Annotated in this window: 62 protein-coding genes (2 of these 62 running past the window's edge); 21 read left to right on the top strand and 41 right to left on the bottom strand. The window is 60.5% G+C overall.

Going from position 1 to position 55,293, the window contains the following annotated elements:
• A protein-coding gene (hisS, locus tag LZG00_17115) for a histidine--tRNA ligase (protein ID MCF3595716.1) crosses the window boundary here: on the bottom strand, positions 1–1,223 show its 5' portion. The gene continues 265 nt to the left of window position 1, outside the view; the window shows 1,223 of its 1,488 coding nt (coding positions 1–1,223); its start codon is at positions 1,221–1,223; its stop codon lies off the left edge, out of view.
• A 220-nt stretch (positions 1,224–1,443) separates the two neighbouring features.
• Here hisS and LZG00_17110 point away from each other — a divergent pair, with 220 nt between their 5' ends.
• Entirely contained in the window at positions 1,444–1,641 is a 198-nt protein-coding gene (locus LZG00_17110; GenBank protein ID MCF3595715.1) for a SlyX family protein, read from the top strand.
• Here the strand turns inward: LZG00_17110 and LZG00_17105 are convergent.
• The gene (locus LZG00_17105; protein MCF3595714.1) at positions 1,635–2,831 is read right to left on the bottom strand and encodes an alpha/beta fold hydrolase; all 1,197 of its coding nucleotides are present in this window, start codon (positions 2,829–2,831) and stop codon (positions 1,635–1,637) included. The two genes, LZG00_17110 and LZG00_17105, sit on opposite strands and share 7 nt — an antisense overlap.
• Positions 2,832–2,979: 148 nt before the next feature.
• Between LZG00_17105 and LZG00_17100 the strand changes: the two genes are divergently transcribed.
• Positions 2,980–3,240, top strand: a complete 261-nt coding sequence (locus LZG00_17100; protein ID MCF3595713.1) for a hypothetical protein — start codon at positions 2,980–2,982, stop codon at positions 3,238–3,240.
• Between the two features lie 30 nt (positions 3,241–3,270).
• On the opposite strand, the gene LZG00_17095 is transcribed toward LZG00_17100, so the two are convergent.
• From LZG00_17095 to LZG00_17065, 7 genes are all read right to left on the bottom strand, one after another.
• Entirely contained in the window at positions 3,271–4,260 is a 990-nt protein-coding gene (locus tag LZG00_17095) for a hypothetical protein (GenBank protein MCF3595712.1), read from the bottom strand.
• An 87-nt stretch (positions 4,261–4,347) separates the two neighbouring features.
• Entirely contained in the window at positions 4,348–7,752 is a 3,405-nt protein-coding gene (locus LZG00_17090) for an efflux RND transporter permease subunit (protein ID MCF3595711.1), read from the bottom strand.
• A gap of 126 nt (positions 7,753–7,878) precedes the next feature.
• A complete protein-coding gene (locus LZG00_17085) occupies positions 7,879–9,342 on the bottom strand; it encodes an HlyD family efflux transporter periplasmic adaptor subunit (GenBank protein MCF3595710.1) in 1,464 nt (487 codons plus the stop codon).
• A gap of 120 nt (positions 9,343–9,462) precedes the next feature.
• The gene (locus tag LZG00_17080) at positions 9,463–9,903 is read right to left on the bottom strand and encodes an NUDIX domain-containing protein (protein MCF3595709.1); all 441 of its coding nucleotides are present in this window, start codon (positions 9,901–9,903) and stop codon (positions 9,463–9,465) included.
• A complete protein-coding gene (moaB, locus tag LZG00_17075) occupies positions 9,900–10,442 on the bottom strand; it encodes a molybdenum cofactor biosynthesis protein B (GenBank protein MCF3595708.1) in 543 nt (180 codons plus the stop codon). The genes LZG00_17080 and moaB overlap by 4 nt, the downstream gene beginning before the upstream one ends.
• Before the next feature lie 10 nt (positions 10,443–10,452).
• On the bottom strand, positions 10,453–11,049 hold the full coding sequence (locus LZG00_17070; protein ID MCF3595707.1) for a metallophosphoesterase family protein: 597 nt from the start codon (positions 11,047–11,049) through the stop codon (positions 10,453–10,455).
• A 326-nt stretch (positions 11,050–11,375) separates the two neighbouring features.
• Positions 11,376–12,176 carry a uracil-DNA glycosylase gene (locus LZG00_17065; protein MCF3595706.1) on the bottom strand — a complete coding sequence of 267 codons (801 nt, stop codon included), beginning with the start codon at positions 12,174–12,176 and terminating at the stop codon, positions 11,376–11,378.
• A 267-nt stretch (positions 12,177–12,443) separates the two neighbouring features.
• On the opposite strand from LZG00_17065, the gene LZG00_17060 reads away from it, so the two are divergent.
• From LZG00_17060 to LZG00_17025, 8 genes are all read left to right on the top strand, one after another.
• Positions 12,444–13,394 (top strand): aspartate carbamoyltransferase catalytic subunit, encoded by a 951-nt coding sequence (locus LZG00_17060; GenBank protein MCF3595705.1) that lies wholly within the window; start codon positions 12,444–12,446, stop codon positions 13,392–13,394.
• Complete coding sequence (locus tag LZG00_17055) at positions 13,391–13,960, top strand: hypothetical protein (GenBank protein MCF3595704.1); 570 nt, start codon at positions 13,391–13,393, stop codon at positions 13,958–13,960. Before LZG00_17060 ends, LZG00_17055 begins: the two co-directional genes overlap by 4 nt.
• A 117-nt stretch (positions 13,961–14,077) precedes the next feature.
• Positions 14,078–14,554, top strand: a complete 477-nt coding sequence (locus tag LZG00_17050; GenBank protein MCF3595703.1) for a hypothetical protein — start codon at positions 14,078–14,080, stop codon at positions 14,552–14,554.
• Positions 14,547–15,005 (top strand): hypothetical protein, encoded by a 459-nt coding sequence (locus LZG00_17045; GenBank protein ID MCF3595702.1) that lies wholly within the window; start codon positions 14,547–14,549, stop codon positions 15,003–15,005. The genes LZG00_17050 and LZG00_17045 overlap by 8 nt, the downstream gene beginning before the upstream one ends.
• Positions 15,002–15,562: an aspartate carbamoyltransferase catalytic subunit gene (locus tag LZG00_17040; protein ID MCF3595701.1), complete on the top strand. Its 561-nt coding sequence runs from the start codon at positions 15,002–15,004 to the stop codon at positions 15,560–15,562. Before LZG00_17045 ends, LZG00_17040 begins: the two co-directional genes overlap by 4 nt.
• Positions 15,559–16,839, top strand: coding sequence for a dihydroorotase (pyrC, locus tag LZG00_17035; GenBank protein ID MCF3595700.1), 1,281 nt, complete (start codon positions 15,559–15,561; stop codon positions 16,837–16,839). The genes LZG00_17040 and pyrC overlap by 4 nt, the downstream gene beginning before the upstream one ends.
• A complete protein-coding gene (gene plsY, locus LZG00_17030; GenBank protein MCF3595699.1) occupies positions 16,839–17,447 on the top strand; it encodes a glycerol-3-phosphate 1-O-acyltransferase PlsY in 609 nt (202 codons plus the stop codon). The genes pyrC and plsY overlap by 1 nt, the downstream gene beginning before the upstream one ends.
• Positions 17,448–17,490: 43 nt before the next feature.
• A complete protein-coding gene (locus LZG00_17025) occupies positions 17,491–17,919 on the top strand; it encodes a hypothetical protein (GenBank protein MCF3595698.1) in 429 nt (142 codons plus the stop codon).
• Between the two features lie 158 nt (positions 17,920–18,077).
• On the opposite strand, the gene LZG00_17020 is transcribed toward LZG00_17025, so the two are convergent.
• The 3 genes from LZG00_17020 to LZG00_17010 are packed head-to-tail and all read right to left on the bottom strand — an operon-like array spanning position 18,078 to position 20,761.
• Positions 18,078–19,448 carry a glutamate--cysteine ligase gene (locus LZG00_17020; GenBank protein ID MCF3595697.1) on the bottom strand — a complete coding sequence of 457 codons (1,371 nt, stop codon included), beginning with the start codon at positions 19,446–19,448 and terminating at the stop codon, positions 18,078–18,080.
• Between the two features lie 60 nt (positions 19,449–19,508).
• On the bottom strand, positions 19,509–20,036 hold the full coding sequence (locus tag LZG00_17015) for a hypothetical protein (protein ID MCF3595696.1): 528 nt from the start codon (positions 20,034–20,036) through the stop codon (positions 19,509–19,511).
• Positions 20,033–20,761 carry a 16S rRNA (uracil(1498)-N(3))-methyltransferase gene (locus LZG00_17010; GenBank protein MCF3595695.1) on the bottom strand — a complete coding sequence of 243 codons (729 nt, stop codon included), beginning with the start codon at positions 20,759–20,761 and terminating at the stop codon, positions 20,033–20,035. Before LZG00_17010 ends, LZG00_17015 begins: the two co-directional genes overlap by 4 nt.
• Before the next feature lie 11 nt (positions 20,762–20,772).
• On the opposite strand from LZG00_17010, the gene ubiA reads away from it, so the two are divergent.
• The 3 genes from ubiA to LZG00_16995 are packed head-to-tail and all read left to right on the top strand — an operon-like array spanning position 20,773 to position 24,070.
• On the top strand, positions 20,773–21,744 hold the full coding sequence (ubiA, locus tag LZG00_17005) for a 4-hydroxybenzoate octaprenyltransferase (protein ID MCF3595694.1): 972 nt from the start codon (positions 20,773–20,775) through the stop codon (positions 21,742–21,744).
• A gap of 60 nt (positions 21,745–21,804) precedes the next feature.
• Positions 21,805–23,757 carry an OmpA family protein gene (locus LZG00_17000; GenBank protein MCF3595693.1) on the top strand — a complete coding sequence of 651 codons (1,953 nt, stop codon included), beginning with the start codon at positions 21,805–21,807 and terminating at the stop codon, positions 23,755–23,757.
• Positions 23,744–24,070 carry an MICOS complex subunit MIC60 gene (locus LZG00_16995; GenBank protein ID MCF3595692.1) on the top strand — a complete coding sequence of 109 codons (327 nt, stop codon included), beginning with the start codon at positions 23,744–23,746 and terminating at the stop codon, positions 24,068–24,070. The genes LZG00_17000 and LZG00_16995 overlap by 14 nt, the downstream gene beginning before the upstream one ends.
• 60 nt (positions 24,071–24,130) lie before the next feature.
• On the opposite strand, the gene LZG00_16990 is transcribed toward LZG00_16995, so the two are convergent.
• The 11 genes from LZG00_16990 to LZG00_16940 all read right to left on the bottom strand — a co-directional run bounded on the left by LZG00_16990 (position 24,131) and on the right by LZG00_16940 (position 34,023).
• Complete coding sequence (locus LZG00_16990; GenBank protein ID MCF3595691.1) at positions 24,131–25,300, bottom strand: winged helix DNA-binding domain-containing protein; 1,170 nt, start codon at positions 25,298–25,300, stop codon at positions 24,131–24,133.
• A gap of 71 nt (positions 25,301–25,371) precedes the next feature.
• Positions 25,372–25,665 (bottom strand): SCP2 sterol-binding domain-containing protein, encoded by a 294-nt coding sequence (locus LZG00_16985; protein MCF3595690.1) that lies wholly within the window; start codon positions 25,663–25,665, stop codon positions 25,372–25,374.
• A gap of 86 nt (positions 25,666–25,751) precedes the next feature.
• Entirely contained in the window at positions 25,752–26,195 is a 444-nt protein-coding gene (locus LZG00_16980) for a molybdenum cofactor biosynthesis protein MoaE (GenBank protein MCF3595689.1), read from the bottom strand.
• A gap of 4 nt (positions 26,196–26,199) precedes the next feature.
• Complete coding sequence (gene moaD / locus LZG00_16975; protein MCF3595688.1) at positions 26,200–26,445, bottom strand: molybdopterin converting factor subunit 1; 246 nt, start codon at positions 26,443–26,445, stop codon at positions 26,200–26,202.
• Entirely contained in the window at positions 26,445–27,116 is a 672-nt protein-coding gene (gene pgsA, locus LZG00_16970) for a CDP-diacylglycerol--glycerol-3-phosphate 3-phosphatidyltransferase (protein MCF3595687.1), read from the bottom strand. The genes moaD and pgsA overlap by 1 nt, the downstream gene beginning before the upstream one ends.
• Before the next feature lie 176 nt (positions 27,117–27,292).
• Positions 27,293–29,167 carry an excinuclease ABC subunit UvrC gene (gene uvrC, locus LZG00_16965; protein ID MCF3595686.1) on the bottom strand — a complete coding sequence of 625 codons (1,875 nt, stop codon included), beginning with the start codon at positions 29,165–29,167 and terminating at the stop codon, positions 27,293–27,295.
• A gap of 312 nt (positions 29,168–29,479) precedes the next feature.
• Positions 29,480–30,265 (bottom strand): SDR family oxidoreductase, encoded by a 786-nt coding sequence (locus tag LZG00_16960; protein ID MCF3595685.1) that lies wholly within the window; start codon positions 30,263–30,265, stop codon positions 29,480–29,482.
• Positions 30,262–31,224, bottom strand: a complete 963-nt coding sequence (locus LZG00_16955) for a calcium/sodium antiporter (protein MCF3595684.1) — start codon at positions 31,222–31,224, stop codon at positions 30,262–30,264. The genes LZG00_16960 and LZG00_16955 overlap by 4 nt, the downstream gene beginning before the upstream one ends.
• Positions 31,225–31,395: 171 nt before the next feature.
• Positions 31,396–32,190: a S49 family peptidase gene (locus LZG00_16950; protein ID MCF3595683.1), complete on the bottom strand. Its 795-nt coding sequence runs from the start codon at positions 32,188–32,190 to the stop codon at positions 31,396–31,398.
• A gap of 124 nt (positions 32,191–32,314) precedes the next feature.
• A complete protein-coding gene (locus LZG00_16945; protein ID MCF3595682.1) occupies positions 32,315–33,076 on the bottom strand; it encodes an ABC transporter permease in 762 nt (253 codons plus the stop codon).
• Positions 33,073–34,023 carry an ABC transporter ATP-binding protein gene (locus LZG00_16940; GenBank protein MCF3595681.1) on the bottom strand — a complete coding sequence of 317 codons (951 nt, stop codon included), beginning with the start codon at positions 34,021–34,023 and terminating at the stop codon, positions 33,073–33,075. Before LZG00_16940 ends, LZG00_16945 begins: the two co-directional genes overlap by 4 nt.
• A gap of 164 nt (positions 34,024–34,187) precedes the next feature.
• Between LZG00_16940 and LZG00_16935 the strand changes: the two genes are divergently transcribed.
• Positions 34,188–35,186, top strand: coding sequence for a DMT family transporter (locus LZG00_16935; protein MCF3595680.1), 999 nt, complete (start codon positions 34,188–34,190; stop codon positions 35,184–35,186).
• 105 nt (positions 35,187–35,291) lie between these two features.
• A complete protein-coding gene (locus tag LZG00_16930) occupies positions 35,292–35,933 on the top strand; it encodes a class I SAM-dependent methyltransferase (protein MCF3595679.1) in 642 nt (213 codons plus the stop codon).
• Positions 35,934–35,937: 4 nt separating this feature from the next.
• Here the strand turns inward: LZG00_16930 and LZG00_16925 are convergent, their stop codons facing one another.
• Complete coding sequence (locus tag LZG00_16925) at positions 35,938–36,795, bottom strand: crotonase/enoyl-CoA hydratase family protein (GenBank protein MCF3595678.1); 858 nt, start codon at positions 36,793–36,795, stop codon at positions 35,938–35,940.
• Between the two features lie 187 nt (positions 36,796–36,982).
• Between LZG00_16925 and LZG00_16920 the strand changes: the two genes are divergently transcribed.
• On the top strand, positions 36,983–37,738 hold the full coding sequence (locus tag LZG00_16920; GenBank protein MCF3595677.1) for a hypothetical protein: 756 nt from the start codon (positions 36,983–36,985) through the stop codon (positions 37,736–37,738).
• Here the strand turns inward: LZG00_16920 and LZG00_16915 are convergent.
• The gene (locus LZG00_16915; GenBank protein MCF3595676.1) at positions 37,674–38,369 is read right to left on the bottom strand and encodes a hypothetical protein; all 696 of its coding nucleotides are present in this window, start codon (positions 38,367–38,369) and stop codon (positions 37,674–37,676) included. The two genes, LZG00_16920 and LZG00_16915, sit on opposite strands and share 65 nt — an antisense overlap.
• A 210-nt stretch (positions 38,370–38,579) precedes the next feature.
• Here LZG00_16915 and LZG00_16910 point away from each other — a divergent pair, with 210 nt between their 5' ends.
• Positions 38,580–39,644, top strand: a complete 1,065-nt coding sequence (locus LZG00_16910; protein MCF3595675.1) for an AI-2E family transporter — start codon at positions 38,580–38,582, stop codon at positions 39,642–39,644.
• Positions 39,645–39,699: 55 nt separating this feature from the next.
• Here LZG00_16910 and LZG00_16905 read toward each other — a convergent pair whose 3' ends face one another.
• The 3 genes from LZG00_16905 to LZG00_16895 are packed head-to-tail and all read right to left on the bottom strand — an operon-like array spanning position 39,700 to position 42,238.
• Positions 39,700–41,481, bottom strand: coding sequence for a sensor histidine kinase (locus tag LZG00_16905; GenBank protein ID MCF3595674.1), 1,782 nt, complete (start codon positions 41,479–41,481; stop codon positions 39,700–39,702).
• Positions 41,478–42,035: an RNA polymerase sigma factor gene (locus LZG00_16900; GenBank protein ID MCF3595673.1), complete on the bottom strand. Its 558-nt coding sequence runs from the start codon at positions 42,033–42,035 to the stop codon at positions 41,478–41,480. Before LZG00_16900 ends, LZG00_16905 begins: the two co-directional genes overlap by 4 nt.
• Positions 42,032–42,238 carry a hypothetical protein gene (locus tag LZG00_16895; protein ID MCF3595672.1) on the bottom strand — a complete coding sequence of 69 codons (207 nt, stop codon included), beginning with the start codon at positions 42,236–42,238 and terminating at the stop codon, positions 42,032–42,034. Before LZG00_16895 ends, LZG00_16900 begins: the two co-directional genes overlap by 4 nt.
• A gap of 158 nt (positions 42,239–42,396) precedes the next feature.
• Between LZG00_16895 and LZG00_16890 the strand changes: the two genes are divergently transcribed.
• Entirely contained in the window at positions 42,397–43,194 is a 798-nt protein-coding gene (locus tag LZG00_16890; protein MCF3595671.1) for a response regulator, read from the top strand.
• Positions 43,195–43,349: 155 nt separating this feature from the next.
• On the opposite strand, the gene LZG00_16885 is transcribed toward LZG00_16890, so the two are convergent.
• Positions 43,350–43,520, bottom strand: coding sequence for a DUF1328 domain-containing protein (locus tag LZG00_16885; protein ID MCF3595670.1), 171 nt, complete (start codon positions 43,518–43,520; stop codon positions 43,350–43,352).
• Between the two features lie 151 nt (positions 43,521–43,671).
• Positions 43,672–44,418: a Crp/Fnr family transcriptional regulator gene (locus tag LZG00_16880; protein ID MCF3595669.1), complete on the bottom strand. Its 747-nt coding sequence runs from the start codon at positions 44,416–44,418 to the stop codon at positions 43,672–43,674.
• 128 nt (positions 44,419–44,546) lie between these two features.
• Between LZG00_16880 and LZG00_16875 the strand changes: the two genes are divergently transcribed.
• A complete protein-coding gene (locus LZG00_16875) occupies positions 44,547–44,918 on the top strand; it encodes a hypothetical protein (GenBank protein ID MCF3595668.1) in 372 nt (123 codons plus the stop codon).
• On the opposite strand, the gene LZG00_16870 is transcribed toward LZG00_16875, so the two are convergent.
• Together LZG00_16870 and LZG00_16865 are read right to left on the bottom strand one after the other, a co-directional pair.
• Positions 44,863–45,264: a hypothetical protein gene (locus tag LZG00_16870; GenBank protein MCF3595667.1), complete on the bottom strand. Its 402-nt coding sequence runs from the start codon at positions 45,262–45,264 to the stop codon at positions 44,863–44,865. The genes LZG00_16875 and LZG00_16870 overlap by 56 nt on opposite strands.
• A complete protein-coding gene (locus LZG00_16865; GenBank protein MCF3595666.1) occupies positions 45,233–45,526 on the bottom strand; it encodes a DUF883 domain-containing protein in 294 nt (97 codons plus the stop codon). Before LZG00_16865 ends, LZG00_16870 begins: the two co-directional genes overlap by 32 nt.
• 241 nt (positions 45,527–45,767) lie before the next feature.
• On the opposite strand from LZG00_16865, the gene LZG00_16860 reads away from it, so the two are divergent.
• Positions 45,768–47,360, top strand: coding sequence for a phospholipase D-like domain-containing protein (locus LZG00_16860; GenBank protein MCF3595665.1), 1,593 nt, complete (start codon positions 45,768–45,770; stop codon positions 47,358–47,360).
• 78 nt (positions 47,361–47,438) lie between these two features.
• On the opposite strand, the gene LZG00_16855 is transcribed toward LZG00_16860, so the two are convergent.
• The 3 genes from LZG00_16855 to LZG00_16845 form a co-directional block, all read right to left on the bottom strand.
• Positions 47,439–47,630 (bottom strand): PLD nuclease N-terminal domain-containing protein, encoded by a 192-nt coding sequence (locus LZG00_16855; protein MCF3595664.1) that lies wholly within the window; start codon positions 47,628–47,630, stop codon positions 47,439–47,441.
• 102 nt (positions 47,631–47,732) lie between these two features.
• On the bottom strand, positions 47,733–48,875 hold the full coding sequence (locus LZG00_16850) for an alpha-D-ribose 1-methylphosphonate 5-triphosphate diphosphatase (GenBank protein ID MCF3595663.1): 1,143 nt from the start codon (positions 48,873–48,875) through the stop codon (positions 47,733–47,735).
• Entirely contained in the window at positions 48,875–49,591 is a 717-nt protein-coding gene (locus LZG00_16845; GenBank protein ID MCF3595662.1) for an alpha/beta fold hydrolase, read from the bottom strand. The genes LZG00_16850 and LZG00_16845 overlap by 1 nt, the downstream gene beginning before the upstream one ends.
• A gap of 42 nt (positions 49,592–49,633) precedes the next feature.
• On the opposite strand from LZG00_16845, the gene LZG00_16840 reads away from it, so the two are divergent.
• Positions 49,634–50,086 (top strand): NUDIX hydrolase, encoded by a 453-nt coding sequence (locus LZG00_16840; GenBank protein MCF3595661.1) that lies wholly within the window; start codon positions 49,634–49,636, stop codon positions 50,084–50,086.
• On the opposite strand, the gene LZG00_16835 is transcribed toward LZG00_16840, so the two are convergent.
• The 6 genes from LZG00_16835 to groL form a co-directional block, all read right to left on the bottom strand.
• A complete protein-coding gene (locus LZG00_16835; GenBank protein MCF3595660.1) occupies positions 50,069–50,914 on the bottom strand; it encodes a DMT family transporter in 846 nt (281 codons plus the stop codon). The genes LZG00_16840 and LZG00_16835 overlap by 18 nt on opposite strands.
• 3 nt (positions 50,915–50,917) lie before the next feature.
• Positions 50,918–51,499, bottom strand: a complete 582-nt coding sequence (locus LZG00_16830; GenBank protein MCF3595659.1) for a VOC family protein — start codon at positions 51,497–51,499, stop codon at positions 50,918–50,920.
• Positions 51,500–51,577: 78 nt separating this feature from the next.
• Complete coding sequence (locus LZG00_16825; GenBank protein MCF3595658.1) at positions 51,578–52,054, bottom strand: N-acetyltransferase; 477 nt, start codon at positions 52,052–52,054, stop codon at positions 51,578–51,580.
• 167 nt (positions 52,055–52,221) lie between these two features.
• Entirely contained in the window at positions 52,222–52,560 is a 339-nt protein-coding gene (locus LZG00_16820) for a VOC family protein (GenBank protein ID MCF3595657.1), read from the bottom strand.
• Between the two features lie 73 nt (positions 52,561–52,633).
• Positions 52,634–53,623 (bottom strand): IS1595 family transposase, encoded by a 990-nt coding sequence (locus LZG00_16815; GenBank protein MCF3595656.1) that lies wholly within the window; start codon positions 53,621–53,623, stop codon positions 52,634–52,636.
• Positions 53,624–53,829: 206 nt separating this feature from the next.
• On the bottom strand, positions 53,830–55,293 hold the 3' portion of the coding sequence (gene groL, locus LZG00_16810; protein ID MCF3595655.1) for a chaperonin GroEL. The gene runs 189 nt beyond the window's last position; only the last 1,464 of its 1,653 coding nucleotides appear in the window; the start codon falls outside the window, past its right edge — the gene reads right to left on this strand; the stop codon is at positions 53,830–53,832.

Here is a 55,293-nt window from a genome sequence, read left to right as displayed (position 1 = left end):
ATACCCGCCGCGCGCAACTCGCCCACCATCGCCTGATAGTCTGCCATCCTCTCGCGATCCATCACTGTGACCACGACTGGTCCCTGCGATTTTGAGACGATCCGCCCCTTCTCACGCAGCGCCGCCAACAAGCGATCCACGCCGATGGAAACCCCGGTCGCGGGAACCGCCTGACCAGTAAACCGCTTGACCAGATCGTCATAGCGCCCACCACCCGCAACCGATCCAAACTGCCGCTTGCGCCCCTTTTCGTCGAGGATTTCAAAGGTCAACTCCGCCTCATAAACCGGCCCGGTGTAGTAACCGAGGCCGCGCACAACGGAGGGGTCGATAACGATCCGGTCGGGACCATAACCTTGCGCCGCCAAAAGCGCGGCAATCTCTTCCAACTCCGCGACGCCTTCGGCACCAATCGCGCTTGCGCCAATCGCTTCACGCAAATTCGCCAATGTCGCGCCATTATCCGCACCCTTTGAGGTCAGAAACCGCACTACCGGCTCGGCCTGCGCATCGCTTAAACCCACACCGTCGATGTACGCGCCCGAGGCATCCAAACGCCCCTTGCCCAGCAACTCACGAACACCAGCTTCGCCGACCTTGTCAAACTTGTCGATGGTGCGCAGCACGGCATCGCGCGCCTCGCCCTCGCCGACATTCATCACTTCCAACACACCATTCAAAACCTTGCGGTTGTTCACCCGCACGATGTAATCGCCGCGCTCAATCCCAACCTTCTCAAGACAATCGGCCAGCATCGCGCAAATCTCGGCGTCCGCCGCCACGTTTGAGCTGCCCACCGTATCCGCATCGCACTGGTAAAACTGACGATACCGCCCCGGTCCCGGCTTTTCGTTGCGCCACACCGGCCCCATGGCATAGCGCCGATAAGGTGTGGGCAAATCATTGCGGTGCTGGGCATAAACCCGCGCCAAAGGTGCTGTCAGATCATAGCGCAGAGCCAGCCAATCGCCCTTGTCGCCGTCATCATCTTCCTGCCAAGCGAACACACCTTCATTCGGGCGGTCCACATCCGGCAGAAACTTGCCCAGCGCCTCAACCGTCTCAACCGCGCTGCTTTCCAACGCGTCAAACCCATAGGCGTGATAGACCCCGGCAATCTTTTGCAGCATCTCGGCGCGTTCGGTCACATCCGTACCAAAATAATCGCGAAAGCCCTTGGGCGTGATCGCCTTGGGGCGCGGGGCTTTTTTCTGCTTGGCCATAGGGGCTTTTCCTTGCCTTGAACTTGCGCCTTGCCTCTACCGGATGGCCCGCGCAGGGGCAAGGTGGTGGTTGGACGCCGAACCCCACCACATTCACCCGCCCCTCTTTCATCTTGCCCAAAGTATCCCGGGGGCGCGGGGGCAGAGCCCCCGCCAATCGCCGCCCACAGCCCCCCGAACGGCCCTTGACCGCTCCGCCCCTCCACGTCAGAAGAAACTCATGGAACGGCTCGAAGAAAAAATCGCCCATCTCGAACGCACCGTCGATGATCTCAGCACGATCATCGCCACGCAGGCCGAGGACATAGACACGCTCAAACGCCGGGTCGAAATGCTGATGCGCCGCGAAGGGGAACGCGAAGCCGCCAGTGGCAGCCATACGTTCGGCGCCTCTGAACCACCCCCGCCGCACTACTGATCCAAATCGCGCCCCAGAAATTCCAGACAGACCGCCAACAACTCATCCGTCGCCGGGCAGGACGGCACAAACAGATGGTTATTGCTCTCCAACACCCGCAATTCCGCCCCCGCGATATGCGCCGCCAGAAAACGCGCCTGTGACATCGGATTGACCGCATCGTTGCTGGCATGAACCACCAATGTCGGCGCGACGATCTTGGCAAGCGCGTCACTCACATCCAAGTGATCCAGCGCCGTTCTGATCTTCAACGCCATTTCGGGCGTGGCCGACGCCTGTTGTGTCTCAACCAGACTGTCGCGTTCCGCTTTGGTGGCATCCGGGCAAAACACCGCCGTAAAGGCCGAGACAAACGCGCTTCCCGGCTTGCCCCACCCGGCGCGGATCATCGCCTTCATCGCTTCGGCCTCTTCCACACGCATCCCGCCATCGCGCAGCGCACGCCCTTGGGCAAATCCGCCATAAAGCACCAAACGGCTCACCCGCTCGGGGAATTCAGCGGCAAATTTCACGGCGATTGGCACGCCTTGCGAAATCCCCAGGATCGGAAACCGCTCCAACCCCGCCTTATCGGCCACAGCCAACATATCCTCGATATAGCGCTCAATCGTTAGTTCCTCAGCATCCGGCTGTGACAGCCCCATTCCGCGCATGTCATAGCGCACGAGCCTATGCGCGCGGCTCAACGTCTGAAGAAACGGGCGAAACACCGATTGCCGCCAATCGACCTCAAGATGGGTCAGAAAATGCCCCGCACGCATCAACGGCGGCCCGCTGCCCGACACGCCATAGGCGATGCTGGTGCCATCCTTTGACGTGGTATAGCGGATGGTTTGCGGGATGTCGGATGCAGCCTGCGGCGCGGGTCCCGCACCGCTCCCTTCGGCAATAACCGCCGCCACCATCTCGAACCCCCGACGCGGCACAGTTCTGATCACCGCCTGCGCCTTGCCGGTATCCCCTACAGCACGGCGCGCCGCATTGATCCGCGCGCTGATCGTCGCCTCCGACACGATCCGCCCGCCCCAGACCACCTCGATCAGTTGATCCTTGCTCACCATCGCCCCGGCGTTCTGCGCAAGCAATTCCAACAGATCAAACACCTGCGGCTCGACCGACACTGCCTCACCATCGCGCAACAACCCACGGCGGTCGGTATCAAGAACGCAATTGGCAAAGCGATAGCGCATGAAATTCTGCTTTCCCTTGGGAATGCAGCAACGATCAGGCGAAACCCAACGAAAATCAAGGAAATCTCAAGGGCTTCTAAAGGTGTTCTTCAAGTGGGGCAGCGCATCGGCAGGCATGCTGATCTCATCAACGTGGAAGGAACACCAGATGACACAGCAACCCGATTACAAAACCCTAGCCGACGGTTCGATTGATTATGCCTATTACTTTGCCCGCACTCGCCAAATTCGTGCCCAAAGCTATCATGAGGCCCTGAAATCACTTTTTCGCATGCTGACTGGCTTTTTGCGGCCCCGCCCCCCTGTCAAAGCGACACCCCCTGCCAACGTCACACAGCGCGCCGGGCGCACTTACCGCGCGAAATCAGCCACCGCGTCGCGACAGGCACGCCGCCAGACCCAAGCGTAAAATCCCCGGCAAGAGGCGGAGCAATCCGCCTCAGCCTTCCTTGTCCAACGCCACCACCTTGCCATCGCTCAGCAACAGATTGGTCCAGCCCTGCGCGCCCTCAAACCGATTATAAAGGCTCAGGAACACAGTGTCTTTCTCCAGCCGCGAAATCTTGGAACCGCAAGGTTTCGTCCGGCTAACGCCACACTTGCTGGATTTCACCTTTTCATAGGCAATATCGGTCGGCTTTCTGCTGCGCTCGTTAACAGGCAGGCCATAGCGCAGCGCCTCATACATGCCGGGCGAGCCGAACACTGCCAACGCGGCGGTAAACTGGCGTGGGCACCCATCGGCAAAGCCGGTGATGAAGAAACTATGCAGCCCAACGTGCCCCGGCGCGCTGTCATAAACCCGGTATTTCGTGCCGCGCTCTGGGTATTTGGCGACGACCTGACCCAGTTTCGACCCCTTGGCATGGCAGGCGCGCGCGATCTCGCCATAGGGAAGAACCTCGCCCGCCAGAACCTCACGCAGGTTAGACGCCCCAGGCCCGGCCGATTTTGAGCCGCCAAAAAATCCCCGGCGCGTATTGCTCTGACGCGTCGGCGCAACGCTCGGCGCCGCCTCAAGCGAGGCCAGTTGGACCGTCTGCGCAGATTCGCCCGCAGCGACCTCACCGGGCGCATCCCCCGCAGCTTTGGTCTTGGAACTTCCGCCAAACAACCAGCCGCGCTTGCGTGGGGCGGCGGTTTCAACCGTCTGCACTGTCTCGACCCGAGCGGCATCAGCGGAAGCGTCATCGCTCCCAGTCTCAGTTGCCACGTCGGCCTCAGCCTCCGGCGTCACCTGCCGTTTGCGCATCAAGCGTTGAAACAAACCGACGCTCTCATCGCTTTCCTGGGGTGCTGCCACCGCTTCAACCACGGGCGAAGCATCCGCCACATCCACATCCTCAATCCGCTGGACATTGGCCAGCGGATCACCGCCGCAAGCCGACAAAACCACAAGCGCCGTGAATAAAGAAACAGATCTGAGCATGACATCCCCCCAAGCGCAACGCCTGCCCCCATATCTGATTCCGCAGCCCCCGGTCCAGCAGCCCGGCGTTTTACGCTGGGTTTCGGCTTAACTCCGCGCGCCGCGCGCCGCCGTCAGCCGCCCCAAAGCGCCAATCACAAACAGCCCGATACTCACCGCAAAGACCCCGAGCACAAACGCGATCAGCCCCGCCAGCATCGAAGGCATTGCCCCAAGCCCCGGCAAGACCGCATCCAGCCCGGACCAGAGCGCGCCCGTCCAAAGCACATGCCCCATCGTCATTGCCAACCAGATCAACACCAGCGCAGCGCCCGCCCCGGTCAGCCCCCGTACCAGCCCCGCGCCCTTGCGCGCGCGAATGCCGTGGCGAAACGCAGCAACCTGACGCTGAACATCCGACTGTATCGCCATCAGCGCAGGCACCACCATCAGAACCAGCACCATGCCAAAGCCAAGGCCGTAAACCAGTGTGATGACCGTCGGCTTGAGAAATAGCGCCTGCTGCGAGCGTTCATAGAGCAACGGTGCAAGGCCGATCACCGTCGTCGCCGTGGTCAGAAACACGGGCCGCAACCGATCCGCTGCGCCATCAATGATTGACGGCACCAGCCCACGTTCGCTGGCATATTCGTCAATGGTTGTGACCAACACAATGGAATCATTTATAATAATCCCGATCATCCCCAACAGCCCCACCACCGTGAACATGCTTAGCGGCACATCCCACGCTGCATGGCCATAGATCGTACCGACCAACCCGAAAGGAATAATCGCCATCACCACCAGCGGTCTGGTCCAACTCGAAAACACCCATGCCAGCACCAGATAGATACCCGTTAGACACAGCAACAACCCAAGCTTGGCATCAGCGAGGAATTCCTCCTCCTGCTCAGAAAGCCCGGCAAGCTGCCATTCCACCTGATGACGCGCGGCGATATCGGGCAGAATTTCCTGCTCCAACGCCCGCATGATCTCGGCAGCGCGCGCCGGATCATCTTCGGAAATATCGCCGGTGACCGACACGGTGCGAATACCATTCTCCCGCTTCACCATCGAGAACCCGGCGCGGTGCTGCACGCTCACGATATCGGCCAGCGGCACATATGCGCCCGATGGCGTGCGCATCTGGCTGCGTTCCATGAAATCCGCCGTCAACTCCCCCTTGGGCAGCTCCACGCGAATTTCGGCGCTGCGTGGCCCGTCGGGATAGGTCGCCGCCTCAAGCCCGTTCAGACGATGCCGCAGCACCCGCCCCAACCCATCAATGGTAAAGCCCAACGCTTGCCCTTGCGCCGTCAATTCAAGGATCAACTCGTCCTTGTCATAAGGCAGACTATCCTCAACCGCACTCACTTCGGGATAGCGCAGCAAAGCGGTTTTCAACGCCTCCGACGCCGCCTTCAGCGTCTCGGCCTCCGCACCAAAAAACTGCACGTCCAGCGCATCGCCTCCCGGCCCTGAACGCCAGCCGCGAAAGCTCAGTACCTCAACCAGCGGATGGTGTTCCACGCGATCCTGCAATTCGGCGACAAAGGCAAAGCTGGAATAAGGCCGCAGATCGGCATCAATCAGCTCGATTGCAATGCCCCCCAACAAATCGGCATCCTTGGTTTCGGCACCGGGCAAATCACGCCCCGAATTGCCCCCCACCTCGGCAATCACATAATCAATCGGATTGCGCCCATAGCGCTCCTCATATTCCGCACCCAGCGTATCGACTGCGGCTTGCAGCGAATGCATTTGCGCAATCGAATCCGCACGTATCGCCCCCGGCGCCATGGCGAAATTGCCGGTCACTGAACCGCGCTCGGGCGAATTGAAAAACCGCCATTGCACATCGCCGCGAATGAAACTCGCCGCTTGCACTGCCAATAACAAGACCGCCCCCGCCAACACCGGATAGCGCGCCCAGACAACTCCGGCGATAAACGGGCGAAACAGCCACTGACGCACCCACACAAAGCCGCGATTGACCAACCTTGAGGGCAGATCATACCAATGCTCTTTGGCCGAATGTTTCAGAGCATGCGCCATGTGATTGGGCAGGATCAGAAAGCACTCCACAAGGCTCGCCACCAAGACCATGATCACGGTAAACGGAATATCGGCAATCATATCGCCGAACCGCCCTGAAATAACGGTCAGCCCGAAAAACGCGATGATTGTGGTCAGCGTCGAGGCAAAGACAGGCAACGACATACGCCGCGCCGCGTTCTCCGCCGCCTCTAACGGCTTCTCGCCCAATTGCTTGACCCGCGCATCGGCGTGCTCCCCCACCACAATGGCATCATCCACCACAATGCCCAGCGTGATGATCAGCGCGAAAAGCGAGATCATGTTGATCGTCAGCCCAAAGGCATACATCAACGCAATCGCGGTCAGCATCGACACCGGAATGCCCGCCGCCACCCAAAACGCCGTGCGCGCGTTGAGAAACAGGAACAACAGCAACAGAACCAGAACCAGCCCCATCGCGCCATTATCGATCAGGATATCAAGCCGGTCGGTAATCGCCTCGGCCCGCGTGCGGATAAGCTCGATGGACACACCGGCAGGCATTGTCGCCTGCATCTCGGCGGCCACCTTTTCGACCTGCGCCTGGATCTTGATCGCATCGCCCTGCGCCGATCTGTCGACCCGGATCGACGTCGCCGGGTTCTCACCGACATAATAGCTTCGGTTGCGGTCCATCCCCTCGCGCCGGATCTGCGCAACATCTCCCACAGTCAGCTTCGCACCGCCCGGATTGACCCGCAAAACCACCTGCGCCAACTGTTCCGGCGCCCGCTTCTCCGTGCCGGTCCGCACGCGCGTATTGGCCCCTTCCACATCCCCCGCAGGATCGGCATTGACCTCGGCGGCAACCGCCGCGGCAATCTGGGCAAAGCTGATGTCATGGGCGATCAGATTGGCCGATGTCACCTCGATCACGGTGCGCGGCGCCGCGACGCCCCGGATCGTGGTGCGCGTCACCCCTTCGGCAAACAGCCGTGAGACGAACTCATCGGCAAACCGCCCCAACTGTTCACTGCCCACCGGCCCGGTGATCACCACGTCGGTCACCCGGTCGCGCCATACGCCCCTGATGACTTCGGGTTCCTCTGCGTCCTCGGGCAGGGTTGTCACCCCATCAAGCGCCGTCTGCACATCGTCGGCGGCCCGCGCCATATCCCATCCCGGCTCAAATTCCAGAGCGATGCGCGCGCGCCCTTCCGACGACCCGGTTGAAGAACTTTCCACACCTTCCACCGCCAAAAGCACAGGCTCCAAAACCTGCACGATGGCACCGTCCAGGTCTTCGGCCCCCGCGCCTTCCCAATCGACGTTCACGCGCACGTTGTCGATGATCACATCGGGAAAAAACTGCGCACGCATCTTCGGCAAGGCAGCAAGCCCCGCCACCAGCAACATCACCAAAAGCAGGTTCGCCGCCGTCGCATGACGGGTAAAATAAGACAGGATACCGCCGGGGTTCATGCGCCCGGCCGACATTTGCAAGACCACCGATCAGGCCGCGTCACCAGACCACCCGGCGCGCCGCCATCACGCACCGCAATCGTGCACAAAGGTTCGCGCGCCCATGTCATCGCATCAGTCCGGGTTTGCATGTGCAAATCCTCATCCCCCCATCCGCGCTTCGAGCCGCTGCACCATCTGCGCAGGCACCTGCTCCTTGGTAAGCGCACTCAAAATCCGCGTCTTGACCTCGTCAGGCATCCGGTTGTTGGCCTCGATATAGGCGACCAGCCGCTCGCGCCGTTCCATGGAAAGCTCAAGCATCTCCGGCTCTGGCTCAGGCTCCGCCGCACCGCCATCAATGCGAAATGGTTTCACCTTGATCCCCGTCCCCAACAGCGGCGTGCGCGACGTCACCACGTCACGACCATCCAAATCGTCATTGCGCAGGATCACATCATCGCCCTGCCGCCGCACCAACTCGACCTCGAACTCGATCAGCCGGTCTTCCTCATCCAGCGCCAGCACCGTCCCGTCAGGCCCCAGCGCCCCAGCAGGCAGTCGGATCACGTTCTGCATCGGCGCCTCGTCGATCTCGACCGTGACAAAGTCACCCGGCTTCAATCCCCGCCCCGCATCAAGGCGCGCAAACAGCAAGCGCCCGGTCTGTCCTTCGCCAACCGCCGCGCTATCGCGGCTCAATTGGCCCTTGGCCACCAGATCAAGCCCGAACGCGTCCAGCGCCGCGCGCATATTCGCCGGCGTCAGCCGACCGTTTTCATCCAGAAGCCCCGCATAAGCCTGCGTCGAGATGCGAAACGCCACCTCAAGCGCATCACCGTCCACCAGCCGCGCCAGCCGCTCTCCCGGCGATACCAGCCCGCCCTCAACCACGGTGACCTCGCTCAACGTGCCGGAATACCCGGCCCTGATCTCGGTATCCGCCAACATGCGCATTGCCTCGCTCAGAACGATCTCGGCCCGCGCCAGCCGCGTGGCGGCCTGATTGATCCGCGCTTCGGCATTGGCCAACGCCTGCCGCTTGCCCAACACAACGGCCCGCGCAGATGACGCGGTCAACTCCGCCGCCTCCACCGCCGCATCGGTGCCAACGCCGCGTTCCTTCAAATTCACCTGCCGCTCAAACGCCCGCTCGCGCAGCGCCGCCTGCTCTCTCGCTGCCGCAACCTCGTCGCGCGCAAGATCCACCGCACTGGCCGCATCGCGCACCTCTGCTTCGGCGTCCCGCTTGTCCGAAGTCGCGCGGTCCAGCGCCGCCTGCGCCTCTGACGGGTCGATCCGTGCCAATAACTGCCCGGCCTTCACCTGCCCGCCTTCCACGAAATTGCTGGCCAGCATCACGATACTACCACCCGTGGCCGCGCGCAGATCCAGCGTGCGCCGACTTTGCACCTCGCCATAGGCGGTGAGGATCGGAGCCTCTTCGCCCAGCCGCGCCCGCACCACGTTCACGGCAAACTCTCGTTCGCGCGCCTGCGGCACCCGCGCTTCACGGTTCAACCGCTCTTGCACCGCCTCGCGCACCATGTCGCCGGCATAGACCAACACCCCCAATGTCAGAGACAAAAGGAATAGGCCGGTCAGACTTTGACGCAAAAAACGCATTTCGATCAGGCCCTTGCTGCAAACTCTTGCGATATAGATTGAATAATCTAGTGCACCACACAAAATTTCCAAGCCACAAGCATGATACGCCCCAGGCCGCAAATTCCGTCTAAAAAACTTCTAAAAATCGTCGAGCGTCAACAAAACGTCGCGAAAGTTGCCGATCAGATCAAACGATTTGACCTGATCACGGGTCAGAAATGCAAAACCTGCCCCCTCACCCAACTGCACTTCCTGCGCGCCAACCACCCGTTCCAGCGCAAAGACATGCACAATCCCCTGCGCTATCGCCTGGCTGGCAAACCGCACCATCGGACAGAGCGTATCGCCGCTCAGATCAATCCCGGTCTCCTCGCGAAACTCGCGCCGCGCCGCGGCTTCAAGCTCCTCGCCCGGCTCGACCCCGCCGCCAAACAACCCCCACAGCCCCGGCGCCGCAATGCCCTCATAGCTGTCTCTAAGCTGCATCAGAACCCGGCCTTCGCGGTCGCGCGCAAGCACCGCCGCCCCCCGCCAGATCACCTTGTCGGGTAGCGGGCCAATATCGACAAACCCGCTCACTTGCGCCTCAGATGCTCATCCAGGCGCGGCATGATCTCGACGAAATTGCACGGTTGATGGCGATAGTCCAACTGCGGCTCAAGGATATCGTCCCAGGCATCCTTGCACGCCCCCGGACTGCCCGGCAATGCGAACAGATACGTCCCCCCCGCCACGCCGCCCGTGGCCCGGCTCTGCACCGCGCTGGTTCCGATCTTCTTCATCGACACGATGGTGAAAACCGTGCCAAACGCCTCAATCTCTTTCTCATACACATCGCGATGCGCCTCGACAGTAACATCGCGCCCGGTCAACCCGGTGCCCCCGGTCGAAATGATCACGTCCACATCGTCATCCGCCACCCACGCGCGCAGTTGCGCGGAAATCAGGTCGCGTTCGTCACGCACAATAGCGCGATGCGCCAACACATGCCCCGCCTTTTCAATCCGCGCCACCAATGTGTCGCCCGAACGATCTTCCTCGGGCCTGCGCGTGTCCGATACGGTCAACACGGCAATGCGCACCGCGATGAAATCCTTGCTTTCGTCGATCCGGCTCATGCCCGGCTCCTCAAATCTCGAACCAATTGGCAAACGGCCCCAGGTTGACGATCCGTGTCGCCCCGATCCGGCCCTCTTCGCCCCAACTGTCATGGATATGACCGCACAGCACCAACTCCGGCTGAACCCGCCGGATCGCCTCGGCCACCGCGAGCGAACCGACCGATTGGCCCGCTGACGTGCGGTCGGCCACGCCACGGGGCGGCGAATGGCTGATCAGGATGTCGGCGGCCTTGCACTCAGCCAGCATCGCCTCGGCTTCGGCTTCATCGAGATTGCATGACCATCCTTCGCCGAACGGCGGCGGCGGCACGCTATAGCCAAGACCAAACATCTTCACCCCACCAATCGCGATACCGCCGCCATGCAGCACGGCGATACCCTCTTCGACTTCGGCGCGCAGCGCCTCCGCGCTTTCGGCATTGCCCGGCACCAGAACCATCGGCGCACGAATGCCACTCAGCAGTCCCAGCGCCTCACCCAGCCCCTCGCCCATGTTGCAATAATCCCCGGCACCGATCACAAGATCAGCGTCCCGGCTGGCCGCAACCAACTCTGCGGCCTGCTTGCGGCTCGCATGGAGATCAGAAAAAGCAAGTATTCTCATGTTGCTACCTTGTATTTGACAGTTCCATCACCGACGCTCGCGCTTGGCTGAGAAACCGGTCATTCGCTCTGCATCCGGCACCGCGCGCCAGATTTCGGGTCCTCCCGACAAGGCCCTGTTCGGCGGCATCATCGCGGCGCCAAATCCCCGCGCCCCCTTGCCTATAAGCCTGACGCCGCGTCTGCAAGCGCTCCTCGACAGCGCCGCGCGCCGCACTGCAAAAACGGCTTGCCCGACACACCGACCGGCGCATAATTCACCACCGCGTTGCTGAAAAAGCTTCTGGCACTCAAATTCTGGCGCGCTCACGCTCACAGCCGGTCGCGTCATGCACCGCCCGCCAGCTTTGCCTTGACGCTCAACAAATCCGCCCAGGTCTCGCGCTTGGCAGCTGGCTGACGCAAGAGATAGGCCGGATGAAACATCGCCAATGCCGGGCGTCCAAAGGCTTCGCTCCATTGCCCCCGCAGACGCATGATGCCGCGCTTTCCAAGAACGGCCTGACAGGCGGTATTGCCCATCAAAACAACCACTTCGGGATCAATCAGCGCGACATGGCGTTCAAGAAACGGCAACATCATCGCGATTTCCTCGGGTTTGGGATCGCGGTTCTGCGGCGGGCGCCAGGGCATGACATTGGTGATATAGACTGGCGCCTCCTCGCGGTCGCGCCCCATCTCGATGGCCCCGAGCATCCGGTCAAGCAATTGCCCGGCCCGACCGACAAAGGGCTTTCCTGCGATATCTTCCTCGCGCCCCGGCGCCTCGCCGATAATCATCAGCCGCGCCGCGGGCAAACCATCGGCAAACACCAACTGGCGCGCGCCGCGCTTGAGTTCGCAATGCTCATAGGCCGCCATCGCAGCCGCAAGTGCTGCCAGATCGCCCGCCCCCGCCGCCGCTTTGCGTGCCTCGCCAACCGGATCGCGCTCCTCGGCCTGCTGCGCTCTGGCCACCGGGGCGACCGCTGCAACCGAAGCCGCGACAGGTGCCTGCGCGCGCGCCAACTCCGCCGTCGCCAATGCATAGCGATCAACGGGCGCTTCCCCGATGGCTTCATCGGCGCCCAGTTCCATCTGCCATTCCAGAGCGGCTTTCGCCTCGTAATATCCCAGACCCGATTCCATGCGCCCAAGTCTAACCGATCACGCGAGCGGCCTGAACCACCGATATCACCCTCGGCATCACCCAATGTTTTGCGCCACCAGCGGCGCTGCGACGGGGCCTTCGCCCTTCATCTTGCTACAAATATCCAAAATCCGCGCCAGAACACCCAGACCCACCGCCGCAATCCTGGCCCCCTGCCCGCAGATCATCCGCGATTCCACCCAGAACCGCTAGACTCCGCCCCATGCCCTTCCTATAACCCACCGAAATCGACGAAGAGACATGTTATGAGCTTTGTGCACCGACATCTTCTGGGGATCGAGGCGCTCTCGCCCGTCGACATCACCACCATTCTCGATCTGGCCGAGCAATATGTCACGCTCAACCGCTCCGCGCACAAGCATTCCGATGCCCTTGCCGGACTCACCCAGATCAACATGTTCTTCGAGAATTCGACCCGCACCCTGGCCAGTTTTGAGCTGGCAGGCAAGCGGCTTGGCGCCGACGTGATGAACATGGCGATGCAGGCCAGTTCGATCAAAAAGGGCGAAACCCTGATCGACACCGCCCTCACCCTCAACGCCATGCACCCCGATCTTTTGATCGTGCGCCATCCCCACTCCGGCGCCGTCGATCTCTTGTCCCAGAAGGTCAATTGCGCCGTGCTCAACGCCGGTGACGGGCGTCACGAACACCCCACACAGGCGCTGCTCGATGCCCTGACCATCCGGCGCGCCAAAGGCCGCCTGCACCGCCTTTCGATTGCGATCTGCGGCGACATCGCCCATTCCCGGGTTGCCCGCTCCAACATCCTGCTCTTGGGCAAGATGGAAAACCGCGTGCGCCTTGTCGGCCCCACCACCTTGATGCCCAGCCAGATTGGCGAATTCGGCGTCGAGGTCTTTGACGACATGCGCGAAGGCCTAAAAGACGTCGATGTGGTGATGATGCTGCGCCTTCAACGCGAGCGTATGGATGGCGGCTTTATCCCGTCCGAGCGCGAATATTTTTACCGATACGGGCTTGATGCCGAAAAGCTTGCGCTTGCCAAGCCCGACGCCATCGTCATGCACCCCGGCCCGATGAATCGCGGCGTCGAGATTGACGGCGAAATCGCCGATGACATCACCCGCTCGGTCATTCAGGAACAGGTCGAAATGGGCGTCGCCGTGCGCATGGCCGCGATGGACCTTTTGGCGCGCAACCTGACGCGCCCGCCAACATCGGTGATGGCATGAGCGCACCGATAGAAATCGAACCCGGCGAACGCGGGCGCTTGCGTCTGTTCACCGTCAGCCTTGATGACGCCGCCCTGCGTGATCGCATCAACCCCGATCTTCCCGCCGACCCCGAGCGCCCCTTCGTTGCCGCCGCGCCCACGCTGCTCAACCAACCCGCGCTTGATCTCCCCCAGGTCGAACTCTTTGACGTGGCCGATCTCGCCGGGCTGGGCCTACCCGGCTATCTTGCCACCGCCTATGATATCACTGATGAGCAGATCGCACCGCTGCGCAGCAAGCTCAACGCGCTCGACGGCTACATTCTCTTGCTGCTCTCCGAGGCGCTGCCCGCCCCCGGCCCGCTTGCCCCGGAACCTGCCCTTACCCTGATCGCCACATTTGACACCCCGCAGGCCGAGATTTCGATGAAGCGGCTGACCTCAGACACCGGTCGCGGAACGCTCACGCCCCCCCAATCAGCCCCCCCACCCCAAGGCCGCTCGGCCCCGAGCGGCGCATTGATCCTGACGGCGGTGATTGCCGCCGCCCTATTGCTCTGGGCGGGCATCGCCCTGCTTAAATAACCAAGGCGTGCGTGAAATGAGCGAAGATCCCAAAGACCCGAAAATGAGTGGCCGCGTCGCAACCGTGGCGCTCCTCGTGCTCTTCGCCATCGCCGCGCTCATGGTCTGGGTCGCGGGATGAGCACGCCCGCCCCGCCCGTCACGCCCCTGCTTTCGGGCGAGCGGCTACTGGCCAGCTGGCAACCCCAGCTTCAGCTATTTGCCCACCGCGCAGCCCTCCTTAGCTTTGTGACCGCGCTGGCGCTGGCCAGTCTCGGCTATCTGACGCTCATCCAATGGCTCATCGCAGTACCGGTCTCTACGGTGATTTTTGTGGTGATCTTTGATGATCTCACAACATGGTTTCGCCACCGCAACGACCGCTGGTTCCTGACCGACCGCCGCCTGATCTATGAACGCCTCCAAGCGCCCGAAGAAAATGCCGCCATTTCCTTGGATCAACTGGCTTGGCTGCGCCCTTGGGCGTGGTGGGCGCTGCGTATCGGTTTTTCCGCAGGCACCTCCACGACAATGCAATTCGTCCCCCGCCCGCGTGACATCCGCACTCGCATCCTGAATGCCAAGGCGGGTTTCGAGGATGGTAAGAATGACTAAAGCGCCCGAACTGCATTATTCCAACACCCCCGATTCCCCCCTGGCGGAAGGCGAAGAACTTCTGGTCAGCCTCACCCCCGACCGCGCCACCTATCTGCGCGATCATGCCGTTATGGCGGCAATAGCCATGGCGCTCGGCATGGCGATCCTCTGGGCTCTGGGCAATCCGCATGTCTGGACCGGCGCCATTGGCGGTCTGGCAGCGATAGCCCTGCGCGGCTGGTATGTCGCCTCGGATGAATTGGCCCAGCGCTGGGATCTGACCAACCGCCGCCTTCTCGGCCCCGGTGGGCGCGCCCTGCGTCTCGGCGATATCCAGAAGGTCAATGCGCTGCTTTCGGTGGTGCAGGTTGTCACGCTCACGGGCGGCAAACACCTGATCAAGTATCAACCCGACAGCAACGCCACCAAAGTCCTGATCGAGCGCATTTGTGGCGGGGGCCGACCATGAATACCGCCGCCCCTACCACGGCCCCCGGATGGGACGGCATCCTCGACCCCGGCGAAAAGATCGTCTGGCAGGACCGCCCCGACGCGCGCATCAGCTTTGCCGGGCGCGCGCCGATGCAGATGATCATGGGCGTATTCTTCACCGGTTTCGCGCTGTTCTGGATCGTTCAGGCGTCCTGGATCACCGGCCAAGATGGACTTCCCGGCTTCGTCCGGCTCTTTCCGCTGTTCGGCATCCCCTTCGTGCTGGTCGGACTCAAAATGCTGGGCGGCGACGCGCTCTGGGCGGCCTTCGTGCGTCGCCACACCTGGTATACCCTTACCAACCGGCGCGCCTTCATCGCCACCAATGTGCCGATGCGCGGGCGCACGCTTAAATCCTATGATATCGTCCCCGAAACCGATATCGAGTTTGATGGTCGCGATCCCGGCACATTGATCTTCGCCTATGAAACCCGGCGCGGCACGGCCCGCAAACCCGTCGGCTTCATCCGCATCCCCGACGCCCGCTCCGTGCTTGCCCAGATGCACGAGATCCGAAAGAGGCAAATGTCATGAAAACCCTCCTTACCAACGCCCGCCTGATCAACCCCGAAACCGGAACAGATACCCTCGGCTGGCTGCTGATAGACGGCGCCAACATCGCCGCAACGGGCGAGGCCAGCACCCCAGCGCCCACCGATCAGGCGGATCAAACGGTTGATTGCAATGGCAAATGCCTTGCCCCTGGCATCGTCGATATCGGCGTCAAGGTCTGCGAACCCGGTGAGCGCCACAAGGAAAGCTATCGCTCCGCCGGCCTCGCCGCCGCCGCTGGCGGTGTCACCACCATCGTCACTCGCCCCGATACCTTGCCCGCCACCGACACGCCGGAAACCCTCGAATTTGTGCGCCGACGCGCCAACGAGGCCGCCCCGGTGAACGTTCTGCCCATGGCCGCCCTCACCAAAGGGCGCGAAGGCCACGAGATGACCGAGATCGGCTTGCTGATGGATGCGGGCGCCGTCGCCTTCACCGATTGCGACCATGTTGTGCGCAACACCAAGGTCTATGCCCGCGCCCTCACCTACGCCCGCTCCCTTGGCGCGCTGGTCATCGCCCACGTGCAGGAACCCACCCTCTCGGACGGTGCCGCCGCCACCTCGGGAAAATTCGCCTCTCTCAGAGGTCTCGCGGCCGTCTCCCCCATGGCCGAACGCATGGCGCTCGACCGTGACATCGCACTTTTGGAGATGACCCAAACCCGCTATCACGCCGATCAGATCACCACCGCCCGCGCCCTCCCCGCGCTTGAGCGCGCCAAAAACAACGGCCTCGACATCACCGCAGGCACCTCGATTCATCACCTCACCCTCAATGAATTTGACGTCGCCAACTACCGCACCTTCTTCAAGGTCAAACCCCCGCTCAGATCCGAAGATGACCGCCTCGCCGTGGTCGGAGCCGTCGCCTCCGGCCTGATCGACATCATTTCCTCGATGCACACGCCGCAAGACGAAGAATCCAAACGCCTGCCCTTTGAAGAGGCCGCCTCGGGCGCCGTCGCGCTTGAAACCTTCCTGCCCGCCGCCCTGCGCCTCTATCATTCGGGCGATCTCACCCTGCCACAACTCTTTCGCGCCATGGCGCTCAAACCCGCCCGCCGTCTCGGCCTCTCGTGCGGGCGGCTTGCCACCGGTGCGCCCGCCGATCTGGTGGTTTTTGACGCTGACGCGCCCTTCGTGCTCGACCGTTTCACCCTGCATTCAAAATCCAAGAACACCCCGTTTGACGGCGCGCGCATGCAAGGTAAAGTGCGCACCACTTATGTCGGCGGAGAAAAGGTTTATGGCTGATGCCCCTGATTGAAGCGAGCTATCCAACCCTCGCCCTCTGGGTCGTTCTGGGCTACCTTCTGGGCTCGGTCCCCTTTGGGGTGATCGTGTCGCGCGCCATGGGTCTCGGCAATCTGCGCACCATCGGCTCGGGCAATATCGGCGCAACCAACGTGCTGCGCACCGGCTCGAAAAAGGCCGCCGCACTCACCTTGTTGCTTGATGGCGGCAAAGGCGCCGTGGCCGTACTTCTGGCCCGTGCCTTTGTCGGCGAAGACGCCGCACAGATCGCCGCACTGGCGAGCTTTCTTGGTCATTGCTACCCCGTCTGGCTCGGCTTCAAGGGCGGCAAAGGCGTGGCCACCTTCATCGGCATCATGCTGGCCCTCGCCTGGCCTGTCGGTCTGGCGGTTTGTGCCACATGGCTGGCCGCCGCCGCAATCAGCCGCACGTCGTCAATGGCCGCGCTCATAGCTGCGGGCAGCTCAACCGCGTGGATGCTGCTCTTGGACAATGGAACAGCCTTCTTCCTCGGCGTGATCCTCACCTGCCTGATCTATTGGCGCCACCGCGCCAATATTTCGCGCCTGCGCGCCGGAACCGAACCCAAGATCGGGCAGAAAAGCTAACCCGCGCGCCGCCCTTCATCGCAGTTATCCGGAGCTTGCCAATATGACCGGAACTCCGCCCAAGCACAAAACTCTGCGCCACGCGGTCCGTCTTCCGGCCTTCTTTGCCGCCCTGATCCTCGCGCCGCTGATTCCTGCGCTACTCGGCTTCCCACTGCTGATCCCCTACGTTGCGCTTTACATGGGTGGGCCGTTTTACCTGCTTCTCGGCGGACCAACACTCTATTGGATGCTGTCACGCGAACCACGCAGCGCTTGGCAAACAGCCACTGCCGCACTCGTCGTCAACACTCTTGCCTGCATTCCGATTCTTCTGGCCGCGCTTTTTATCGGCACCAAAGACCTGCGCTCGATCGCTTCGGTCTACTTCACCTATGGTGCGATGTTCTCGATGCTCTGGGGTGGTCTTTTCGGCTTGCTCTACAATTTCTTCACTCGAAAATCACGTCGCGCCGCCATTCCGCCTTCGTAACCCGACCGAACGCCCGAAATTAATCTTTTCGCGTTGTCCGCTGGCGCATTTCACCCGGCAGCCGCGAGTCAGCCGGATGTCAGCCGAGAGTCACCCCCCGGTTTTCACCCATATTCTCGATTAACTCCGGTTAATCCGCCCCGGCAAAGGTTAACGGATCAGTAGCTGAACTCGCTGTAAATCCGGCTCAGATCACCATCCCATTCGCCGTGATACTTCTCCAGCAACTCATCGGCAGGCACCTTGTCATCGGTCACCGAATCCTCCAGCGCATGCAGGAAATGGCGCTCATCCGGGATCATCCCACCGGCCCCCGGCATGGCGCGCGCGCGCAGCCCTTCGCGGGCGATTTCCAGCACATCACGCGCCAGATCGCGCATCTTGATCTTGCCGACTTGGGCCTGCAACCCGTCCACGCTCGCCGCCACGCGCAGCGCCTCGCGGGTCTCAGCATCCCAGCCCTTGGCCATATCCCAGGCGGCATCAAGTGCGGTCTGGTCATACATCAACCCAACCCAAAGGGCCGGCAGCGCACAAAGCCGCCGCCACGGGCCGCCATCGGCTCCGCGCATCTCGATATATTGCTTCAGGCGCGCCTCAGGGAAGACCGTCGTCAGATGGTCGGCCCAATCGCTCAACGTCGGCTTCTCGCCGGGCAGCGCGGGCAGCTTTCCTTCAAGAAAATCACGGAAACTCTGGCCCAGCGCATCGACATATTTACCATCGCGATAGACAAAATACATTGGCACATCGAGCACATATTGCACCCAGGATTCAAAGCCGAACCCCTCGTCGAAAACGAACGGAATCATCCCCGTGCGCGACGCGTCGAGATCGCGCCAGACCCGGCTCCGCCAGCTCTTGTGACCGTTGGGCTTGCCCTCCAGAAACGGCGAATTGGCGAACAGCGCGGTGGCCACCGGCTGAAGCGCAATCGCCACCCGCATTTTCTGCACCATGTCGGCTTCGGTGCCGAAATCAAGGTTCACCTGCACGGTGCAGGTCCGGCGCATCATAACCCGACCCATGGTGCCGACTTTTTGCATGTAGGCGTCCATCAGCTTGTAACGGCCCTTGGGCATCAACGGCATCTGTTCGTGGGTCCATTCTGGTGCCGCACCAAGCCCGATAAAGCCAACGCCCACCTTGTCGGCAACATCCTTAACCGCAACTAAATGAGTGTTAACCTCGTCGCAGGTCTGGTGGATGCTCTCCAAAGGGGCACCGGAAAGCTCCAACTGCCCTCCTGGCTCAAGGCTGACATTCGCCCCATCCTTTTGTAATCCAATAAGATTTTCGCCTTCCAGCACCGGCTCCCAGCCATAGCCGTCGCGCAATCCTTCCAACACCGCCAACACCGAACGCTCGCCGGCATAAGGGATCGGCAACAGCGTATCCTTACAATAGCCGAACTTCTCGTGTTCGGTGCCGATCCGCCAGTCTTTCTTGGGTTTACAGCCCTTTTCGAGAAATTCGGCCATCTGCTCGTGCCGCTCGATCGGGCCGCCACCGGACTGGGGAATGGACATTTGGTTAACTCCGCTCTGTTCGCGTTTGAGGGAAATCTCTGCGGTCTGCGCATCAAAGTGTCAATGCAACCGCCCCGCTTCTTTCTGCCAAATGACAAAGACGTGTGGCTCTGTAGACCCGGACGCCTCGATAACCTTTTGGTAATCTGCACCGGGAAAACCGGCCAGCGAATCAAACAATCTCTCGCCCCCCACGGCAGATGCCGGAATACGCGCGCCATATCCGTTGTTCTGAAAAAAGCGCCAGAACAGATCATCCTCAACCGGCCCCCCACCGGTGGTTTCGATCTCAATCCGGATCACCGCCGGAAGTGTCACAATCGCGCCATTCTCAGGGTGCAGATAGCTCAACTGGCCTTCGTCCAGCTCAACAACCCCCGGCCCGCCGCTGCGCGGCCTGACCCGCGCGCGCTGCAACCCGGCAATCAATAACGACAGCCCAACAACCAAAACTACCCAGCCAAGCCAGCCCATGACCCCAAACGACCCAAACGCCCAATTCGCCCCCAGCGCCGTGATAACAGCCCCGAGCAACACCTCGCGCCAACGCCACAACGCCGCGCGCACTTCGGGCCGGATAAAGTTCACCGCCAGTCCCCCAATTGAGTCTGCCACAAGGTCATCGCCGCCACCGCCGCCGTATCAGCACGCAAGATGCGCGGCCCCAAAGCCACCGGATGGGCAAACTCAAGCGCCGAAAGCCGTGCCCGCTCAGCCTCTGAAAACCCTCCCTCAGGCCCGATCAAGATCGCCCATGGCTGCCCTGCAAGATCGCTCGGAAGCGCAAAAGATCCACCCGCCAGTGCCTCATCGCAAAACATCAATTGCCGCCCCTCAGGCCAATCCGCCAACTTCCTCTCCAACCGGGCCAAACCCTCGACTTCCGGCACAAAAACGCCACCGCATTGCTCTGCCGCCTCAACCGCATGGGCTTGCAGGCGATCCTGCCGAATACGCTCGGAATTGGTGAAATCGGTCTGCACCGGGCATATTTTTGACGCCCCCATCTCGGCGGCCTTCTCAACGATGAAATCGGTGCGCGCCTTCTTGATCGGGGCAAACATCAACCACAGGTCGGGCGGATTGCGCTGCTCCGCCGATTGCGCGCGGCACTCCAATATCCCGTTCCGCTTGCCCGCATGGACAACTTCGGCCTGCCACTCACCATCGCGCCCATTGAACAACGCAACCGCATCGCCAACGCTCAATCGCATCACCCCGAAAAGATAATGCGCCTGATCGCGGTCCAAAGGAACCGATTGCCCTGCCCCAAGCGGGTGCTCTACATACAATCTGATTTTTGCCATTTTCATGGGCCGAGCATATGAGCACTTCAAATCAGACACCAGAGCCGGAAGGTCAGGTTGCCGATGCCGTGAAAGGCAACTGGGTTGACCGTTTCGCCCCCGTCTGGTCACGCCCCTATCTTCGCCTGTCACGCGCAGACCGGCCAATCGGCACCTGGCTTTTGCTACTGCCATGCTGGTGGGGTCTGACGCTCGCCATGCTGCATGACGGACAGGCACGCTGGTTTGATCTGTGGATATTTCTATCCTGCGGCGCCGGGGCGTTCCTCATGCGCGGCGCGGGCTGCACCTGGAATGATATCACCGACCGCGACATCGACGGGCGCGTCGAACGCACGCGTTCGCGCCCCATCCCCTCGGGTCAGGTCAGCACCAAGCAAGCCACCGGCTGGATGCTCCTGCAAGCCCTTGTCGCCTTCGCTATCCTTCTGACATTCAACAAAAATGCTATCATGCTTGGCTTCCTGTCGCTGCTCCCCGTGGCGATCTATCCATTCGCCAAACGCTTTACATGGTGGCCGCAAGTCTTCCTCGGTCTCGCCTTCAACTGGGGCGCGCTCTTAGCTTGGACGGCCCATACCGGAACGCTCGAAACTCCGGCGCTGATCCTCTATGTCGCAGGCATCGCATGGACGCTGTTTTATGACACAATCTATGCCCATCAAGACACCGAGGACGACGCCTTGATCGGAGTGAAATCCACCGCGCGGCTTTTCGGGGACGAGTCGCCAACATGGCTGCGCCGCTTCATGGTGGCCACGGTCTCGCTCCTTGGGCTGGCGATCATCACCGCCATGGTCGGATTCAACGATAATCCGCTGGCGCTTCTTCTAGCTCTGGCCGGAGCCTGCGCAATGGGGTGGCACATGGTCTGGCAGTTGCGAGTCCTCAAGCTTGACGACAATGACCGTCTGATCATGCTGTTTCGCTCAAATCGCGATACAGGTTTGATCCCTTTGCTGTTTTTCGCCTGCGCCCTATTCCTGTGATTGCAACCCGCAGCGCCACGCACTAGACAACAGACCAACACCACCGACGTTGCAGGTTCAATGCGCCTTTCCGCCATGTTCACCATTGCCGCTACCTTCGTCGCGGCCGCCCTAGCAAGCCTGTTCGCAGCCAGCTTTGCTGTGACTCTGATTGAAGAAACGTCGGAGTTTGGTGTACGCGAAGCGTTGGATCGGCGCGGATTGACCTGGGCCGAGGTCCATGCCGACGGGCTTCAGGTCTTCATTACCGGCACCGCCCCGAGCGAAGCCAACAGATTCCTCGCCCTCTCCACAGCCGGAGAGATTGTCGATGCGGCGCGGGTGATCGACAAGCTGGAAATGGCCGCGGCCAAGGATCTGACCCCGCCTCGCTTCTCAATTGAAATTCTGCGCAATGATTCCGGCATCTCGCTGATCGGTCTGATCCCGGCCGCGACCGACAACGAACAGATGCTCGAAGATCTCAAGGACAGTTTCGGCGAAGATCAGGTGGCCGACCTGCTCGACGTGGCCGACTACCCCGTGCCCAACGGTTGGGAAAAGGCGCTCGATTTCGGTCTGCGTTCGCTCAAATCACTGCCGCGCTCAAAAATTTCGATCGACGCCAACAGCGTTCATATCACAGCCATGTCCGACAGCGCAGATGCCAAACGCAAGCTGCAATCCGAACTGACCCGGCGCGCGCCCGATGGTGTCGCCGTGACGCTCAACATCTCGGCCCCTCGCCCGGTGATTACCCCGTTTTCGCTGCGCTTCCTGATCGATGAAAACGGCGCCCGCTTCGATAGCTGTTCAGCCGACTCAGCCCAGTCCCAGAGCCGCATCCTGAACGCCGCCCGCGCCGCCGGGCTTGAGGATGACAAGGCGGTTTGCACCATCGGGCTTGGCGTGCCCTCGCCGAACTGGGCCATTGCTACCGAAATGGCCATCGCTTCGGTGGCCAAACTGGGCCAGGGCACGGTGACATTCGCCGACGCCGACATTTCGCTGCTCGCGATAGAAGGCACTGATCCCGCCCTCTTCGACCAAGTGGTCGGTGAGCTGGAGAATAACCTGCCCGATGTCTTCAGCCTGCATGCTGTATTGCCTGAAACGCCCGAAGCCAACAGCAGCGGCCCCCCCGAATTTGTCGCCACGCTCTCACCCGAGGGCTTGTTGCACCTACGTGGCCGGGTAAGCGATGAATTGGCCCGCGAATCCACCATCAGCTTTGCCAAAGCGCGCTTTGGATCCGACTCGGTGCACAGCTCGGCGCGGGTCGACGAAACACTGTCGCGCGACTGGCCGGTTCGGGTGCTTACCGGGCTCAACGCGCTCGCGTATCTCTCCAACGGCGCCGTCACCATCACTCCCGACAACATGCAGGTGCTGGGCAATACCGGCAACCCCGAGGCAAATGCCGAAATCTCGCGCATGTTGTCGGAAAAGCTGGGTGACGCCGAAAGCTTCGACATCAACATCACCTATCAGGAAAAGCTCGACCCGGTAGCTGGCTTGCCGACACCCGATGAATGCATCGCCGAAATCAAGGCAATTCAGGCCGAGCGCAAGATCTCGTTTGAACCGGGCTCCGACACAATTGACGGCGCCTCGCGCAAGACCGTCGATGCGATTGCCGAAGTTCTGAAAAAATGCGGCCCGATTCAGCTTGTGATCAGCGGCCATACCGATAGCCAGGGCCGCGAAGAGATGAACCAACAACTTAGCCAGGCCCGCGCCCAGGCGGTCCTCAACGGATTGCGCGCGCGCCGTGTTCTTACCTCGTCATACAATGCCGTCGGCCATGGCGAGACGCAGCCGATTGCCGATAACAAGACCGAGGAAGGCCGCGAGGAAAACCGCCGGATCGAATTCGACCTGGTCCGCCCCGAGCCGATCGAAGAAGTGAAAACCACGCTGGAAAGTGCAGAACAATTGCCCGAAACGCCAGAGCAGGGCGAAGAGGACGCGCACGGTGAACCGGGCGATCCGGGTGACGCATCAGACGAAGGAGTTCCCGATGACACGAACTGAGTTCATCATTGCTACCGCGATCATCCTGTTCGTCGCCTTTTGTACCGGCTGGTTCGCCAATTGGCTGATCCACCGCTTCACCCGCGTGGCGCGTTCCGACGTCGAAGAACTCGACCGCATGGCACAAGAACTGCACGAAGCCGAAGAGACCCGCGATCAGGCCATTACCTATCTGCAACAACGCGAGGCTGAATTGACCAACCAGCTAAGCCAGACCGAAGCCGAGCTTGGAGCAGCCATGGAAGGCTTGCGCGATGCCCGCTACGAGGCCGAAGAACTGCGCGGCGAACTTGAACGGGCCAGAGGCGCCTAACAACAACGATCAGCCTGCCGCGCCCGGTATAGCACCCCTATAGACAGGGCCAGAAAAGACCTATTGCGCCGGGCTAATCACCAACTCCGACACCCCTGCCAGCCGCGCCAACCGCCCTAATTCGGCCTCAAGCCGGGTTTGACGCGCATTGCTCCATTTCACCCCCGGTTCGACCCATGTCTGCATGTGTTGCAAAACGCCCGTGGCCCGATCCGCCTTGGCCTCGATGCGCCCTACAAACCGATCCCCCTCAAGCAGCGGGTAAACGTAATACCCCCATTTGCGCTTGGCCGCTGGCACGAACATCTCAACGCGATACTCAAATCCAAACAGCCGCGCCAGCCGGTTGCGATCCCGGATCACCGGATCAAACGGGTTGAGAATGCGCATTCGTGCGGTCGGCTTTTCCAACGCCGCCAGCCGCGCCTCGATATCCGGCACCGCCCAGCCACTGCTTACGCTGCCATCGGCGTTCTCGATCTCCACCGCCACCAGCCCACCCGACGCACGTTCCAGCCACCCCTTGACCTCGCGTGCCGACATCGCGTCCCAAAACCGCTGAATCTCACCCGCGCTGCCAAACCCCATCCGCGTCAATGCGGCGCGGCAGAGCCAATCAATCTGCGCTTCCTCTGCCATCGCCACCTCGCGCAATGCCTTGGGGAACACCCGTTCGCCCAGATCATAGAACTTGGTGAAATTCTCCCGGTGGCAGGTGGCCAATTCGCCCGCATACCACATGTAATCCAGCGCCAGTTTGTGTGGCGGGCGCGACCACATCTCGCGCTTGCCGTCCACCTTGGTATCAAACGCATGGGTCGAAAGCGGCCCCTCCCGCTCAATCCGCGCCTTGATCTCTGCACGTCCCTCGGCGTCGGGCATCCCCTTCCACCAACCGGCTTTGATGATCCGCGCGGCCCTACGGTCGAACTGCCGTTGCCACATCGGAAGGAATTCCATCGGCAACACGCTGGCATCATGGGTGAAGTGTTCGAAAACATGGCGCTGCCTCAAATGCTTGCCCAGCATCGGTTCGCGATAGTTCTGATTGCGCGACCACAGGATATGGTGATGCGCACGCGCGATCACCCGGATCGTATCAAGCTGCACAAAGCCCAGATCGTGGATCATCTGGCCAAGATCAATCTTGCCCGTCGGCGCACTGGCCAACCCCTGCGCCGACAGCCAAAGCCACCGCGCCGCGCGGTTGGAAATCCTTAGGGGCGTCATGTTCGGGCTCCGCATCTCATCACGCCACGCTATCGCAAGCGCCCGGCCAGTGGAAACCCAGAACCTGCGTCTTAAGCGCCGGTCAGGATCTGCCCGATTTTCAAAGCCCGCGTCGCGCTGCCATCAACCTTAAGCTTGCCCGACATCACCGCCATCACCGGATTTTGCGAGCCATCCATGATGGCACGAAACACACCCTCGCTGGCGCTTAGCGTCACATCCACCGCACCATCACCTTCGCGCGCGCCGGTCTCATCCATCATCACGCTGCCGACCCCGGTGATCACCAGCTTCGCACTGCCCTTCAGCACACCGTGCACCCGCGGCTGCAACGCGGCCAGAAATTCGTCCATGACAGTTACCATCTCGCACTCTCCCAGAGGTTCGCGAAACCAACTGCCGTCTGCGCTGTCCCCGCGCAAGCCTGCCTTGGCGTCAAGACCGCACGCCACTACCAACGCGCCAACGCATCCTCGTCCTCGTCCTTTGCCGCCACCCATTCGCCGCCTTCGGCGGTGAATTCCTTCTTCCAGAACGGAGCGCGGGATTTCAGGTAATCCATCAGAAATTCTGCTGCGTGAAACGCATCGCCGCGATGCCGCGCAGCCGTGGCCACCATCATGATCATCTCGCCAGGGCGCAGCACACCATAGCGATGAATCACCAGAACATCGCCCAACCCAAAACGTGCCTTGGCCTCCTGAGCCTGCGCCATCAGCGCACCTTCGGTCATTCCCGGATAATGTTCAATTTCCATCCGGTCCAACCCCCCGCCCACCAGATCGCGCACGATCCCGGTAAAGGTCACAACCGCGCCCGATTCCGTGTGGCCCTGGGCAAATCCTTCGGCCTCGGCCCCGAAATCAAACGGTGCCTCTTGCACCCGAATGTCCACCACCTCAGCCCCCCGTCATCGGCGGAAAAAACGCCACTTCGCGCACGCCTTCCAGCGGTGCGTTGAAATCCGCCAATTCCTGATCCAGCGCCACGCGCAACGCCCCCAGATCGGCAAATGCTGCCTCGTAACGCGCCTCGCGCCCGCGTAACTCGTCAATCAATTCGGCCACTGTCGCCGCTCCGGTTTTCACCGTCTCGCGCGGCACGCCGATACGCTCACGCACCCAAGCGAAATAGAGCACCTCCATCACCCATCCTCCTTGAGATAAGGTGCCGCCTTGCGCAGGTAATCAAACCCGCTCACCAGCGTCAGCAACGCCGCAAACCAAAGCAACACCACGCCCAGGTTGCCCGACCAGATCCAGGCAGAAAGCTTCCAGCGCAACCCCAGCACATCCTCTTCAACGCCGCTCAGAACCGCATCAAGCGTCAAATCATCCATGCCAAACGTCGACATTCCATAATAGTGTTCGAACATGCCATGGGCAAATAGCACCGCAATTGCCACCATCTGCAATGTCGTCTTCCACTTGGCCAGATTGGTGACCTTCAATGTTCCCGCCGTATCCCCAAGGAATTCGCGCAAACCCGAAACGAACACTTCGCGAAAAATGATGATCGTCGCGGGCAGCACAAGCCAAGGCGTCCAGGCGGTGTTGGAATAGCCACAGATCACCAGAAGCGCGATCAGAACCATCACCTTGTCCGCAATCGGATCAAGCATCGTTCCCAGCTTGGTCTCCTGCTTCCACGCCCGCGCGAGATACCCATCAAACCAATCGGTGACCGACGCGCTCACGAACAGCAAAAGCGCAAACCAATCCGCATAGGGCCGGGTAAAATACAAAAACATCACCGGTACCATCGGCGCCGCCAGAAGCCGCAGAGCGGTCAGGATATTGGGGATCGTCCATCTCATACCGCAATATCTAACCTGCTTTGAACGTGCGGGAAAGAAGGTTGCTGCGCAATGCCACACCCGGCCGGGAATCAACGCGCCCTTGCGCTTCATCTTTCTCAAAATACTCCCGCCGGAGGCTCGCTACCCCGCCGCGCACGCCAACATCACTCATCACCAGAATCCCCAGCCTCAAGTTATCCGTTCTCATGGAAAAAGTCGTAAATCGTCTCGGCCAAAGCCCCGGAAATCCCTTCAACCGCCTTCAAGTCCGCCAACGCCGCGCGTCCCACCGCTTTTGCACTGCCAAAGTGCGCCAGCAGCGCGCGCTTGCGCGTCGCCCCGACACCCGGCACATCATCAAGCGGCGTCGCCCCCACCGCTTTCGCGCGCTTGGCGCGGTGTGTCCCGATTGCAAAGCGATGCGCCTCGTCGCGCAATCGCTGAATGAAATAGAGCACCGGGTCATTGTGTCTCAACGCAAACGGGCGCTGCCCCGAGCGATGGAACTCCTCCTTGCCCGCGTCGCGGTCCACCCCCTTGGCCACGCCCACCATGGCAATATCCGTAACCCCCATCTCATCCATGATCGCGCGCACTGCCGAAACCTGCCCCGCGCCGCCGTCAATCAGCAACAGATCGGGCCAATGCCCCTCCTCACGGTTCGGATCTTCCTTCAACAACCGCTTGAACCGGCGCTTCAAGACCTCTTTCATCATCCCGAAATCATCACCCGGCGTCAGGTCATCGCCGCGAATGTTGAACTTGCGATACTGGTTCTTGGCAAACCCTTCCGGCCCCGCCACGATCATCGCGCCAACCGCATGCGCGCCCTGAATGTGGCTGTTGTCGTAAACCTCGATCCGCCGCGGCGCCGCATCCAGCCCAAACGCGTCTGCCACCCCTCTGAGCAGCTTTGCCTGCGTTGCCGTCTCGGCCATCTTGCGCGCCAGGCTCTCACGTGCATTGCGCGCTGCCGATTCCACCAACTCGGCCTTCTCACCCCGCTGCGGCACCATCAATTCGACCTTGCGCCCTGCCTTCTGGCTCAATGCGTCCGCCATCAGGTCGGCGTTGTCGATCGGGTTCGACAACAACAAAAGCCTGGGCGGCTCCTTGCCATCGTAAAACTGGCCGATAAACGCCTCCAGAACTTCCGCCGCTTCGATCCCTTCGCCCACACGCGGATAGAAATCGCGATTGCCCCAATTCTGATTGGCCCGGATAAAGAACACCTGCACACAGGCTTGCCCCTTTTCCAGATGCAGCGCGATCACATCCGCCTCGGCCGTGTTGCGCGGGTTAATGCCTTGCGCCGTCTGCACTTGGGTCAATGCCTTGATCCGGTCGCGCAGCGCGGCGGCTTTTTCGAATTCCAACGCCTCAGACGCCCGTGCCATATCCTGCGCCAGTTTCGCCTGTATCTCAGTCGAGCGCCCCGACAGATACCGCTCGGCATCGCGCACCGACTCGCCGTATTCGGCCTCGGAAATCTTGCCCACACAGGGCGCCGTGCAACGCTTGATCTGATATTGCAGGCAAGGACGGGTGCGGCTCTCAAACATCGCGTCCGAACAGTTTCGCAGCAAGAACACCCGCTGAAGCTGGGCCAACGCCCGGTTGACCGCACCCGCGCTGGCAAAGGGGCCGTAATAGCTGCCCTTCTCCTTCTTGGCGCCGCGATGTTTCTTGATCATCGGAAACGCGTGATCCGTGACCAGGATATTTGGAAAGCTCTTGTCGTCGCGCAACAACACATTATAGCGCGGCTTCAACTGCTTGATCAGGTTCTGCTCCAGCAAAAGCGCCTCGGTTTCCGTCCGCGTGGTCAGAAACATCATCGAAGCGGTTTCGCGGATCATCCGGGCAATCCGCCCCGAATGTCCCGTGGGCCTGGCATAGTTTGAAACCCGCGCGCGCAGGTTGCGCGCCTTGCCAACATAAAGAACCGCGTTCTTCGCATCCAGCATCCGGTAAACCCCGGGCGACGCGTCAAGCGTCTTGAGATAGCCCGCGATCACCTCGTGGCCAAGCTTCCCTTGGGTCACCTTATCGTCTGCATCCTGCGCCATCATTCACCGGGTCTGATTCTCGTCGCTCGCTGCAATGTTACCGCGCTCGGGGCAAGATGAAAGGCATCCACCGATCTTGTGGATAAACCTGGGTGTATCTTCCACCGAATTCGGATTCTTCCTTGATTTTGGCTGGCTTCGTCGATTTGCCTATTTTTTAGGCAGTTCCCTAAGTCCTTATAATTGTTACATTCTTTCTAGCGTCCGCGGCAATGCCTTGAAAACATTAGTATTTTTGAAACACTTCTGTAACGTGTTGCGACCCAGTGCAAAACTTTTTCAGGTGCACCATTGTCACCCCCGAAATGCTGACTACTCTGGCCCCAGAATGTCCGGCGTCTTCCATCCCAGATGCTGGCCGCCATCGACACAAAGCAGCTGTCCCGTGACCCCCGGCGCATCCAGAAGATACCCCAGCGCCGCAGAAATATCCTCCGGGTTCGAGCCGCGTTTCAGCACAGTGTTCGCCCGCTGTCTTGCAAAATGCTCCGGGCTCTGTCGCGCGCCGACCATCGTCGGGCCGGGGCCGATCGCATTCACCCTCACGTCCGGAGCAAGCCCTTGCGCGGCGGTCTGCGTCAACGCCCAAAGCCCCATCTTGGCAATCGTGTAAGAGGCAAATTCAGGCGTTAGCTTGCGCACCCGCTGATCCACCATGTTCACCACCAATGCCCGTGCGCGCGGTTCGCCGTTGGCGTCGGTCTCTGCCGCCTCCGCCTGCGCGGCAAACGCTTGGGTCAGTACGAATGGCGCGCGCAGATTCGACTCGATATGCCGGTCCCAACTCTCGCGCGTGCCACTCTCAATCGTATCATACTCAAAGATCGACGCATTGTTGACCAACAGACTTAGCCTGCGCCCCAAACCCTCGCGCGCCCGCGCCACAAGCGTCTCGACCTGCCGCTCCTCCAGCAGATCCGCCCCGAGCGCCACAGCCCGCACACCGGTCTCGCCAAGCTCCTCCACCAGCGCTTCGGCCTTCGCCGCGCTGGAATGGTAGTGCACGGCCACATCCATACCCCGCGCCGCCAGATACCGCGCCATCACCGCGCCCAGCCGATCGGCCCCGCCAGTAATCAGCGCCGCACCCCCGCTCATATCAGCACCAACGCAAGGTAAACCACATAGAGCGCCGTCAGAACGACACCCCAGAGCCGGTTTATGTCTCGCTTGAAGAAGACAAACGGGATCAACAGAACCGACGCCAGCAGCATCACCCAAAGATCAAACCGCAAGAATTCCGGGTCCACCGGCACCGGCCCGATAAACGTGGTAATGCCGATAATCGCCAACAGGTTGAACATGTTCGAGCCGATCACATTGCCCAGTGCCACATCGGCCTGATTGCGCAGCGCCGCCATCACGGTGGTCGCAAGCTCGGGCAGAGATGTCCCAACCGCCACCAGGGTCAGCCCGATCACAACTTCCGAGATACCAAACATCCGCGCAATATGCGTTGAACTGTCAACCAGAAGATCCGCACCCAACGGCAGCCCGATCAGCCCCAACACAAGAAAGACGATGATCTTCCACCAGGGCATGTCCGGGTCGGCGCCCTCGACCTCTTCGTCGTCCTCGGCCTTCAACAGAGCCAGCCCCGCCATCTCGCGGCGATGGCGTTGAGCAGCGAGAAACTGGTCGATCAGCACATAGGCCAGCATAGCCAGCAAAATGATGCCGGATTTCCAGTCAAACACCCCACGAAAGGCCAGCGCGATGAAAAGCACCGAAGCACCAATCATGAAAAGATAGCTCTTGCGGGTGGCACATTGCGAAGTGTGCATCGTCGCCATCAGCGCCGGAATCCCCAGCACCAGCAAGATATTGGCAGTGTTTGAGCCCACGACGTTGCCCATTGCGATCCCCGGCACACCCTCACGTACCGCGCTGATCGAAATCAGCAGTTCCGGCGCAGATGTCCCGAACGCAACGATGGTCAACGACACGATCAGCGCCGGAATCCCGACCCGCAAGCTCAGATTCACCGCTCCGCGCACAAGGCTGTCACCCGCCAGAAGCAGGATCACAAGACCCAAGGAGGCATAGACCCAACTCATCGCGGCTTATCCCCTGCTGCAATCACATGGGCCACGCCCAAGACGAAACTTGCCGCATTTCTGGCAACGGCGTGAATCCAGCCGCTTGGCGCCGGGCATTCTCATTTTTCCAAACATGCCCATCACGCCGATGAACACCAAAAAGAGAACAACAATCTTGGCAATCATCGCCTACAGCCCAAACCGGGCAAATTGCGCCCGTTCTTCCAAAGCGGCCATCGCATCGCCCGCCATCTCTGCACCAAATCGCTGCATGAAAGGCCGCTTGCGCCCATAGTTGAGCAACTTCACATCCTCACCATAAAGCTCTTTCAGCTTGCTTTCCATCTGCGCAATCCCGTCGATCACGCCCAATTCCTGCGCCCGCCCCGCCAGCCAGAACTCGCCGGTGAAAATAGACGGATCATCGGCCAGCCTGTCGCCCCGTCCGCGCGTCACATGGTCGATGAACACTTGGTGCATATCATCAAGAATGCCCTTCAACCGTTTCACATCCGCAGGCTTTTCCGGCTGAAACATATCCAGCTGAGATTTCGATTTTCCGGCGGTATAGATGCGCCGCTCAATCCCGTGTTTGGCAATAAACTCATGCGCACCAAACCCGCCCGAGATCACCCCGATCGAGCCCACGATCGACGCCGCATTGGCATATATATCGTCCGCCGCACAGGCCAGCCAATACCCGCCCGACGCCGCCACATCCTCAACGAACGCATGCACCGGAAGCTTCTTTTCATCGGCCAGCCGACGAATGCGCGCAGCAATCCTGTCGCTCTGAACCGGGCTACCACCGGGCGAATTGATCAACAGCGCGACCGCCTTGGGCTTGCCTCGGCGAAACGCCCGCTCGATCACCGGCGCCAGCGCCTCATCATTGAGCGGCATGCGCCCGGTTCCGATAGCGCCCTGCAGGCGGATCACCGCGACGCGTGGCGGCGTTTTCATAAATGGGATGTATCTTTTCATTAAACCCATCTAGAGACCGCACCCGCCAGAGACAAGACAGGCACCCTGCTCACGCGCTTCATCTTGCGAAAAATATCCCCGCCGGAGGCATAAAAGTCACTTGGCATGTCCCAACGCCACACCTTCAGGGCTTGAGCCGAAAACCGGTTTTGAAAATCCACCCGATGATTGCGAGACACAAGATCGTGAACCCCGCAATCGCCGCCAGAGACACCCCCACCGGCACATCCGATGTCTCAAAGAACGCCCAGCGAAAGCCCGAGATCAAATAAACCACCGGGTTGAAATACGAGATATTCTGCCAGATCGGCGGCAGCATCGAAATCGAATAGAACGCACCCCCCAGAAACACCAGTGGCGTCACCACCAACAGCGGAATCAACTGCAATTGCTCGAAATTCTTCGCCCATATCCCGATGATGAACCCGAACAGCGCAAAGCTGGTGCAGGTCAGAATCATGAAAGCCAGCATTGCGAACGGATGCGCGATCTTGAGATCGACAAAGAACCACGCCGTCGCCAAAATCACCATTCCGATGAACATCGCCTTGCTCGCCGCCGCCCCGACATATCCCAGCACGATCTCCCAAAAACTCACAGGTGCCGACAAGATCTCAAAGATCGTGCCTGTAAACTTGGGGAAATATATCCCGAAGCTTGCATTCGTAAGCCCCTGCGTCATCACCGAAAGCATGATCAGCCCCGGCACGATGAACGCCGCATAGGAAACCCCCTCGACCTCTTGAATACGGCTTCCAATCGCCGTGCCGAACACCACGAAATAGAGCGATGTCGACAAGACCGGCGAAACCAGACTTTGCACGAATGTGCGGAAGAACCGCTTCATTTCATGGGCATATATGGCCCAAACACCTTGCCAGATCATGCCTGCGCTCCTTCTGCCTTATGGTCTTCATCCGCCACCAGTCCGACAAAAATCTCCTCAAGGCTCGATTGCCGCGTCTCGATATCAGCCAGCTGTAACCCGGCCTCGGCCAGCCGCTGCAGCAATCGTGTGATGCCGGTGCTCTGCGCCGTGGTGTCATAGCCATAAATCAGCGTCTGCCCCTCATCGGCCAGCTTCAGATCGTATTCGGCCAGCTCCGCGGGCACCGCCTCCGCCGGTTCGCGCAGACTAATGCGCAACTCCTTGCGCCCCATGCGTGCCATCAAAGCCTGCTTTTCCTCGACCAAAAGCAACCGCCCCTTGTGGATGACCCCTACACGGTCCGCAATCGCCTCGGCTTCCTCAATGTAATGCGTGGTCAGAATGATGGTCACGCCGCTCTGCTTCAGATCGGCCACGATCTCCCACATGTCGCGGCGCAGCTCGACATCAACCCCGGCGGTCGGCTCATCCAGAAACAGAACCTTTGGGTCATGGCTCAGCGCCTTGGCGATCAGCACCCGCCGCTTCATCCCGCCCGACAGTTCGGTGATCCGCGCATCGCGCTTGTCCCACAGCGAAAGGCGGCGCAAAATCTGCTCCAGCCCCGCATCATCGCGCTTCAAACCAAACAACCCGCGCGTAAAGCGCAGCGAATCCCAAACCTTCTGAAACGGCTCCAGATGGATTTCCTGCGGCACCAGCCCGATTTTCTGGCGTGCAGCGCGATACTGCGTGATGATGTCATACCCGGCAACGCGCGCCTGTCCACCACTTGGCGAAACCAGCCCGCAAAGCATTGAAATCAGGGTCGTCTTGCCCGCACCGTTGGGGCCGAGCAGGGCCAGAATCTCGCCCTCCTCGATGTTCAGGTCCAGCGGCTCCAATGCGGTGAACCCGCCAACATAGGTTTTGCTCAACCCGCTGATTTCGACGATCGCCGGCATGGAAATCTCCTTGTTCGCGCCGCGCACCCTAGTCGCTTTGCGCCGCGCCGCAAGGGGCAGAGCCACGACGCCACGTCGCAAAGCGCCGCCCACCGCCATGATGTCGCAAACGCGCTATCACCGCACGCGCGCCCCATGTTAGCGCACAAGCCGAGAGGAATCCCATGACCAGCCCGACCATGACCGCCCCAAGCGCCATCAATCGCCCCGCCATCGGCATCGCCTTCATTCTCGCGGGCATGGTGGCGATTTCGATCAACGACATGTTGGTCAAACGGCTCTCGGGTGGCTACCCGCTGCACGAGATCGTGTTGATCCGCTCCTCGGTCGGCCTCATGTTCTCGCTCATGCTGGTGCAGGTCGAAGGCGGCTGGCACATTCTGAAAACCCGCACACCGGGCCTGCACGCCTTGCGCGGTTTGGTCATCGTGATTTCAAACCTCACCTTTTTCGCCGCCCTCGCCGTGATCCCGCTGGCCGATGCCACGGCGCTCTTCTTCGTCGCGCCCCTGTTGATCACGCTGCTCTCGATCCCGATCCTTGGTGAAAAGGTCGGGCCAATGCGGCTGGGCGCCGTGGTGGTCGGTTTTTGCGGCGTCATCCTGATGATGCAGCCCTGGGCCAGCACCGCCCCCGGCGGTGTGAGCCGCTGGATCTTCTCCTTGCCGATCCTTGCCGCCCTGACCTATGCGCTCAATCAGGTACTCACGCGCAAGCTCGGCGTGACCTCGCGCGCCTCGGCCATGTCGGTCTATATTCAGGTGATGTTCATCTTCGTGTCGCTTCTGGTCTGGCTGGTGGCGGGCGATGGCAAATACGCCGCGATGACCGACAACCCAAGCCTGATCTTCCTCGCCCGCGAATGGGTCATGCCCCAAGGCTTTGACCGCTGGCTCTTTCTCGGTCTCGGGCTCAATGCCGCAATCATTGGCTACTGCCTCAGCCAGGCCTACCGCATGGCCAGCGCCGCCACCGTGGCCCCGTTTGAATATGTCGGCCTGCCGCTGGCGATCTTCTGGGGCTGGCTGATCTGGGCCGAACTTCCCGGCCCATGGGTGTTCGCCGGGATCGTGCTGATCGTCGGCTCGGGTCTCTTCGTCTTCCTGCGCGAACGGCAGAAAAACCGCCCCCTCGCCACGCGCCGCGTGAACCGGCGCTATTGACCAAAGCCTCCCGATGAAACCGCCCCGTCCACATTCCATGATTTCCCCCATCTCCCATATCGGCTACATCCGGCGCATCCCTGCCGCCCGCGAAAGGTGCTCCCGATGAAAGACGCGTCCTTCTGGAACCGCATGGCCGAACGCTATGCCAAAATGCCGATCCGCAATAACGACAGCTATGAACAAACCCTCGAACGCACCCGCAGTTATCTCTCGCCGGATGCGCAGATGCTCGAACTGGGCTGCGGCACCGGCTCCACCGCTTTGCTGCTGGCCGCAACGGCGGGTAATATCACCGCCAGCGACTATGCCGAAAACATGATCGCCATCGCCCGGCGCAAGGCCGCCGAGCAAGCCATCGAGAATGTCACTTTCGTGCTGGCCGACGCGTCGGGCGACGGCCTGCCCGACGGGCCGTTCGATGTAATCTGCGCCTTCAACCTGCTGCACCTGGTTCCCGACCTCGACACCACCCTCGCCGCAATCGCCGCCAAGACCCGCCCCGGCGGGACGTTCATCTCGAAGACCGTTTGTCTTGCCGATCCGGGGCTAAGTCTGAAACTGCGCGCAATGCTCTGGCTGGCGCTGCCGGTAATGCAGATGCTGGGCAAAGCCCCACGCGTGGCGAAACTCTCGATTGCCACGCTCCAGGACACCATCACCCGCGCAGGTTTTGAAATCGTCGAAACCGCCAATCAACCCGCCAACCCGCCCAGCCGCTTCATCGTCGCGCGCAGGCCGGGCTGACCCCCTAGCGGTTCGATTTCGGCAAAGGCTCGTTCGTGGTCCAGTCCCAAGTGCCTTGATCGCGATCCTCCACCGCCTGCTTCCAGCCCGCTTCTTCCGAACGCGCCTTGAAGTTCAGCCCCTCGGGCGAATGCCGCGTGATGCCGTCAAACACCGTCGCCAGGCGCTGGGTGGCGTTGATCGAGGCTTCCATCGGCTGATTGATCACCATCTTCTGCATCGCCAGTTGATTGATCGGCACCGATGCCATCCGCGCCACCAGCGTCTCGACCTCATCGTCAAGCTGCGCCTCCGGCACCGCCTTGAGAACAAGCCCCATTTCCGCCGCCTCGCGCCCGCTGATCTTGTCGCCGGTGAACAGCATCCGTTTGGCCTTTTCCGGCCCCAGCCGATAGACCCACATTGCCGTCGTCGGACAGCCCCAGACCCGCGTGGGCATATAGCCGATCTGCGCGTTTTCGCCCATGATCACCATGTCGCTGCACAGCGCGATATCCGACCCCCCGGCCACGGCAAATCCGTGCACCTTGGTCACCACCGGTTTCATCGCCCGGAAAAGCGACATGAAATGCTGGGTATTGGCCCACATGAAGCGGTAATCCTTGATCGGATCCCAAGGCATCTCTTGCGTCACGTTGTTGGCGCCATTCGCCTCGGCGTAATAGGCCAGATCATAGCCCGCACAAAACGCCGCCCCGGCGCCCGAAAGCAACATCACATGCACGCCATCGTCGGCTTCGGCGCGTGCCACGGCCTCGGCCAACTCGCGCGGCAGATCATCATCGATCGCGTTCATCACCTCGGGCCGATTCAGCGTGATCCGCGCAATCCGTCCGTCCTTTTCATATGTCACTTTTGCCATATCTCACCCTCCTGTTCGACCCAAGGCAATCAGCAAGGCAGCCCGCAGGCAAGTCGAAACATCTGACACGCTCCCACGCGGCGGGCGTTTCGTTTTCGGCCAATTGCTTAGAATTGTATTCATTCAATTCGCATGAATCCACAAAAATGGATTGACAATACATGTTTGTGTTTCACACCATAACGACATGAATGAGCTTGGGAAAACAGTAGCCAATTTTTGCGACCGACAATTCGGCGGGCTGAAATCCGCCTGCACCGCGGCAAATCTGAAGTATTCCACCCTGCATGCACAGATATCGCTCGAACGCGAGATTCCTTTTTCCACTATTGAGCGGCTCTGTGATGCTGCCGGCGTTTCACTCGAAGTCTTTCGCAAGCCCCGCACCACCATCGGGCTGGCCGCGCCCGAGATGTCCGACGCCCTGCACCGCCGCGCCGCCGCCGCCTATTCCCAGGCCCTGCGCGATGTGCAATCCGAAATGCGCCTGACAGGTGGCGACATCATCTGTGACGATGTGCTCAACTGGCTGCATCGCAACAACGGGCGTCTGACCGATTTCGACGCCCTGCGCGAACGTGTCGATCTGTTCGAAGTGCCCACCGCCGACACCAGCATCATGGAGCCGAACAAAATTGGACAGCTCAGCCTCGCCGCACGATTCTTCAATATCCATGACACCTCTGAATACCTCAGCAAAGTTCGAAAATTCGACAGGTCCATAATTGAAAACTCGCTGGCGTCGCACTGGCGTGTGCGCCAAAAAAAACGCTACGACATTGAGGATGTCTCGATTTCCGTCAAGATCGACGGCGAGTTCATCAATGGGAATTACCGCCGCATCGTCGCCCCGGTCGAAACGCTTGACGGCAAGAAACTTACGCTGGTTTTTGCGAAGATCCTTGAAAACTCCGATCTTTCAAACGCCTTGCAGCGACCTTGAAGAGATGCTCGATATGGCGCCCCTCCACGGCCAGAAACGCATGTGAATTCAGCCGCCCTTCGGGCACCGGCTCGGCCCAGGTCAACGCATCGGGAATGGTCAGGGAAAACCCGTAAAGGTGATCAAATTTCAAATGCGCCTCCGGCACGATGGCATACATCCAATCGAAACTGGCCCATTTCAGCGCCGCGAGACCCTGAAGCACCTTGCCGAACGCAGCAACCAGCCTCAGGCTACCGCGGCACTGTGCTCGTAATTCCAACTCCCCAATATAGATCAATCGCCCCCGCAACGTATCCGCCAAGGGTCGTGCAAATTCGGCTATCGGATCGCTCTCGCGACCATATTGCGCCCGTGAGGTGCGTTGCAGATAGGCGGTGAAATCCTCGCCCTCAAGGTCGATGTATTTGACCCCTGAACCGCCAATCGCCTCGCCATCTTTCATCAGAAAGGCCCAGAACGCCTGGCTGCGGGTGAAATCCAACCGCGAGATCGACATCATCGGTGTCTGGTTCGCGCGACCGGTCTGCGCCACAAGCCGCTCGATCTCATCGAAATCGCTGGTCGCATGCACCTCGTAGCCGAGTTTTTCGATTTCCTCGAAAAACGGCGCCACCGATTGAAGGATCACCTGTTCTCTCATCTAATCGCGATCTGCCCGACGCCTTTTTTTCTTGTCTAGACGGCCCCAAAGCGCCATTCAAGCACAGCGACCAAAACTGCCCTGCCCTGTTGCAGCAAAGACTCCAGATCAAATCCGGCCAGCACTCCCGGCAATCACACAGCACCTTGGCAGGGAACCTTTAGCGCGCTGGCGCGTTAAACCACCAAAGGGCCATCAATGAAAATTCAATCCGCTGCGCTTCTCATCCTGGCAATCGTTGCCACAGGGTTCACCATGAAAGCCGCGCAAACCCTGCTCGCGCCGATCCTGCTGGCGTTGATGGTGGGTATTCTGTTGGCCCCGATAACATCGCGTGCCATCCATCGCGGCCTTCCTGCCCCGGTCGCAGCGGCCTTCGGTCTTGGTCTGACACTGGCCGTTGCGGTGCTCTTCATCCTGTTTCTCGAACCCCACATCAGCGCGGCAATCGCCAAGGCGCCCGTCCTGCTCCATGAGTTGAAATCAAGCGCCGAAGCCATGCAAGGGATTCTCGCCGACGTCGACAACGTAACCGAAGAAGTCGCCGCCGCGATCGACCCCGAAGCCGCCAGGAAACCCCCCGGTGAAACCTCCAAGAATGCCGCCAACGCTGCCGCCGCCGCATTGCCCGACATCTCCACCGCACTGGCCTGGGTGCCCTCGATGGGCGGTCAGATCCTGATCTTTGTCGGCACGCTGTTTTTCTTTCTGCTCAGCCGCGATGAAATCTATGATCTGGCTTGCCGCGCCTTTCGCCTCGACAGCGCCGAACGTTTCATCGCCGCCGAACAGAGAGTTTCGCGCTATCTCTTTGCCATCACCCTGATAAACATGGGTTTCGGGATTGTGGTGATGTCGGTGATGTATGTGCTCGACATGCCCGCGCCAATCCTCTGGGGCGTGCTGGCATTTGCCTTGAACTACATCCTCTATCTCGGGCCGATCATGCTCGGGCTGACGCTCTTGCTGGCCGGGCTCGTGTCGTTCGACGGGATACAGACCATCGTACCCGCCGCCATCTACTTCGCGCTCAATATGACAGAAGGACAGTTCGTCACCCCCGCGCTGGTCGGCAAACGTATGGCGATCAACCCGTTCCTGCTGTTCATGACATTGGCGGGGTTTCTCTGGCTCTGGGGGCCTGCAGGCGGAATCGTGGCCTTGCCGGTTCTTGTCTGGGGTCTCACGCTGGCCGGGCTGCGCGCCTCCAACGCCGCACATGACACCTCCCTCACAGCCGAGGTCGATGACGCCCCCTCCTGAGCCCGTCACCCTAAAGACCGGCCCCCTGACTCCACACGCCTGCCGACGCCCCCGCTCAACCCGACGCGCCGTCTGGCCCGGCCCCCGCCATCTCCGCTTCAGTGACAAAATCCTGCGCCTTGAAATTCAATGACAGGGCAAACCGATCCGCGCTCTGGCGGCTATCGGCGCGCCCATCAAGCTGGCGAGCAAAAGCCTGGATCAACTGCACTCCCAGCGACATTCCCGGTGGTGGAAAGACGTCCTCATCCTTATCTGCCTGCTTTTTCTCATCTACAGGCGCGGTCGAGTTTTCGATCCGCAGCGTCACGCGATTGTCCTCCATCTGCTCAAGCCTCACAGAAATCCAGGCGCGTCCCGAGGCATCAGGTCCGGCATATTTCAACGCATTGGTCATCGCCTCAACACACAAAAGCGCCATCGGCACCGCCTGATCGGGATAGAGCGAAACCGGATCGAGCTGTAAATCAATCTCGGGCTTTGTCGCGCCTTCAGGCACCAGCTTGCTCAGCGGTCCGATCACATCGCGCAGCAATTCATCAGCCCTGATCTGCCCCAAATCCTCGGCCTGATAGAGCCGCCGGTGCACTGTGGCCATGGAATTGACCCGCTGGTTGACATCATTCAGAGCCCGCTTGACCCCGGAATCGCGTGATCTACGCGCCTGCATGTTCACGATCGACGAGATCAGTTGCAGGTTGTTCTTCACCCGATGGTGCACCTCTTTCAGCAACACATCCTTCTCATGCATCGCGTTCAGAAGCCCTGCTTCGTCACGCACCAGAGAGTTTGCCATCTCCTGAAACTCATCGTCAATCACGCTGAGTTCCTGGGCCAGGCCCGGCGTCGGTTCGGGCAATTCACGCTGCCGCCCGAAACGCCGCATCTTGAAGGCCAGACGCCGCACCGGGCGCACCACCTGAAGCTCGATCGCGACAATCACCATGACCAGACAAACAACCCACATGATGATCGGAAACAACCCCGGCAAAGTCCACCAGCGCTTGCTGTTCGTGCTCCCGCTCAAAACCCGGGCGGTGTTTTCCCAGGCGCCCACGGCATAGACCTCTCCTTCCACCACCGGCACAACATAATAGACCCGCATCTGGCCATATTTGTTGCGCGCCACGAACGATTGCGCCCCCGATCCGACAAGATCAGACACAGGGCGATCCGCAGGCAGACGGTTTGCGGCACTCTCCAGCGACCCCGACGCGCTCAACACCGATCCATTGGAATTGAGCGTCAAAAGCTCCATCGGGCGCTCCCCGATCACGGCGTCATAATGCTCTTTCAGCCCGCGATGCGGGATCGACACGCTCAGATAACCCGCCAACGCGCCATCGTCGTCTGTGAACGGCACATTGACCTGGATGACGGGTATCCCCGAAGACCGCGCCGTCGGCGCCATCTCAATCACGCGCCGCGGGTTGAGCATCATGTCACGCACCGATGGTTCAGCCGAAAAATCGAGCCTGCGCCCGCTCGACGTACAGGTCATCACCCCGTCAGGCGGCAGGAAACCCGCAAAGACGAGTTGCCCGCCCGAACGCTCCACAACGCGGCTCAATTCCTTCGTGCAAATGTCCGGCGCCTCAAGCAACGAAGGCATCGCCGCAATAAGCCCATTGGCCGTGCCAAACGCCGCCTCGACCGCCATGCGTTCGCGCTGGGCGAATTCGGCGGTCAATCGGGTCATGTTGAGACTGTTGATATTCTTCAACTCACGCTGAAGCTGCACGGTTTGATCCACCGCAATCAGCCCCAGCGGCAAAAGCGCCAACGTCAGCATGAAGGCCAGCCTGAGCGACAGGCTACGACGCCAGTTGCGCGTCATGCCGCAGGCGTCCTCGACGTCCCGACAACCGCCCGCGTGCCCGCATCGGTCATCTCCAGCGTCTCATCGTCGTTCAGACCCATCGCCATGCTCAACGCTTCACGCCCCCGGTTGAGACGGCTCTTGACCGTGCCAACCTTCACGCCGCAAACCTCCGCCGCCTCCTCATAGGAGTATTGCAACGCCCCCACCAGAATCAGAACCTCGCGCTGTTCGGCTGGCAGGGTATCAAGAGCGGTGCGAAAATCAGCCATCTGCAACCGCCCGTCATGGTCTGGCTTCACCGACAGCCTCTCAACCATGGCGCCATCGCTGTCCTCGACCTCGCGGGCGGCCTTGCGGCGCTGCGAATAAAAGGTATTGCGCAGAATGGTGAACAGCCAGGCACGCATGTTGGTGCCTTCCTGAAACTTGTCAAAGTTCGTCCACGCCTTCAGCACAGTGTCCTGCACAAGATCATCCGCCTGCGCATCATTGCGCGACAGGCTCATCGCAAACGCGCGCAGTGCCTTCATGTGGCTGACCAACTCAGCCTTGGCATCGCGCCGTTTCATTTGTCGGCCCCTTCATCGGCCCCGTCATCGCCCATACCGTGATCGGGTGGCGCATTCGCTATCGGCACCTCGATTTCGTCAAGTTTATTGAGCAACTGCAACAGCTGCGGCGGCAGCTCCGAGGCCGCATCTTCCTCGAACACCCGCCGCAGGTTCTCATCAATCTGCGCGTTTATCTTTGCTTTATTCGGTCGATTAGGCACAGTTCACCTCTTGCTCGTGTCGATATGGCATGGCCATCCTGCCTGTCATTGGGCGGAAAAAATACATATTCTTTGGAACAAACGCGATACCCCCTGCGTTTGTTCCAAAGAATATCTCAAAACTGGAGAAAAAAGTGACCAAACCCTCACGCCCTTCCCTGTCTCTCTCCGATCTGATTGCACCCGAGCTGCCCTATCTGCGCCGCTACGCGCGTGCCCTGACCGGCGCTCAAGACAGCGGCGACCGTTACGCAGCGGCCACTCTAGAAGCTATCCTGACAGATCCCAGCGCCTTTGACGCTTCCAAATCTGGTTCGCGGGCCGCGCTCTTTCGGGTGTTCCATGATCTCTGGATCAGCTCGGGCCAACCCGCCGGCGATAGCGATGGTGATGTTTTGCACGCCCGCGCGCACTCGCATCTCTCCAGCCTCACCCCCAACACCCGCGAGGCATTGCTGCTCAACACCGTCGAAAGCTTCGCGGTCGAATCCATTGCCGACATCATGCGCATCGACACCAGCGAGGCCCAGGAGTTGATCGAGATCGCCCGCGAAGAGATGCAGAAAGCGGTGCAGGGCCGGGTGATGATCATCGAAGACGAAGCGATCATCGCGATGGACCTCGAAGGCATCGTCTCGATCATGGGGCATCACGTTACCGGCATCGCGCGCACCCGCGCCGCGGCGGTCGAGATGGGTCTCAATGACCGCCCCGATCTGATCCTCGCTGACATCCAACTGGCCGATAATTCCAGCGGTATCGACGCAATCAACGATCTGCTGCCCGATCTCGGTGATATCCCGGTGATCTTCATCACCGCTTTCCCCGAGCGCCTACTCACCGGCGAACGCCCCGAACCGGCCTTCCTGATCGCCAAACCTTACGAGCCCGAACAAGTTGTCTCGGCCGTCAGCCAGGCAATGTTCTTCGCCTCGACCGAAACCCTCACACGCTGAACCACAACAAGCGGCCATCAGTAGTGTAGCGCGAAAAAAAGACCCGCCCAGGCATCACGCCGGGCGGGCCTTCCTTCGACAGGATATCTGCGCGCCTACGAGGTGGCTAAGGCGTTCGACATCCCGACGTTTGTTCGCACGACCATGCGCCCAACTCAGGGCGTCTTGCCGCGCAGCGCCCGTGCCACCATCGCGATGACAAACAGAACGATGAATACAAAGAACAGTATCTGCGCGATACCGGCCGAGGCGCTGGCAATGCCGCCAAAGCCAAACAGGGCCGCAATCAACGCGACGACGAGGAATGTAAGTGCCCAACCAAGCATGATGGTTCTCCTTTGAAAGTTTCGGGTCGGTTATTGTCTTCGCAAGATCAACCCGCCCATGGCGGTTTTGTTCCCGCCAACGACAGAACTCGGCCCAAAAACAAACTGATAGAAAAAGATACCCCCGCCCCGCCCGCACCACAGGCCGGCGCTATATGAAGGGCCGACTCTCTGGCAGAGACGCATCCGACCCCGCCAACGCGATCATCGCCTCGCGATCAATCACCCGAAGCCAACCTTTCGACCAATCGACAATGTCTTTCTCGCGAAGCCGCGTCAGGGTCTTGTTGGTATGCACCAATGACAGGCCCAACGCATCGGCCAGATCCTGCTGGCGAAACGGCAGCGGGGCCGCGCCATCATCCGCCCGCAACAAATCCACAGCCGCCGCCCGATTATATAGGCGCAACAACCCCCAGGTGATCCGCCCCATCGCGTCCTGCTGACCCACCGACGTCAACGCCTCGGCCACCATGTATTCGTCAACCGCCGCCATCCATGTCAAATCATAACTCCGCCCCGGCGAGTTGCGAAACAGCTTCCAGAGGCTGGCGCGGTCGAACACACAAAGCTTCATGTCGGTACTCGCCTCGACAGAATACTGAACTTCGCCCATCACCGCCGCCTGAAGTCCCAGAAAATCGCCCGGAAACACGAAATTGATCACCTGCCGCTCGCCTTCCGGCAATGTCTTGTAACGTATGCCCAGACCCTCGCGCACAGTGAAAAGCTGGGGCACCTTCGCGCCTACAGCCAGAAGCGGCGTGCCCGCCTCGATCTGCATCTCGCCCGCCTTGAGCGCCTGCGTTACCTCGAAATCCTCCGGCGAAAACGCAGCCAGCGCCGCATGCTCGTGCAGCGGGCAATCGCGGCATTTCAACATCGAAAGTTTCTTCATTCCATATGTCACAGTTTAAAGCGCTGCTCCTCTGTTTAGCGTATGGATGTTTCGACTCAATATGAAAAAGCCTGCGCGTTGGCGAAACAAAACCTCTGCGTCAGGCTGCAACCCCTTGGAAAACCGTCATGTTCAATTCATGGATCATTGATCCGGATCCCATCATCTCATTGGATATTGTCGAAATCCTCCAACAACAATTTGCTCATTTAATCCCGAAAGTCTTCAATTCCTCACGCGAAGCACTCGACTGCGGCGATACCCTACCTGCGCTCGCAATCGTGCGCGCAAGGCGTGAAGACACGTCGCTCTGTTGCCTGCTCGATCGTCTGAACAGCGCGCAAACGCCGCTGATCCTGCTCGAACCCGCGACACCTTTGCTTGCAGGCACCTACATCCAATCCGTGCCGCTCCCCTTCACCAGCGATCACATCATCACCGCTCTCATTTCGCTTTATGACGCGACGCAAATGCCGATCCTTCAGCCAACCCTGCGCTGAACGCTTCCGCCAAAGGGGGCGTCTGGGCATTGCGATGCATTTCCGGGTCTGCACCCCCATGCGCCTTTTGCCCGACCTGCCCCGCATCCGCGATTACCTCGCGCGCGATCAGACAGAGACCGGCGAAGCCGAACCACACTGAGGCCAGTATCAACCCGGCCAACGCAGGCGAAAGCCCCGCCTCACGCAGCCCGGCAAACCCGGCGAAACTGGCAAAGCCCGCACCAACGGCAGCACAGACCCAGACCAGAACCGAGAAAACGGCCCGACGCGCACCGCGCCGGACCTTGCTTTGAATACCTTCCAGCATCGCGTTATCGGCGATGGCTGATGTAACCCAGAACAAAGCCGATCCCGGCCGCAATCGCGGTCGCGGTCATCGGTTGCGCGCGCACCGCGTCTTCGGCCTGGCGCGACAGGTCAGCCGCACTCTTGGCCGCCGCCTGGGTGCGATGGGTAAATTCTTCGCGCGAACGTTCGGCAAAATCACCGGCGCGCTGCTTTGCAAAATCCGACATCGTCTGGCTCAGCGCCGCGATATCCGCGCGCAGGGTTTCCAGTTGTTCGGTGACGTCTTCGCTCGACGTTGCTTTCGCATCTCTGGCCATGAGTATCTTCCTCGTATTGATTTCTGTTACCCTATCAATGCGCCAGACCGCTTTCTGTTCCATGGAAAACTTTCTTATCCCCCGCACAGGCCCACCCCCACGTGCCCACCGGAACCAACCTGCTTATCATCAGTTTCGTATCAAAGCCTCCTTGCCTTCCTCCGGAGCATTCTGAACAATGTACATAGCAACCCCCCGCGCCGTTTCGTCTTCCCGGACGCGCAAGAAAGGAGCCGTCGTCTTGTCCCCTGACAGCCCTTTTCCCAACCCGACCAGCGACGAAATCGAACACGTCGCGCCCGATGACCTGCGCGTGCTGCTCACCGCCGCCGAAGCCTTCCCCCACTTTGAAAGCCTTTTTCTGGGCGCGCGCGAACAGATCACCGCGGGCTTTCGCGTCTTTGATCCCGAAACCCGGCTGCATTCCGACGCCGCCCGCGCCTTTGGCGAAACGTGGTTCGACCTGATCGTTGCCGTGCTGAAACGTGGTGTGCGCATCCGCATCAGGCTGGCCGATTTCGACCCGGTCAACCGCGCCGACATGCACCACCGTACCCACCGCTGCGTGCGACAACTCAACGAGGCGGCTCAGGCCTCCGGCGCGCCCCAGCTTCTCGATGCAAAAGCCATCACCCATCCCGCGCGCTCAAGCCTCTGGCACCGGCTGCTGTTTTATCCCGGCCTGCGCCGTAAACTCGCCGCGCATTGCCAATCACTCAATGCGCTGCCTGCCGATGAACGCGTTGCGTGGCTGCAAAACGCGCCGCTGCTGGCCGATCTGCTTACCAACGCCCAATCCGCGCACCCGGTCAGCGCGCGCAACACCTGCCTGCCGCTGCTCATTCCCGGCAGCCATCACCAAAAGCTCGCGGTGTTTGATCGCTCCCGTCTCTATGTCGGCGGGCTTGATCTCAACGACCGACGCTTTGACGGCCCCGCGCATGATCGCGCCTCGGATCAGACCTGGCACGATGTCCAACTCAGCCTGACTGGCCCGATTGCCGCCACTGCCGAAGACCACCTTCTGGCGTTCGAGGCCGAAACCGCCGGTCTGCGCGCGCCCGCGCCGCGCCCCGGCCTCTTGCGCACAATTTCCGCCGCCGTGCCGCGCGGCCTGCCGCGTATCGGCCCACAGCCGGTCACACGCGAAATCCGCACGCGATTGCTCGATGAAATCGCCTGCGCCGAACGGCTGATCTATCTCGAAACACAATTCTTGCGTGATCTCTCAATCGCGCGCGCCCTTTGCACCCGCGCCCGCGCCTGCCCGACACTTCAACTGATCACCATCCTGCCCGCTGCGCCCGATGATGTCGTGTTCGAGGGAAGCACAGGTCTCGACGCCCGTTTTGGCGAATATCTTCAGGCCCGCTGCGTGACGATGATCAAACAGACGTTCAAGGATCGCGCGGTGCTGATCGCACCGGCCAAACCGGAATCGGCCCATGACGATCCTTGTGATTTCGATCTCGGCGGCGCCCCGCTGGTCTATGTTCACGCCAAAGTCGCAACCTTCGACAACAGCTGTGCGATCATCGGTTCAGCCAACCTCAACGGGCGCAGCCTGAACTGGGATACCGAAGTGGCCGTGGCGATGACCCACCCCGAAACGGTCGCCGACATCCGCACCCGGCTTATGCGCCACTGGCTACCCGACTCCGCCGAAGCCGCCAGCACCGAGATCGAAACAGCCGCAGGAATCTGGCGCGCCCTCGCGGCTCGCAACGCCGGTGTTGCCCCGGACAAGCGCACCGGATTCCTGATGCCCTTCCCGCTAGAGCGGGCGCGCAAATTTGGCCGTTGGGTGCCCGGAATTCCCCATGAAATGGTCTGACCAACACAAAAAAACGCCCGAAGATCAAATCTCCGGGCGTTCGCCATTCCATTTCTTGCGCTAAGGGCGCTGTTCTGTTCAGGCCATACCTTTTGTGGCTCGCGGCCCAAAGATCAGCCAGAGAACAAAGCCAACAACAGGCAGCAGAATCACCAACAGGCTCCACAGCACTTTCGAACCCGTGCTGGCGCTTGATCCGACAATCGAAACGATCGCCCAAATATCCAGAACCAGAACCAGCAGGCTCCCCAGACCGGTTATCTCAAACATCGGTTTTTCCTTTCGCGTTTAGTGCGCTCTGCAAGGGTAACTCGCGGGCGCCGGGTTTGTTCCACCCGGCACGCATGTCGTATCCATCCGCTTGACTGCTGCTCAGAAAAAACGCGCGCCCACGTCGCCGCTCAGATAGCTGAACCGCCCGTTACAGACCGTCGCCGCAATCTGCATCGTCCCGGCGTCCAGAACTACGAAATCGGCCCTCTTGCCCGGCGCCAGAACACCGCGATCTTCCAGCCCCAAAAGCCGCGCCGGCCCGGCCGAAATCAAACCCCAGGCCGTGGCCAGATCACATACCCCGGCACTCACCAGAAACAGCGCCGCGCGTCGCAACGAAGGATAGTGATAATCCGAGGCCAGCGCATCACACAGCCCCATCGCAACCAATTCATGCGCCGCAACATTGCCGTTATGCGAGCTGCCCCGCATCACGTTGGGCGCGCCCATCACAATGCCGTCGCCGCCCGCCCGCGCCGCCTCTGCCGCCTCGCGTGTCTCGGGGAATTCGGCGATTTTCACGCCACGCGCCGCCCATGTCCTGCGCTCCTCTGCGCTGCGGTCATCATGGCTGCCCATGCGCACGCCGCGCGCGCGCAATCGCGCCGCCAACCCGTCCATCGCCTCCGGCATTTCGTCACGCCGCCCATGCAGCTCGTGCATCAGCTTTAGCAGAGCCTCGGGGCTGCGACCGGATTTCAGCGCCGTCCCGGTCAACCGCTTGGGCATCTTGCCCGCCGCCAACCGCTCATGCGGGACATGATCGTTGAACACCACATATTCGACACCGTGGCGCGCCACCATCTCTTCAAACGCGCCGTAATCGTCAAGCATCAGGATCTCAAACCGCAGTTGCGCGTGCAGGTCGCTGACAACCCGCTCCTGCGCACCCGCCAACGCCACCAGCATCGCCTCGCCAAAATCCGCACCGCGCAGTCCCCCCTCCCAGCTATAGAACTGCGCCAGAACGGCGGTGGTTATCCCATTGCCGGCCAATTCGGCTTCGGCGGCGATCAGCCCGCCTTCCATGTCCTTCATCGCGCCCCGTCGCGGCGCAAGATGGCGCTCGAACCCGTCGCCATGCATATCCACGATCCCGGGCAGAACCAGATACCCGCTCAGATCCACCGCGCGCCCGCAGCGGTCCTCACAAATCCGCCCATCCCTCAGGCCAAGCGTGCCCTGCCCCATACCGGTTGGCCAAAGAATTTCCGCCCCGACAAGATGCATCTCAAGGCTCATCACTCATGCCCCAGCAAGACGTCGCTCATCTCAAGCTCGTGGTCGAATTGGCCCTTCGCCAGGAATTCCAGAACCTGCGCAATCACCAGCGGGTTGTTCATCAGAAAGGTATGCGTCACTGGCAACACCAGATGATCCTTCATTCCTGCCACCTTGGTCGAAGCAACCGACACCTTGCCGTCATCCGGCCCCTTGAGGATCATCGAGTAAATCGGGCTGAGCGAACGGTTCCCGGCGATCACTCCCAACTCGAACTTCACCGGTCCCAGTCGCTGAGGCAGCGCATCAGGCCCCGTTCCAAGCTGCAACCCAGCCGGGCCATTGACCCAACCAAACACCTCCCAATCGCCAAACTTGTCAACAAGTTCCGAGCCATGGTTGGGCGGCGCCAGCATCACCACCTTGCCCAGATTGCGCGGTGTATGCGTCTCCAGCCACGTGCGCACCAGAATGCCCCCCATCGAATGGGTAACAAAATGCACCCTCTGCGCGCCGCATTGATCCACCGCGCGCGGCAATGTCATCACGATCAGCGTCAGAATGGATTCCTCGGTCGATGGATATCCCGGTCGCACAACCTGATACCCCTCGCGCTCCAACACCTCCTCCATCACGGCAAACGAGCTTTCGGTGCGCGCCAACCCATGCAGCAAAACCACACAGTCGGCCCGCGCCAGCGCAGGCAAGAACACAAGAAGAAGGATCAATATCCGCATGAGGCTTGAGATAGGCGCAAACCACGGCATAGAAAAGGCGTTATGTCACCGCACCGCCCCATCCGCCTCGCCACCCGCGCCCTGATCGTCGATCAGGGCAAACTCCTTCTGGTCAATGCCTTCCCCGGCCCACAGGCGACGCTTTGGTGCGCGCCCGGCGGCGGCGTCGAACCCGGCCAATCGCTCCCCGAGAACCTGGCCCGCGAAGTGCATGAAGAAACCGGCCTGACGATCCGCGTCGGCCCGCCCGCCCTGATCAACGAGTTTCACAGCCCCGCCGACGGGTTTCATCAGGTCGAAATCTTCTTTCGCTGCACCGTCACAGCAGGCACCCTGACCGACGATTGGTGCGACCCCGAAAACATCGTCACCCGCCGCCGCTGGTTCACCCGCGACCAGATGGCAGAGATCCGCTTCAAACCCGACAGCCTGCCAGATGCCGCCTTCACCCGTGGCATGGGCTATGATCCGCTCGAATTAATCACCAAGCCCTGAGCGCCGCCCTTGGCTGAGTGACACAGCAACACCCCCCAAGACCAGCATTGAGGCAAGGATCAGCCGCAGGCTCACGTCTTCGCCCAAGAATACGACGCCACCCACCACTGCGATCACCGGCACGCTCAATTGTATCACTGCCGCGCGCGACGCACCCAGCGTCGGCAGCACCCCATACCAAAGCGCATAGCCTAAGCCCGATGTCACCGCCCCCGACACAATCGCCAAGAACACCCCCATCACATCCGCCCCGTCAGGCAAAATCAGCCACACAAAAACGCCCACAGGCGCCGCAAAAAGGAAATTTCCCGCCGTCGTGCCCAACGGGTCTGCTGCGCGCCGACCGATCAGCGAATAAATCCCCCACCCCAGCGCCGCCACCAGCATCAAAGCCGACCCGCCAAGGTTCACCGTTACTTCGCCCACCGGCCACATGAGATAACACAAACCGGCAAAGCTGACCCCCGCACCGACCCAGCGCCTCGGCGGGATCACCTCGCGCGCAATCACTGCGCCTGCAAACATCGTCACCTGCACACCACCAAACAGGATCAGCGCCCCAACCCCGGCCGCAATACTGACATAAGCAAATGAAAACCCCAGCATATAGAGCGCCAGCGTCACCGGCCCGCCCCATCCCGGCCAGCGCCAGACACGGCCTTCACCTCGCCGCACCACCAAAAGCGTCAAGACAAGCGCACCAGCGATCAGCCGAATGGCTGCAAAACTCGCAGGACCAGTCTCGCCCCCTTCCAGTGCCCAGCGATTGAGCACCGAATTGGCCGCAAATGCCACCATGGTCAGCGTGGCCAGCAAAAACATTCGCATGATTTAATATGGGTCTTTCGCGCTGCGGTCATTCGACAAGCTCGCTTGCGTGCGCGCCACCAACGCTTCAATCGCATCGGCCAAATGCACGGCATCAATTGCCTCGTCACCCCGCGCCTCGCGCAGTTTATGCGCCGCCATCAATACATCGGCGTGGCTGCACCCCGCAGGTGGCTCAAACCGGTAGCAGGCCAATTCAATAAGCAACCCTAATGGATCCTTGAAATAGATCGAATCCATAAAACCGCGATCCTTCACGCCCGAATGGCCGATCCCGCGCGCCTCCAACCGTTCAATCGCCTGCAAGAACACGGCCCGGCTCACATTGAACGCCAGATGATGCACACAGCCCGGCTCGGTCGGCGTGCGTCGCTTGTCCGCCTTGCGTGTCTCATCGGTAAAGACGGTGATCAACCGCCCGTCGCCGGGATCGAAATACAAATGCCCTTCGCCCGGATTGTCCAGATTTGGCTGTTCAAAAACAAACGGCATCCCCAAAACACCTTCCCAGAAATCAATCGACGTCTGTCGGTCTGCCCCGGTCAGCGTAATGTGATGCACGCCCTGAACTTGAAGTTTCTGCATATCGCACCTCCTTTGCCGCCCCAAGATAAGCCCCGGCGCACGCCCTGTCCTCCCCCACCGGCGCGCGTATCCTGCGCATCAAAGCGCAGAAAATGCCTTCGGATAGATCAACGCCCCCTCCGGCGCATCCTCGCCCGGCCCCGCCAACAGCGTATGTTCGACCGGATAAGGCGAGGTCAGCCGCGCCGCCCTTGCCTGCGAAAACCCGGCGCGCTCATAAAACGCCACCTCGCCCAACACGACCACGCGCTGCCCGGCAATGCGCGCCCATTCGCTCACCATGCCACACATCCTGCGCCCGATTCCGCGCCCGTGATGATCGGGATGCACCGCCACCGGCGCCAGACAAAGCCACCCCTTGGGCTTTTGAAACGCCGACAGCGCAACGTAGCCGACGATCTCGCCATCCTGCGCAACAACGCTTTCCCCGGCGATGTCCCCGGCCTTGCGAAGGGCGCGCACCAACCGCGCCTCGCTATCGTCGGGAAACGCGGCACACAGCACAGCCTCGACTGCCGCCTCCTCGCCGCGTTGCATCTCGCGCATGAAATCCATTGTGTTTTTCCTTTTGGGCCGTGTCTCTCAACGCGACACTGCGCCATTTCAAACCGGCAAGCCATGCGAAGTAAAGTAAGAGCGCCACCCCGACACATCTCACATAAAGAAAAGGGGGTGTCCGCATACCGTGTTGGCTCGAAATTCGGGCTTTCCTGATTTGGCTATTACTTTAGCTCTGCCAACACCACCGTATTGCCGTCCGGATCGCTCAATTGCGCGAACAACGCAAAATCACCGACAACAATCTGACCCACTTTCAGACCAGCTCTCACCAGCCGCTCGTGCTCGGCGGCAAGGTCGCTCACTATCAATGTCATCGAACCGTGACCTGCCTCATCAGGGTTGGAAACGAGCTGAAAGCCAGCATCCTGTCCGTGATGCCATTCCTTGAGGCCGTCCATGGGGTCGACGTCGTTGCGTCGACCAAATAGCTCCTGATACCAATCAGAACTCGACCGGATGTCAGTGCAATTCAATTGAGCGTAGATCTTGAGTAGCGTCATGCAGTGAGCTTCCCACAATGAGGCTACCAAAGCAACTTTGGGCTCGGAAGTAGACATTGCTCGGATCGAAGGCTTACGATGCGCGGACAAGCTCCGCCGGTTGCACCCCCGTTATTCGCACTTCCAACCACCGTATGTAACCGTCGAGGTTCTTCGTGGCCGGCCCGCAGAAGGGCTTGATAAACCTTTTGTAGCAGGCGTGGAGCGAATTCACGTTCTGAATGTGATAGCAGCCCGAGGCCACGCGCGTTCCAGGCTTGCTGCCGACTACGACATGCTCGAGTCCGTGCGCTGCGGCGAGGTCCTCGTAGCCATTGCCGCGGTCCGAGCAGAGCACTGCGTCGCTCGGCATCAAAGGCGCCATCGCGAGTTGTATGGTCGCGGCTCGACGATCCGGCAGCCTCTGAAATAGATGAGATCCGCCACGATCAACTACGGTGAGAATGGGGAGCTGCCACCTCGAGAGACCCCGCATCATCTTCAGTCCCTTCGTTGTGAAATCCTCCCACCGCGGGCGCGGCGGGGGCGGAGTTTTCTTGGGATCGGCGATGTGGCGGACCCATTCGCGCGATCCCTTCCGAGACTCCCGCTGGTAGGTCTCGTCGGCCTCGATAATGCCGGCGAAGCTCATGGGCGAGCTGCTGCGAATGATGGAGAACACCAACATCCGCCAGCGCCAGACCGTATATTTATTGATCCCCAGTCGACGTGCGAGCTTGCGCACGGACAGCGGCACGGAGCTACCAAGCATGTCCTGAAGAACGACCATGAAGAGATCCGGGCGGTGAATGCGGCCGATAACTGATCCCGTCCGCCCTGAATAGGTTTTCAAACATCCCTTGCAGCGATAGCGCTGGACCTTGGTCCGCGTTCGACCCCATCTCTGGCGATCGACACCGCCGCAGAACGGGCATGTCTCGTCATTCGTCGTGCGCGCTTCGATCTCTGAGATCGCTGCCGTCTGTCGTCGCAGAGCCATAAGCTTGGCCTGCGCGCCCTCAATCTGAACTGGGCTCAGATCGCTCAGTCTTGCCAAGAACCGGGAGAAGTCTCGATGTTGCATGTGCCGCGTCCCCTGCGTCAGAGAAGAGGATATTGGCTCTTTCCTGGAATCCAGAAACACGCCAACACGGTTTGCGGACACCCCCAAAGAAAAAGGGCGCCCCAATCCGGAGCGCCCTTCTATTGTCTGACGGTGATCCCTCTCGGCAGGTTTTCTTTCAGAAAATCGCCGGTCGGGAAGCCAGAATTCGCAAGAGCGAATTCGACTTACATCATGCCGCCCATGCCGCCCATGCCGCCCATGTCGGGCATGCCGCCGCCTGCGCCTGCGCCTTCTTTGGCGGGCTTGTCGGCAACCATGGCTTCGGTGGTGATCAACAGACCAGCAATCGAAGCGGCATCTTCCAGAGCGGTACGAACCACTTTGGCAGGGTCAATCACGCCGAATTTGAACATGTCGCCATATTCTTCGGTCTGCGCGTTGAAGCCGAAGGTCACATCGTCGCTCTCACGGACTTTGCCCGCAACAACAGCACCATCAACACCGGCGTTTTCGGCGATCTGACGCAGCGGCGCTTCAAGTGCCTTGCGAACAATGGAGATACCATTGGTCTGGTCGGAATTTGCACCTTCCATACCATTCAGAGCTTTGCCAGCCTGAACCAGCGCAACACCACCACCGACGACAACACCTTCTTGAACAGCAGCGCGAGTCGCGTTCAGAGCATCGTCAACACGATCCTTGCGCTCTTTCACTTCAACTTCGGTCATGCCGCCAACCTTGATAACAGCAACACCACCGGCCAGTTTGGCCACGCGCTCTTGCAGTTTCTCACGGTCGTAATCGGAGGTGGTTTCTTCGATCTGGGTGCGGATCTGGGCAACACGTGCTTCGATCTCGGCCTTCTCGCCAGCGCCATCAACGATTGTGGTTTCGTCTTTGGTGATCTGGATTTTCTTGGCAGTGCCAAGCATGTCCATGGTCACGTTTTCAAGCTTCATGCCCAAGTCTTCGGAGATCACCTGACCACCGGTCAAAATGGCGATATCTTGCAGCATGGCTTTACGACGATCGCCAAAGCCCGGTGCTTTAACAGCCGCGATTTTCAGACCGCCACGCAGTTTGTTAACCACGAGAGTGGCAAGCGCTTCGCCTTCCACGTCTTCAGCAATGATCAGCAGCGGCTTTTGCGACTGGATCACCGACTCAAGCAGCGGAACCATGGCTTGCAGCGACGAGAGTTTCTTCTCGTGCAGCAGCACCATGCAGTCTTCCAGCTCGGCAATCATCTTGTCCGGGTTGGTGACGAAATACGGGCTCAGGTAGCCGCGATCAAATTGCATGCCCTCGACAACAGTGGTTTCTGTTTCCAGACCCTTGTTCTCTTCGACGGTGATCACGCCTTCGTTGCCAACTTTTTGCATCGCGTCTGCGATTTGCTGACCGATTTCGGCTTCGCCGTTGGCCGAGATGGTGCCAACCTGCGCAACTTCGGCGCTGTCGGTCACATCGCGTGCGGCGGCTTTGATACCTTCCACAACTTTCGAAGTGGCCAGATCGATTCCACGCTTGAGATCCATCGGGTTCATGCCTGCAGCAACGGCTTTGAGGCCTTCACGCACGATGGCCTGGGCCAGAACGGTTGCTGTGGTGGTGCCGTCGCCGGCTTCGTCATTGGTACGGCTGGCGACTTCTTTCACCATTTGTGCGCCCATGTTCTCGAACTTGTC

Source organism: Rhodobacteraceae bacterium LMO-JJ12 (assembly GCA_021555075.1).
GTDB lineage: Bacteria > Pseudomonadota > Alphaproteobacteria > Rhodobacterales > Rhodobacteraceae > JAKGBX01.
The sequence above is the reverse complement of the archived record's forward strand: the minus strand, read 5'-3'. Positions and strand labels throughout refer to the sequence as shown.

What these genes read in the sequence shown, in the direction of transcription:
- LZG00_17110 (MCF3595715.1), top strand. Translation starts at nt 1,444, where the DNA reads ATGGAACGGCTCGAAGAAAAAATCGCCCATCTCGAACGCACCGTCGAT.
- LZG00_17105 (MCF3595714.1), bottom strand. Translation starts at nt 2,831, where the DNA reads ATGCGCTATCGCTTTGCCAATTGCGTTCTTGATACCGACCGCCGTGGG.
- LZG00_17100 (MCF3595713.1), top strand. Translation starts at nt 2,980, where the DNA reads ATGACACAGCAACCCGATTACAAAACCCTAGCCGACGGTTCGATTGAT.
- LZG00_17095 (MCF3595712.1), bottom strand. Translation starts at nt 4,260, where the DNA reads ATGCTCAGATCTGTTTCTTTATTCACGGCGCTTGTGGTTTTGTCGGCT.
- LZG00_17090 (MCF3595711.1), bottom strand. Translation starts at nt 7,752, where the DNA reads ATGTCGGCCGGGCGCATGAACCCCGGCGGTATCCTGTCTTATTTTACC.
- LZG00_17085 (MCF3595710.1), bottom strand. Translation starts at nt 9,342, where the DNA reads ATGCGTTTTTTGCGTCAAAGTCTGACCGGCCTATTCCTTTTGTCTCTG.
- moaB (MCF3595708.1), bottom strand. Translation starts at nt 10,442, where the DNA reads ATGAGCCGGATCGACGAAAGCAAGGATTTCATCGCGGTGCGCATTGCC.
- LZG00_17070 (MCF3595707.1), bottom strand. Translation starts at nt 11,049, where the DNA reads ATGAGAATACTTGCTTTTTCTGATCTCCATGCGAGCCGCAAGCAGGCC.
- LZG00_17065 (MCF3595706.1), bottom strand. Translation starts at nt 12,176, where the DNA reads ATGGAATCGGGTCTGGGATATTACGAGGCGAAAGCCGCTCTGGAATGG.
- LZG00_17060 (MCF3595705.1), top strand. Translation starts at nt 12,444, where the DNA reads ATGAGCTTTGTGCACCGACATCTTCTGGGGATCGAGGCGCTCTCGCCC.
- LZG00_17055 (MCF3595704.1), top strand. Translation starts at nt 13,391, where the DNA reads ATGAGCGCACCGATAGAAATCGAACCCGGCGAACGCGGGCGCTTGCGT.
- LZG00_17050 (MCF3595703.1), top strand. Translation starts at nt 14,078, where the DNA reads ATGAGCACGCCCGCCCCGCCCGTCACGCCCCTGCTTTCGGGCGAGCGG.
- LZG00_17045 (MCF3595702.1), top strand. Translation starts at nt 14,547, where the DNA reads ATGACTAAAGCGCCCGAACTGCATTATTCCAACACCCCCGATTCCCCC.
- LZG00_17040 (MCF3595701.1), top strand. Translation starts at nt 15,002, where the DNA reads ATGAATACCGCCGCCCCTACCACGGCCCCCGGATGGGACGGCATCCTC.
- pyrC (MCF3595700.1), top strand. Translation starts at nt 15,559, where the DNA reads ATGAAAACCCTCCTTACCAACGCCCGCCTGATCAACCCCGAAACCGGA.
- plsY (MCF3595699.1), top strand. Translation starts at nt 16,839, where the DNA reads ATGCCCCTGATTGAAGCGAGCTATCCAACCCTCGCCCTCTGGGTCGTT.
- LZG00_17025 (MCF3595698.1), top strand. Translation starts at nt 17,491, where the DNA reads ATGACCGGAACTCCGCCCAAGCACAAAACTCTGCGCCACGCGGTCCGT.
- LZG00_17020 (MCF3595697.1), bottom strand. Translation starts at nt 19,448, where the DNA reads ATGTCCATTCCCCAGTCCGGTGGCGGCCCGATCGAGCGGCACGAGCAG.
- LZG00_17010 (MCF3595695.1), bottom strand. Translation starts at nt 20,761, where the DNA reads ATGAAAATGGCAAAAATCAGATTGTATGTAGAGCACCCGCTTGGGGCA.
- ubiA (MCF3595694.1), top strand. Translation starts at nt 20,773, where the DNA reads ATGAGCACTTCAAATCAGACACCAGAGCCGGAAGGTCAGGTTGCCGAT.
- LZG00_17000 (MCF3595693.1), top strand. Translation starts at nt 21,805, where the DNA reads ATGCGCCTTTCCGCCATGTTCACCATTGCCGCTACCTTCGTCGCGGCC.
- LZG00_16995 (MCF3595692.1), top strand. Translation starts at nt 23,744, where the DNA reads ATGACACGAACTGAGTTCATCATTGCTACCGCGATCATCCTGTTCGTC.
- LZG00_16990 (MCF3595691.1), bottom strand. Translation starts at nt 25,300, where the DNA reads ATGACGCCCCTAAGGATTTCCAACCGCGCGGCGCGGTGGCTTTGGCTG.
- LZG00_16985 (MCF3595690.1), bottom strand. Translation starts at nt 25,665, where the DNA reads ATGGTAACTGTCATGGACGAATTTCTGGCCGCGTTGCAGCCGCGGGTG.
- moaD (MCF3595688.1), bottom strand. Translation starts at nt 26,445, where the DNA reads ATGGAGGTGCTCTATTTCGCTTGGGTGCGTGAGCGTATCGGCGTGCCG.
- pgsA (MCF3595687.1), bottom strand. Translation starts at nt 27,116, where the DNA reads ATGAGATGGACGATCCCCAATATCCTGACCGCTCTGCGGCTTCTGGCG.
- uvrC (MCF3595686.1), bottom strand. Translation starts at nt 29,167, where the DNA reads ATGGCGCAGGATGCAGACGATAAGGTGACCCAAGGGAAGCTTGGCCAC.
- LZG00_16960 (MCF3595685.1), bottom strand. Translation starts at nt 30,265, where the DNA reads ATGAGCGGGGGTGCGGCGCTGATTACTGGCGGGGCCGATCGGCTGGGC.
- LZG00_16955 (MCF3595684.1), bottom strand. Translation starts at nt 31,224, where the DNA reads ATGAGTTGGGTCTATGCCTCCTTGGGTCTTGTGATCCTGCTTCTGGCG.
- LZG00_16950 (MCF3595683.1), bottom strand. Translation starts at nt 32,190, where the DNA reads ATGAAAAGATACATCCCATTTATGAAAACGCCGCCACGCGTCGCGGTG.
- LZG00_16945 (MCF3595682.1), bottom strand. Translation starts at nt 33,076, where the DNA reads ATGATCTGGCAAGGTGTTTGGGCCATATATGCCCATGAAATGAAGCGG.
- LZG00_16940 (MCF3595681.1), bottom strand. Translation starts at nt 34,023, where the DNA reads ATGCCGGCGATCGTCGAAATCAGCGGGTTGAGCAAAACCTATGTTGGC.
- LZG00_16935 (MCF3595680.1), top strand. Translation starts at nt 34,188, where the DNA reads ATGACCAGCCCGACCATGACCGCCCCAAGCGCCATCAATCGCCCCGCC.
- LZG00_16930 (MCF3595679.1), top strand. Translation starts at nt 35,292, where the DNA reads ATGAAAGACGCGTCCTTCTGGAACCGCATGGCCGAACGCTATGCCAAA.
- LZG00_16925 (MCF3595678.1), bottom strand. Translation starts at nt 36,795, where the DNA reads ATGGCAAAAGTGACATATGAAAAGGACGGACGGATTGCGCGGATCACG.
- LZG00_16920 (MCF3595677.1), top strand. Translation starts at nt 36,983, where the DNA reads ATGAATGAGCTTGGGAAAACAGTAGCCAATTTTTGCGACCGACAATTC.
- LZG00_16910 (MCF3595675.1), top strand. Translation starts at nt 38,580, where the DNA reads ATGAAAATTCAATCCGCTGCGCTTCTCATCCTGGCAATCGTTGCCACA.
- LZG00_16905 (MCF3595674.1), bottom strand. Translation starts at nt 41,481, where the DNA reads ATGACGCGCAACTGGCGTCGTAGCCTGTCGCTCAGGCTGGCCTTCATG.
- LZG00_16900 (MCF3595673.1), bottom strand. Translation starts at nt 42,035, where the DNA reads ATGAAACGGCGCGATGCCAAGGCTGAGTTGGTCAGCCACATGAAGGCA.
- LZG00_16885 (MCF3595670.1), bottom strand. Translation starts at nt 43,520, where the DNA reads ATGCTTGGTTGGGCACTTACATTCCTCGTCGTCGCGTTGATTGCGGCC.
- LZG00_16880 (MCF3595669.1), bottom strand. Translation starts at nt 44,418, where the DNA reads ATGAAGAAACTTTCGATGTTGAAATGCCGCGATTGCCCGCTGCACGAG.
- LZG00_16875 (MCF3595668.1), top strand. Translation starts at nt 44,547, where the DNA reads ATGTTCAATTCATGGATCATTGATCCGGATCCCATCATCTCATTGGAT.
- LZG00_16865 (MCF3595666.1), bottom strand. Translation starts at nt 45,526, where the DNA reads ATGGCCAGAGATGCGAAAGCAACGTCGAGCGAAGACGTCACCGAACAA.
- LZG00_16855 (MCF3595664.1), bottom strand. Translation starts at nt 47,630, where the DNA reads ATGTTTGAGATAACCGGTCTGGGGAGCCTGCTGGTTCTGGTTCTGGAT.
- LZG00_16850 (MCF3595663.1), bottom strand. Translation starts at nt 48,875, where the DNA reads ATGAGCCTTGAGATGCATCTTGTCGGGGCGGAAATTCTTTGGCCAACC.
- LZG00_16845 (MCF3595662.1), bottom strand. Translation starts at nt 49,591, where the DNA reads ATGCGGATATTGATCCTTCTTCTTGTGTTCTTGCCTGCGCTGGCGCGG.
- LZG00_16840 (MCF3595661.1), top strand. Translation starts at nt 49,634, where the DNA reads ATGTCACCGCACCGCCCCATCCGCCTCGCCACCCGCGCCCTGATCGTC.
- LZG00_16835 (MCF3595660.1), bottom strand. Translation starts at nt 50,914, where the DNA reads ATGCGAATGTTTTTGCTGGCCACGCTGACCATGGTGGCATTTGCGGCC.
- LZG00_16830 (MCF3595659.1), bottom strand. Translation starts at nt 51,499, where the DNA reads ATGCAGAAACTTCAAGTTCAGGGCGTGCATCACATTACGCTGACCGGG.
- LZG00_16825 (MCF3595658.1), bottom strand. Translation starts at nt 52,054, where the DNA reads ATGGATTTCATGCGCGAGATGCAACGCGGCGAGGAGGCGGCAGTCGAG.
- LZG00_16820 (MCF3595657.1), bottom strand. Translation starts at nt 52,560, where the DNA reads ATGACGCTACTCAAGATCTACGCTCAATTGAATTGCACTGACATCCGG.
- LZG00_16815 (MCF3595656.1), bottom strand. Translation starts at nt 53,623, where the DNA reads ATGCAACATCGAGACTTCTCCCGGTTCTTGGCAAGACTGAGCGATCTG.